Origin of the sequence: Thioclava pacifica DSM 10166 (assembly GCF_000714535.1) — a bacterium.
Lineage (GTDB): Bacteria > Pseudomonadota > Alphaproteobacteria > Rhodobacterales > Rhodobacteraceae > Thioclava > Thioclava pacifica.
In genome coordinates this window covers 56,708-112,896 of record NZ_AUND01000039.1, presented here as the reverse complement: position 1 = coordinate 112,896, position 56,189 = coordinate 56,708, and the positions used below count along the sequence as shown (strand labels likewise).

Annotated in this window: 55 protein-coding genes and 1 tRNA gene (2 of these 56 running past the window's edge); 28 read left to right on the top strand and 28 right to left on the bottom strand. The window is 64.7% G+C overall.

The features are described 5' to 3' along the window. Positions 1 to 253 carry the 3' portion of an alpha/beta fold hydrolase gene (locus TP2_RS15475; protein ID WP_038079362.1) on the top strand. It extends 458 nt beyond the left edge of the window, so only the last 253 of its 711 coding nucleotides appear in the window; its start codon lies off the left edge, out of view; it ends in the stop codon at positions 251 to 253. Positions 254 to 390: 137 nt separating this feature from the next. After that, complete coding sequence (locus tag TP2_RS15470; protein WP_051692719.1) at positions 391 to 1,869, top strand: MORN repeat-containing protein; 1,479 nt, start codon at positions 391 to 393, stop codon at positions 1,867 to 1,869. An 85-nt stretch (positions 1,870 to 1,954) separates the two neighbouring features. On the opposite strand, the gene TP2_RS15465 is transcribed toward TP2_RS15470, so the two are convergent. Further along, positions 1,955 to 3,493: a cryptochrome/photolyase family protein gene (locus tag TP2_RS15465; protein ID WP_157617148.1), complete on the bottom strand. Its 1,539-nt coding sequence runs from the start codon at positions 3,491 to 3,493 to the stop codon at positions 1,955 to 1,957. Then, entirely contained in the window at positions 3,490 to 4,140 is a 651-nt protein-coding gene (locus tag TP2_RS15460; RefSeq protein ID WP_038079361.1) for an SDR family NAD(P)-dependent oxidoreductase, read from the bottom strand. The genes TP2_RS15465 and TP2_RS15460 overlap by 4 nt, the downstream gene beginning before the upstream one ends. A 324-nt stretch (positions 4,141 to 4,464) precedes the next feature. On the opposite strand from TP2_RS15460, the gene TP2_RS15455 reads away from it, so the two are divergent. The 7 genes from TP2_RS15455 (at position 4,465) to TP2_RS15425 (ending at position 12,982) form a co-directional block, all read left to right on the top strand. Continuing rightward, positions 4,465 to 6,024, top strand: coding sequence for a 2-isopropylmalate synthase (locus tag TP2_RS15455; RefSeq protein WP_038079514.1), 1,560 nt, complete (start codon positions 4,465 to 4,467; stop codon positions 6,022 to 6,024). Between the two features lie 326 nt (positions 6,025 to 6,350). Beyond that, the gene (locus TP2_RS15450) at positions 6,351 to 7,382 is read left to right on the top strand and encodes a rod shape-determining protein (protein WP_038079360.1); all 1,032 of its coding nucleotides are present in this window, start codon (positions 6,351 to 6,353) and stop codon (positions 7,380 to 7,382) included. 52 nt (positions 7,383 to 7,434) lie between these two features. After that, positions 7,435 to 8,406 (top strand): rod shape-determining protein MreC, encoded by a 972-nt coding sequence (gene mreC / locus TP2_RS15445; RefSeq protein WP_051692717.1) that lies wholly within the window; start codon positions 7,435 to 7,437, stop codon positions 8,404 to 8,406. Next, a complete protein-coding gene (locus TP2_RS15440) occupies positions 8,403 to 8,942 on the top strand; it encodes a hypothetical protein (protein WP_038079357.1) in 540 nt (179 codons plus the stop codon). Before mreC ends, TP2_RS15440 begins: the two co-directional genes overlap by 4 nt. Before the next feature lie 10 nt (positions 8,943 to 8,952). Beyond that, positions 8,953 to 10,902 (top strand): penicillin-binding protein 2, encoded by a 1,950-nt coding sequence (gene mrdA, locus TP2_RS15435; RefSeq protein ID WP_038079356.1) that lies wholly within the window; start codon positions 8,953 to 8,955, stop codon positions 10,900 to 10,902. Continuing rightward, on the top strand, positions 10,899 to 12,044 hold the full coding sequence (gene rodA, locus TP2_RS15430; protein ID WP_038079353.1) for a rod shape-determining protein RodA: 1,146 nt from the start codon (positions 10,899 to 10,901) through the stop codon (positions 12,042 to 12,044). Before mrdA ends, rodA begins: the two co-directional genes overlap by 4 nt. Next, positions 12,041 to 12,982, top strand: coding sequence for a 2-hydroxyacid dehydrogenase (locus TP2_RS15425; protein WP_038079350.1), 942 nt, complete (start codon positions 12,041 to 12,043; stop codon positions 12,980 to 12,982). The genes rodA and TP2_RS15425 overlap by 4 nt, the downstream gene beginning before the upstream one ends. A 63-nt stretch (positions 12,983 to 13,045) precedes the next feature. Here TP2_RS15425 and hisG read toward each other — a convergent pair whose 3' ends face one another. The 3 genes from hisG to hisS are packed head-to-tail and all read right to left on the bottom strand — an operon-like array spanning position 13,046 to position 16,316. Then, positions 13,046 to 13,747 carry an ATP phosphoribosyltransferase gene (gene hisG, locus TP2_RS15420; protein WP_038079348.1) on the bottom strand — a complete coding sequence of 234 codons (702 nt, stop codon included), beginning with the start codon at positions 13,745 to 13,747 and terminating at the stop codon, positions 13,046 to 13,048. Further along, positions 13,744 to 14,814 (bottom strand): ATP phosphoribosyltransferase regulatory subunit, encoded by a 1,071-nt coding sequence (locus TP2_RS15415; RefSeq protein WP_038079347.1) that lies wholly within the window; start codon positions 14,812 to 14,814, stop codon positions 13,744 to 13,746. The genes hisG and TP2_RS15415 overlap by 4 nt, the downstream gene beginning before the upstream one ends. Continuing rightward, positions 14,814 to 16,316, bottom strand: coding sequence for a histidine--tRNA ligase (gene hisS, locus TP2_RS15410; RefSeq protein WP_038079342.1), 1,503 nt, complete (start codon positions 16,314 to 16,316; stop codon positions 14,814 to 14,816). The genes TP2_RS15415 and hisS overlap by 1 nt, the downstream gene beginning before the upstream one ends. Before the next feature lie 75 nt (positions 16,317 to 16,391). Here hisS and TP2_RS15405 point away from each other — a divergent pair, with 75 nt between their 5' ends. Both TP2_RS15405 and TP2_RS15400 read left to right on the top strand, forming a co-directional pair. Next, complete coding sequence (locus tag TP2_RS15405; RefSeq protein ID WP_038079341.1) at positions 16,392 to 16,598, top strand: SlyX family protein; 207 nt, start codon at positions 16,392 to 16,394, stop codon at positions 16,596 to 16,598. After that, the gene (locus TP2_RS15400; protein WP_038079340.1) at positions 16,598 to 17,023 is read left to right on the top strand and encodes a hypothetical protein; all 426 of its coding nucleotides are present in this window, start codon (positions 16,598 to 16,600) and stop codon (positions 17,021 to 17,023) included. The genes TP2_RS15405 and TP2_RS15400 overlap by 1 nt, the downstream gene beginning before the upstream one ends. A gap of 3 nt (positions 17,024 to 17,026) precedes the next feature. Here TP2_RS15400 and dnaE read toward each other — a convergent pair whose 3' ends face one another. Next, positions 17,027 to 20,527 (bottom strand): DNA polymerase III subunit alpha, encoded by a 3,501-nt coding sequence (gene dnaE / locus TP2_RS15395; RefSeq protein WP_038079339.1) that lies wholly within the window; start codon positions 20,525 to 20,527, stop codon positions 17,027 to 17,029. Positions 20,528 to 20,628: 101 nt separating this feature from the next. Between dnaE and TP2_RS15390 the strand changes: the two genes are divergently transcribed. The 12 genes from TP2_RS15390 to TP2_RS15335 all read left to right on the top strand — a co-directional run bounded on the left by TP2_RS15390 (position 20,629) and on the right by TP2_RS15335 (position 34,686). Next, complete coding sequence (locus TP2_RS15390; RefSeq protein WP_038079338.1) at positions 20,629 to 20,985, top strand: ArsR/SmtB family transcription factor; 357 nt, start codon at positions 20,629 to 20,631, stop codon at positions 20,983 to 20,985. After that, positions 20,982 to 21,449, top strand: coding sequence for an SRPBCC family protein (locus TP2_RS15385; protein WP_038079336.1), 468 nt, complete (start codon positions 20,982 to 20,984; stop codon positions 21,447 to 21,449). Before TP2_RS15390 ends, TP2_RS15385 begins: the two co-directional genes overlap by 4 nt. Positions 21,450 to 21,608: 159 nt before the next feature. Then, the gene (gene xdhA, locus TP2_RS15380; protein WP_038079329.1) at positions 21,609 to 23,009 is read left to right on the top strand and encodes a xanthine dehydrogenase small subunit; all 1,401 of its coding nucleotides are present in this window, start codon (positions 21,609 to 21,611) and stop codon (positions 23,007 to 23,009) included. Next, positions 23,006 to 25,285, top strand: coding sequence for a xanthine dehydrogenase molybdopterin binding subunit (xdhB, locus tag TP2_RS15375; protein ID WP_038079327.1), 2,280 nt, complete (start codon positions 23,006 to 23,008; stop codon positions 25,283 to 25,285). The genes xdhA and xdhB overlap by 4 nt, the downstream gene beginning before the upstream one ends. Beyond that, entirely contained in the window at positions 25,282 to 26,217 is a 936-nt protein-coding gene (gene xdhC / locus TP2_RS15370) for a xanthine dehydrogenase accessory protein XdhC (protein ID WP_051692714.1), read from the top strand. Before xdhB ends, xdhC begins: the two co-directional genes overlap by 4 nt. Beyond that, the gene (locus tag TP2_RS15365; RefSeq protein ID WP_038079324.1) at positions 26,214 to 27,728 is read left to right on the top strand and encodes an ABC transporter ATP-binding protein; all 1,515 of its coding nucleotides are present in this window, start codon (positions 26,214 to 26,216) and stop codon (positions 27,726 to 27,728) included. The genes xdhC and TP2_RS15365 overlap by 4 nt, the downstream gene beginning before the upstream one ends. Next, complete coding sequence (locus TP2_RS15360) at positions 27,725 to 28,804, top strand: ABC transporter permease (protein WP_038079322.1); 1,080 nt, start codon at positions 27,725 to 27,727, stop codon at positions 28,802 to 28,804. The genes TP2_RS15365 and TP2_RS15360 overlap by 4 nt, the downstream gene beginning before the upstream one ends. Next, a complete protein-coding gene (locus tag TP2_RS15355; protein ID WP_038079321.1) occupies positions 28,801 to 29,130 on the top strand; it encodes a hypothetical protein in 330 nt (109 codons plus the stop codon). The genes TP2_RS15360 and TP2_RS15355 overlap by 4 nt, the downstream gene beginning before the upstream one ends. Then, positions 29,127 to 30,059, top strand: coding sequence for an ABC transporter permease (locus TP2_RS15350; RefSeq protein ID WP_038079320.1), 933 nt, complete (start codon positions 29,127 to 29,129; stop codon positions 30,057 to 30,059). The genes TP2_RS15355 and TP2_RS15350 overlap by 4 nt, the downstream gene beginning before the upstream one ends. A gap of 50 nt (positions 30,060 to 30,109) precedes the next feature. After that, positions 30,110 to 31,198 (top strand): BMP family ABC transporter substrate-binding protein, encoded by a 1,089-nt coding sequence (locus TP2_RS15345; protein WP_038079319.1) that lies wholly within the window; start codon positions 30,110 to 30,112, stop codon positions 31,196 to 31,198. A 216-nt stretch (positions 31,199 to 31,414) separates the two neighbouring features. After that, positions 31,415 to 32,701, top strand: coding sequence for an NAD(P)/FAD-dependent oxidoreductase (locus TP2_RS15340; RefSeq protein WP_038079313.1), 1,287 nt, complete (start codon positions 31,415 to 31,417; stop codon positions 32,699 to 32,701). A 161-nt stretch (positions 32,702 to 32,862) separates the two neighbouring features. Further along, complete coding sequence (locus TP2_RS15335; protein WP_051692713.1) at positions 32,863 to 34,686, top strand: OmpA family protein; 1,824 nt, start codon at positions 32,863 to 32,865, stop codon at positions 34,684 to 34,686. Between the two features lie 86 nt (positions 34,687 to 34,772). Here the strand turns inward: TP2_RS15335 and TP2_RS15330 are convergent. Continuing rightward, positions 34,773 to 34,849, bottom strand: a tRNA-Met gene (locus TP2_RS15330). 138 nt (positions 34,850 to 34,987) lie between these two features. Between TP2_RS15330 and selD the strand changes: the two genes are divergently transcribed. Then, positions 34,988 to 37,153, top strand: coding sequence for a selenide, water dikinase SelD (gene selD / locus TP2_RS15325; RefSeq protein ID WP_038079308.1), 2,166 nt, complete (start codon positions 34,988 to 34,990; stop codon positions 37,151 to 37,153). 71 nt (positions 37,154 to 37,224) lie between these two features. Here the strand turns inward: selD and efp are convergent, their stop codons facing one another. Continuing rightward, positions 37,225 to 37,794 carry an elongation factor P gene (gene efp / locus TP2_RS15320; protein WP_038079306.1) on the bottom strand — a complete coding sequence of 190 codons (570 nt, stop codon included), beginning with the start codon at positions 37,792 to 37,794 and terminating at the stop codon, positions 37,225 to 37,227. Between the two features lie 98 nt (positions 37,795 to 37,892). Between efp and epmA the strand changes: the two genes are divergently transcribed. Next, a complete protein-coding gene (gene epmA, locus TP2_RS15315; protein WP_038079305.1) occupies positions 37,893 to 38,927 on the top strand; it encodes an EF-P lysine aminoacylase EpmA in 1,035 nt (344 codons plus the stop codon). 27 nt (positions 38,928 to 38,954) lie between these two features. Here epmA and TP2_RS15310 read toward each other — a convergent pair whose 3' ends face one another. The 5 genes from TP2_RS15310 to TP2_RS15290 form a co-directional block, all read right to left on the bottom strand. Continuing rightward, positions 38,955 to 39,338: a DUF2237 family protein gene (locus TP2_RS15310; RefSeq protein WP_038079304.1), complete on the bottom strand. Its 384-nt coding sequence runs from the start codon at positions 39,336 to 39,338 to the stop codon at positions 38,955 to 38,957. A gap of 15 nt (positions 39,339 to 39,353) precedes the next feature. Next, the gene (locus tag TP2_RS15305) at positions 39,354 to 40,514 is read right to left on the bottom strand and encodes a serine hydrolase domain-containing protein (RefSeq protein WP_038079302.1); all 1,161 of its coding nucleotides are present in this window, start codon (positions 40,512 to 40,514) and stop codon (positions 39,354 to 39,356) included. Between the two features lie 108 nt (positions 40,515 to 40,622). Beyond that, entirely contained in the window at positions 40,623 to 41,132 is a 510-nt protein-coding gene (locus TP2_RS15300; RefSeq protein WP_084714363.1) for a MarR family winged helix-turn-helix transcriptional regulator, read from the bottom strand. Positions 41,133 to 41,249: 117 nt separating this feature from the next. Continuing rightward, positions 41,250 to 41,525, bottom strand: coding sequence for an FAD assembly factor SdhE (locus tag TP2_RS15295; RefSeq protein ID WP_038079301.1), 276 nt, complete (start codon positions 41,523 to 41,525; stop codon positions 41,250 to 41,252). Continuing rightward, entirely contained in the window at positions 41,522 to 41,902 is a 381-nt protein-coding gene (locus TP2_RS15290) for a helix-turn-helix domain-containing protein (RefSeq protein WP_038079298.1), read from the bottom strand. The genes TP2_RS15295 and TP2_RS15290 overlap by 4 nt, the downstream gene beginning before the upstream one ends. An 81-nt stretch (positions 41,903 to 41,983) precedes the next feature. Between TP2_RS15290 and TP2_RS15285 the strand changes: the two genes are divergently transcribed. Then, positions 41,984 to 43,186 carry a pyridoxal phosphate-dependent aminotransferase gene (locus TP2_RS15285; RefSeq protein WP_038079296.1) on the top strand — a complete coding sequence of 401 codons (1,203 nt, stop codon included), beginning with the start codon at positions 41,984 to 41,986 and terminating at the stop codon, positions 43,184 to 43,186. Between the two features lie 26 nt (positions 43,187 to 43,212). Then, positions 43,213 to 43,614 carry a hypothetical protein gene (locus tag TP2_RS15280; protein WP_038079294.1) on the top strand — a complete coding sequence of 134 codons (402 nt, stop codon included), beginning with the start codon at positions 43,213 to 43,215 and terminating at the stop codon, positions 43,612 to 43,614. 61 nt (positions 43,615 to 43,675) lie between these two features. On the opposite strand, the gene TP2_RS18110 is transcribed toward TP2_RS15280, so the two are convergent. From TP2_RS18110 to TP2_RS15230, 10 genes are all read right to left on the bottom strand, one after another. Then, a complete protein-coding gene (locus TP2_RS18110; protein WP_051692711.1) occupies positions 43,676 to 44,176 on the bottom strand; it encodes a DUF6647 family protein in 501 nt (166 codons plus the stop codon). 100 nt (positions 44,177 to 44,276) lie between these two features. Further along, positions 44,277 to 44,750, bottom strand: coding sequence for a c-type cytochrome (locus TP2_RS15270; protein ID WP_038079292.1), 474 nt, complete (start codon positions 44,748 to 44,750; stop codon positions 44,277 to 44,279). Positions 44,751 to 44,922: 172 nt separating this feature from the next. After that, entirely contained in the window at positions 44,923 to 45,618 is a 696-nt protein-coding gene (gene urtE, locus TP2_RS15265) for an urea ABC transporter ATP-binding subunit UrtE (RefSeq protein WP_038079291.1), read from the bottom strand. 1 nt (position 45,619) lies between these two features. Further along, positions 45,620 to 46,390: an urea ABC transporter ATP-binding protein UrtD gene (gene urtD, locus TP2_RS15260; RefSeq protein ID WP_051692708.1), complete on the bottom strand. Its 771-nt coding sequence runs from the start codon at positions 46,388 to 46,390 to the stop codon at positions 45,620 to 45,622. Next, positions 46,387 to 47,610 (bottom strand): urea ABC transporter permease subunit UrtC, encoded by a 1,224-nt coding sequence (urtC, locus tag TP2_RS15255; RefSeq protein WP_038079289.1) that lies wholly within the window; start codon positions 47,608 to 47,610, stop codon positions 46,387 to 46,389. The genes urtD and urtC overlap by 4 nt, the downstream gene beginning before the upstream one ends. A gap of 91 nt (positions 47,611 to 47,701) precedes the next feature. Then, positions 47,702 to 49,687, bottom strand: a complete 1,986-nt coding sequence (gene urtB, locus TP2_RS15250) for an urea ABC transporter permease subunit UrtB (RefSeq protein WP_038079288.1) — start codon at positions 49,685 to 49,687, stop codon at positions 47,702 to 47,704. A 58-nt stretch (positions 49,688 to 49,745) separates the two neighbouring features. Then, positions 49,746 to 51,047, bottom strand: coding sequence for an urea ABC transporter substrate-binding protein (gene urtA, locus TP2_RS15245; RefSeq protein WP_038079286.1), 1,302 nt, complete (start codon positions 51,045 to 51,047; stop codon positions 49,746 to 49,748). Positions 51,048 to 51,314: 267 nt separating this feature from the next. Continuing rightward, positions 51,315 to 51,941: an urease accessory protein UreG gene (gene ureG / locus TP2_RS15240; protein ID WP_038079285.1), complete on the bottom strand. Its 627-nt coding sequence runs from the start codon at positions 51,939 to 51,941 to the stop codon at positions 51,315 to 51,317. A gap of 9 nt (positions 51,942 to 51,950) precedes the next feature. Further along, positions 51,951 to 52,589, bottom strand: a complete 639-nt coding sequence (locus tag TP2_RS15235) for an urease accessory protein UreF (RefSeq protein ID WP_038079500.1) — start codon at positions 52,587 to 52,589, stop codon at positions 51,951 to 51,953. Next, the gene (locus tag TP2_RS15230; RefSeq protein WP_038079284.1) at positions 52,582 to 53,118 is read right to left on the bottom strand and encodes an urease accessory protein UreE; all 537 of its coding nucleotides are present in this window, start codon (positions 53,116 to 53,118) and stop codon (positions 52,582 to 52,584) included. Before TP2_RS15230 ends, TP2_RS15235 begins: the two co-directional genes overlap by 8 nt. Before the next feature lie 71 nt (positions 53,119 to 53,189). Here TP2_RS15230 and TP2_RS15225 point away from each other — a divergent pair, with 71 nt between their 5' ends. Beyond that, positions 53,190 to 53,540, top strand: a complete 351-nt coding sequence (locus TP2_RS15225; RefSeq protein ID WP_038079283.1) for a hypothetical protein — start codon at positions 53,190 to 53,192, stop codon at positions 53,538 to 53,540. Positions 53,541 to 53,544: 4 nt separating this feature from the next. On the opposite strand, the gene ureC is transcribed toward TP2_RS15225, so the two are convergent. The 5 genes in view from ureC to TP2_RS15200 are tightly spaced (at most 59 nt apart) and all read right to left on the bottom strand, a layout consistent with a single transcriptional unit that may run on beyond the window. Further along, the gene (ureC, locus tag TP2_RS15220; protein WP_038079282.1) at positions 53,545 to 55,251 is read right to left on the bottom strand and encodes an urease subunit alpha; all 1,707 of its coding nucleotides are present in this window, start codon (positions 55,249 to 55,251) and stop codon (positions 53,545 to 53,547) included. Then, positions 55,251 to 55,556, bottom strand: coding sequence for an urease subunit beta (locus TP2_RS15215; protein ID WP_038079281.1), 306 nt, complete (start codon positions 55,554 to 55,556; stop codon positions 55,251 to 55,253). Before TP2_RS15215 ends, ureC begins: the two co-directional genes overlap by 1 nt. Positions 55,557 to 55,560: 4 nt before the next feature. Beyond that, positions 55,561 to 55,740: a hypothetical protein gene (locus TP2_RS15210; RefSeq protein ID WP_038079279.1), complete on the bottom strand. Its 180-nt coding sequence runs from the start codon at positions 55,738 to 55,740 to the stop codon at positions 55,561 to 55,563. Positions 55,741 to 55,799: 59 nt separating this feature from the next. Continuing rightward, a complete protein-coding gene (locus tag TP2_RS15205) occupies positions 55,800 to 56,102 on the bottom strand; it encodes an urease subunit gamma (protein ID WP_038079277.1) in 303 nt (100 codons plus the stop codon). Between the two features lie 9 nt (positions 56,103 to 56,111). Next, positions 56,112 to 56,189 carry the end of an urease accessory protein UreD gene (locus tag TP2_RS15200; RefSeq protein ID WP_051692742.1) on the bottom strand. 747 nt of this gene lie beyond the right edge of the window, so only the last 78 of its 825 coding nucleotides appear in the window; its start codon lies beyond the right edge, outside the window; its stop codon occupies positions 56,112 to 56,114.

Below are 56,189 nucleotides of genomic sequence, written 5' to 3'. Positions count from 1 at the left end.
CCAGTCGCGCGCGCTGATGCGCCGCCCGGACCTGCAACGCACGCTGCGCAACACCAAGACGCGGGCGCTGCTGATGTGCGGCGAGTATGACCGTATCTGCCCGCCGCGTCGCCACGAGTTCCTGGCCGAGCTGATGCCCCATGCGGAATACCGGCTGATCCTCGGCGCCGGTCACATGAGCCCGCTCGAACAGCCCGAGAAAATCACGCAAGGGCTGCGCGACTGGCTGGACGCGCCGCTTTTGCTGGCGTGAACGGTCTGCGGCTCGCCAAGCCGCACGCAGCGCGCCTTGCGCGCTTGTCTCGCCCGGGCGTGGCAATTAACCTTTGCAAAAGGGCCGCGCGAGACGAATCCGCCGCGCAGCCGAAGGCAGCAGGATCGAGGGCAGGCATGGCAGGGGCGCAGCTTCGCACCGTCGCATTGGCATTTCTCGTCGGGCTCGGCACACAGGCCGCGTTCGCGAAGGACGTGATCACCAAGCAATATGAGGATGGCGGGCTCTACGAGGGCACTTTCACCGACGGCAAGCAGGATGGCTACGGCACCTACAAGCTGCCCTCGGGCTACGAGTACGAAGGCCAATGGGTGATGGGCGAAATCCGCGGCCAGGGCCGCGCGCGCTTCCCCAACGGCTCGGTCTATGAAGGCGAGTTCGCCCGCGGCAAGCCCAATGGCAAGGGCAAGATCACCTTCGCCGATGGCGGGACCTATGAGGGCGACTGGGTCAATGGCCAGATCACCGGCACCGGCACCGCCCGCTATGCGAACGGTTCGGTCTATACCGGGCAGTTTCGCGATGCGATGCATGACGGCAAAGGCACGCTCGAAAGCGCGAACGGCTATCGCTACGAGGGCGATTGGCTGGGCGGCATCAAGCAGGGCGCGGGCAAAATCACCTATCCCGATGGCTCGACCTATGAGGGCCAGATGGCGAATGGCCAGCGCGACGGCGAAGGCACGCTGACGATGGCCGATGGTCTGACCTATGTCGGGCAATGGAAAAACGGCCAGATGAACGGGATGGGCACGCTGACCCAGCCCAATGGCGATGTCTACGAAGGCCAGATGGCGGGCGGCAAACGCCACGGAAAAGGCCGCGTGACCTATGCCAACGGCGATGTCTATACGGGTGAATTCCTGCTCGACAAACGCCACGGCACCGGCACCTTCCGCGGCACGGATGGCTATGTCTATACCGGCGACTGGAAAGAGGGCCGGATCGAAGGCGAGGGTCGCGCCACCTATCCGGACGGATCGATCTACGAGGGGCATTTCCTCAATGACCAACCCGATGGGCAAGGCAAGATCACCTATCCCGACGGGTCGAGCTACGAGGGTGGCTGGATCGCCGGGGTGATCGAAGGCACCGGGGTCGCGCATTACGCCAACGGGCTCGTCTATGAAGGCGAGTTCAAGAATGCGCGCAATCACGGGCATGGCAAGATGACCTATCCCGACGGCTACACCTATGAAGGCGACTGGGCCGACGGCCAGCGCGACGGTCAGGGTATCGCGCGCTATGCCGACGGCACGGTCTATGAGGGCGGGTTCAAGCGCGGCCAGCGCGACGGCATGGGCAAGCTGACCATGCCTGATGGTTTCATCTACGAAGGTGAGTGGCGCAATGGGGCGATCGACGGTGCAGGCCGTGCGATCTATGCCAATGGCGATGTCTATGAGGGCAATTTCGCCAATGGCAAGCGCGAGGGGCAAGGCAAGATGACCTATGCCTCGGGCAAGACCGCAGAGGGGCAATGGGCGAATGACGCGCTCGCAACCGATGCAGAGGTCGGCACGTCTACGAACACCCAGCCCAGCCCCGACACGGTCGAAAGCCAGCCCGTGCAGGACGCGCCCGCGGCCAACTGAGCGCGCCTCTCCCGGCCAAGGCCTTGGTGGTCCGGGCGGGAGCCTCCGGCGGAGATATTTTGATCAAGAAGAAGGGAGGCGCGGTTCAGATCCGCGCGCCCGCGTCGAGTTTGTCGAGGACCGCCTGGGCCGTTTTCAGCTTTGCCTTGCGGGTTGCCTCGTCTTGCTTGTCCCAATTGCGGTAGATGAGTTTCATCCTCGCATTCCCCTCGAACCGGTCGCGGTGACGGTCGAGAAAATGCCAATATAGGCTATTGAACGGGCAGGATTTTTCGCCGTCTTTCGCCTTCACGTCATAGGCGCAGCCCGCACAGTAATCCGACATCTTGTCGATATAGGCGCCCGAGGAAATATAGGGTTTCGAGGCGATGACCCCGCCATCGGCGAACTGGCTCATCCCGGCCGTATTGGGCGCCTCGACCCATTCATAGGCGTCGATATAGACCGCCAGATACCAATCCTGCACCTGGCCCGGGTCGATCCCCGCCAGAAGCGCGAAATTCCCGGTCACCATCAGTCGCTGGATGTGATGGGCATAGGCGAGATCGCGGGTCTGGGAGATCGCGGCTTTCATGCAGGCCATGTCGGTCTCTGTGGACCAGTAGAACCAAGGCAGGTCGCGTGAGTGGTTCAGCGCGTTGCGGGACGTGTAATCGGGCCCTTCGAGGAAATAGATCCCGCGCACATATTCGCGCCAGCCGAGGATCTGGCGGATGAAGCCCTCGACCGACTGGATCGGGGCCTTGCCGGCCTTGTAGGCCGCTTGCGCCGCCTCGCAGACCTCGCGCGGGGAAAGCAGCCCGAGATTGAGGCAGGGTGACAGCAACGAGTGATAAAGGAGCCGGTCATCCTCCAGCATCGCATCCTGATAAGGGCCGAAATCGCACAGGTTATGGGTGATGAAATGCTCCAGCGCGCGTTCCGCCTGCGCGCGGCTGACGGGCCAGTTGAACCCGTCGAGCGTGCCGAAATTGTCGGGAAATTCGGCCGCGACCATGTCGAGCACCTCCTGCACCAGCGCATCCTTGCGGAAGGTCGGGGCGGGCTCGCGAAACAGATCGGGCTGGGCGGGCTTGCGGTTCTCCTTGTCGTAATTCCAGGTGCCGCCCGCGGGGTCGTCGCCCTCCATCAGAAGGCCCGTCTCGCGGCGCATCTCGCGATAGAACCACTCCATGCGCAGTTCCTTGCGCCCCTTCGCCCAGTCGGCAAAGCGTTTCTCGGAGCAGATGAAACGGTCGTCGGGCAGCTGGCGGATACGGATCGGCGCGCTGTCGAGAGCCTCGCGCAGGCGCCATTCGCCGGGCGCGAGGGTCAGAACTTCCTCGGCACCGACCTCCTCGGCACGGCGCGCGAATTCGCCGACGAGAGAGCCTGCGTTCTCGGCATCGGTGAGCTTCGTGTAGAGGACGCGCCAGCCGTCACGCTCCAGCTCATCGGCGAAGCGCCGCATCGCGGCGAAACTCAGGGCCAGTTTCTGTTTGTGATGGCCGGTATAGGTCGCCTCCTCGCGCACCTCGGCCATGACCACCACATCGCGCGCCTTGTCGCCCGCGCGCAGAGCCGCGCCGTCAGGACTGAGCTGATCGCCGAGCACCGCGATCAGGCGGGGTTTACCGTCGCTCACCAGACGATCTCCTTGCCGGCATAGTCGAAGAAACCGCCCGATTGCGCGGGGCTCAACCCGTCGAGCACGTCGAGCAGGCACCGTGCGGCCTCGGCGGGCGCGAGCTTGTCGCGCGGGTAATCGGCAGTGAAGGGCGTGTCGACCGTGCCGGGATGGAGCGCGGCGACGACGAGCTGTTTGTGCGTCCGCGCCAGTTCGATCGCGGCCCCGTGCAAGAGCTGGTTCAACGCGGCCTTCGAGGTCCGATAGCTATACCAGCCGCCCAACCGGTTATCCCCGATCGAGCCCACCCGCGCCGAGAGCGCCGCGAAGCGCGCGAACCGGTCGCGGGGCAGCAGGCGCGCGGCATGTTTGAGCACCAGCGCCGGGCCCATCGCGTTCACCGCAAACTGGCTGGCAAGCTCCGCAGGCGTCAGTTGCGAGAGGGATTTCTCAGGCGTTCCCAACGCGCCGGAGGCCACGAAGACCAGATCGACCGGCCCCTCGATCCCCGCGAGCCCCGCCTCCACCGACGCCTCATCCGTCACGTCGAACCCGTCGCGTGACCGCGACAAGCCGTGCACGGCATATCCCCGCGCCTCCAGTTCCGCGCGGATCGCCGCCCCGATCCCGCCCGTATCTCCGATCACGATTGCCTGAGGGGCCACGCCCACCTCCCTTGTTACTCGCAATGGCTACGTGCCCCTGCCCCGCGCGGTTCCTTTTTTTGCTTTTCATTTGGGTCTTCGCGCTTATAGTGCGGCCCATGACACGGGACTTCCATATCCAGATTCACGCAGCCGGGGCCAGAGCCCGTGGCGCGATTTCCCGTGGTCTCCTTCTTCTTAGCAGCCTCTGAGCGTGCCCCCGGGCGCGAACGCTCAGGGGTATCCAGCGCCCGGACAACTTCCGAAAGCCACCGCGCAATGCTGGCCTTCGGGACCAACTGACGCTAAGAGCCAAGACGAAAGAGACAGCAGATGGCCCAGACCATGACCGACAAATCCCGCGTTCTGATTTTCGACACCACCCTGCGCGACGGCGAGCAATCGCCGGGGGCGACGATGACCCATGACGAGAAGCTCGAGATCGCCGACATGCTCGACGAGATGGGTGTCGACATCATCGAGGCCGGCTTTCCGATCGCATCGATCGGTGATTTCGAAGCCGTGAGCGATATCGCGAAGCGGGCGAAAACGTCCACGATCTGCGGCCTCGCCCGCGCGAAGCTGCCCGATATCGACCGCTGCTGGGAGGCGGTGAAACACGCCAAATCCCCGCGCATCCACACCTTCATCGGCACCTCGCCGTTGCACCGTGCGATCCCGAACCTCGACATGGACCAGATGGCCGAGGTGATCCACGACACGGTGACCCATGCGCGCAATCTGTGCGACAACGTGCAATGGTCGCCGATGGATGCGACGCGCACCGAGCATGATTACCTCTGCCGCGTCGTCGAGATCGCGATCAAGGCGGGCGCCACCACGATCAACATCCCCGACACGGTGGGCTACACCGCCCCGGCAGAGTCGGCCGCGCTGATCCGGATGCTTCTGGAGCGCGTTCCGGGCGCCGACGAGATCATCTTCGCGACCCACTGCCACAACGATCTGGGCATGGCGACGGCGAATGCGCTGGCCGCGGTCGATGCGGGGGCGCGCCAGATTGAATGCACGATCAACGGTCTGGGCGAACGCGCAGGCAACACCGCGCTCGAAGAGGTCGTGATGGCGATGAAGGTGCGCCATGACATCATGCCTTACGACACCGGGATCGACACCACGAAGATCATGAACATCTCGCGCCGGGTGGCGCAGGTCTCGGGCTTCCCGGTGCAGTTCAACAAGGCGATCGTCGGCAAGAACGCCTTCCTGCACGAGAGCGGCATCCACCAGGATGGCGTTTTGAAGAATGTCGAGACCTTCGAGATCATGAAGCCCTCCGATATCGGTATCACCGAGACCAATATCGCGATGGGCAAGCATTCGGGCCGCGCCGCGCTGCGCTCGAAGCTGAAGGATCTGGGCTACGATTTGGCTGACAACCAGCTCAACGATGTCTTCGTGCGGTTCAAGGCACTGGCCGACCGCAAAAAGGAAATCTATGACGACGATCTGGTCGCGCTGATGTCGGACACGGCGGCCAACACGGCGGATGACTACCTGCAAGTGAAATGGCTGCGCGTGGTCTGTGGCTCGGATGGTCAGGAAGCCGAGCTGAAGATGCTCGTCGATGGCGAGGAGAAAAGCTGCAAATCCGAGGGCGACGGCCCGGTGGATGCGGTGTTCAACTGCGTGAAGTCGATCTATCCGACCAAGGCCAAGCTGAAGCTCTATCAGGTCCACGCCGTGACTGAGGGCACCGACGCGCAGGCCACCGTATCGGTGCGTCTGGAGGAGGATGGTCGTATCGTGACCGGCTCGGCGGCCGATACCGACACGATCCTCGCCTCGGTCAAGGCCTATGTCGGCGCGCTGAACCGCCTGCGGGTACGCAGCCAGAAGACCGCGCCGGATGCGGATGTGAAACAGGTCAGCTACAAGCTCTGATCCGTCGCCGCCGAGTCGGTGACAAACGGGCAGCCCCGCGCGGGCTGCCCTTTCCTTTGGCACCGCGCCCGCGAAATTAGCAAAACTGCACGATTTCGTGACGCATTGCAAATCTGAAATTCTTTCTGCTGTTTTCACCCAGTTTTCAGACAGAAATGTTGAAAAAGGTCAATTGCTTGAACTGCCTTGCGCGGATAACCGCAGAGCCCTTACTGCCTTGGCGCAAATCCGCTTCCACGCCCGCGCCGCTTTGACTATACGAACCCCGGACCACGACTGGCACGAGTCGGGGTTTTCACGACTTTTGCGACGGGACAGGCGGACAAATGGTAGCTGGGATCTTCTCTTCGGACATGGCGATCGACCTCGGGACGGCGAACACGCTGGTCTACGTGAAGGGCAAGGGCATCGTCCTGAACGAACCCTCTGTGGTCGCCTATCACGTCAAAGACGGCAAGAAGCAGGTGCTGGCAGTTGGTGAGGACGCCAAGCTCATGCTCGGCCGCACCCCCGGCTCGATCGAGGCGATCCGCCCGATGCGCGACGGCGTTATCGCGGATTTCGACAGCGCGGAGGAAATGATCAAGCATTTCATCCGCAAGGTGCACAAACGCTCGACCTTCTCGAAGCCGAAGATCATCGTCTGCGTCCCGCATGGCGCGACCCCCGTTGAGAAACGCGCGATCCGTCAATCGGTTCTCTCGGCAGGCGCCCGTCGCGCCGGCCTGATCGCGGAACCGATCGCGGCGGCGATTGGCGCGGGCATGCCGATCACCGACCCCACCGGCTCGATGGTGGTCGATATCGGCGGCGGCACGACCGAGGTGGCCGTGCTCTCGCTGGGCGATATCGTCTATGCGCGTTCGGTGCGCGTGGGCGGCGACCGCATGGACGAGGCGATCATTTCCTACCTGCGCCGCAACCAGAACCTTCTCGTCGGCGAAAGCACCGCCGAGCGGATCAAGACCACGATCGGCACCGCGCGGATGCCCGATGACGGGCGCGGGATGTCGCTGCATGTCCGTGGCCGCGACCTGCTGAATGGCGTGCCGAAGGAAACCGAAATCACCCAGGCGCAGGTCGCCGAAGCGCTGAGCGAACCGGTGCAGCAGATCTGCGACGCGGTGATGCAGGCGCTGGAGACCACCCCGCCCGACCTCGCCGCCGATATCGTCGACCGGGGCGTGATGCTGACGGGTGGCGGCGCGCTTCTGGGCGAGCTGGATCTCGCATTGCGCGAGCAGACGGGCCTGTCGATCTCGATTGCCGACCAGTCGCTCAACTGTGTTGCACTCGGCACCGGCAAGGCGCTTGAATATGAAAAGCAGCTTCGCCACGTGATTGATTACGACAGCTGAGCCGGGACCGGGAACGCAGCCCACCCGGCCAGAGCGCTGACCGGAGACGGAATTGGCCAGAAACCGCGACGATCAGGACTATATCGGACCGCTGCGCCGCCTCGGTGTGGCGGTTCTCGCGTTGCTGTTGCTGGTCTTTTTCCTGATCTGGCGCATCGACAGCCCGCGGATGGAGCGTGTCCGCTCCGCCCTCGTGGATCGCTTCGTTCCCAGCTTCGATTGGGCAATGGCACCGGTCACGAAGATCACCGACATGATCGAGGGCTTCCAGTCCTACTCCCGGATCTACGAGCAAAATCAGGAACTTCGCCGCGAGCTTCAGAAAATGAAGGCCTGGCGTGAGACGGCCGGTCAGCTCGATCAGCAAAACGCCAAGCTGCTTGCTCTGAACAAGGTGCGGCTCGATCCGAAACTCACCTCGGTCTCGGGACGCGTGCTGGCCGATAGCGGCTCGCCGTTTCGCAAATCGGTGCTGCTGAATGTTGGCAAGCGCGACGGGATCGTCGATGGCTGGGCGACGATGGACGGGCTTGGTCTCGTCGGGCGGATCTCCGGAGTGGGGGCTTCGACCTCGCGCGTTCTGTTGCTCACCGATGCATCGAGCCGTATCCCCATCAGCATCCCGGCCTCCGGTCAGAACGCCATTCTTGCGGGCGACAACTCCCCCTATCCGGTGATCGATTTCATAGAACACCCTGACCGGGTGCGTCCGGGCGACCGGGTCATTTCTTCGGGCGATGGCGGGGTCTTCCCGGCCGGACTGCTGGTAGGCGAAGTGTTCGAAGATCGGAGCAAACGCCTGCGCGTGCGACTCTCGGCCGATTACGAACGGCTCGATTTCCTGCGCGTGCTGCGCTCCTACCCGGTGGACCGCATCGACAATTCCGGAGGGCTCATCGCCCCCGATCCGAAGGTGATCGAACAGGAGGCCGCCGAGAAGGCGCGGACCGAGGCGGCCGAGGGCGCGATTGAGAGCGGTGATACAACCGATGCCGCGGACGCCGCGACGGGAGCGGGCCAATGATCGACCCGCTCACGCGCCGCAGGCTTGGCTATCGCACGCTTTTCATCGGCATCGGGTTCGCGCTGATCTTCGTGCGCCTGCTGCCGCTGAGCCATACGCCGGGCGCCCTGCCCGGCCCCGATCTGATGCTGGCGCTGACGTTGGCCTGGGTGCTGCGCCGCCCCGAATACGTGCCCGCGCTGCTGATCGTGATCGTGTTCCTGCTCGAAGACATCCTCTTCTGGCGTCCGATCGGGCTCTGGACGCTGATCGTGCTCGGCGCGACCGAGTTCCTGCGCGCCCGCGAGACTGCGCTGCGCGATCTGCCCTTCGCGCTGGAATGGGCGTTGGTCGCGGTGCTGCTGGTGGTTATGATGTCGCTCAAGCGGTTCATGCTGATGATCGTGATGGTCGATCAGCCCGCGCTCGGGCTCGAGCTGTTCCGCATGTTGATGACGCTTGCGGCCTATCCGGTCGTGGTGATGGTCTCGCGGGTCGCCTTCGGGCTCCGACGCGCCGCACCGGGCGAGGTCGACGCCTTCGGGCACAGATTGTGAGAGGGGCACGATGAGACGATCCCCGAAAGATACCGAAGAAAGCACCCGCCGCATCACACGCCGCGGGCTGATGCTGGGCGGCGCGCAGGTTGCGGTGATGGCCGTACTGGCGGCGCGGATGCGCAAGATGCAACTCGAGGATGCCGACCAGTATCGGCTGCTGGCCGAGGGCAACTCGGTGAAGATCCGGCTCATTCCGCCGGCGCGCGGGCTTATCTTCGACCGCAACGGGGTGCTGCTCGCAGGCAACGAGCAGAATTACCGCGTCACCATTACCCGCGAGGATACTGACGATGTCGAGGCGACGCTCGCCGAGCTGCGCCGCCTGATCCCGATCACCGATGCCGATGCGGCCGATATCCTGCATGACATCCGCCGCCGTCCTCCCACGACGCCGGTGACCGTGGCCGACCGTCTTACGTGGGACGAGTTCTCGCGCGTGGCCGTCAACGGCCCGTCGCTGCCGGGGGTGAACCCCGATGTGGGTCTGTCGCGCCTTTATCCGCGAGACGATGATTTCGCCCATGTCATCGGCTATGTCGGCCCGGTCTCGGATTTCGACCTTTCGAAGATGGAAGACCCCGACCCGCTGCTGCTGATCCCCAAATTCCAGCTCGGCAAGTCGGGGATCGAAGCGAAGGAAGAAGCCGTGCTTCGCGGAGAAGCAGGGCAGCGCCGCGTCGAGGTGAACTCGGCGGGCCGCGAGATGCGCGAGCTGTCGCGCGAGCCGGGCAAGCCGGGCGAGAATATCCAGCTCACCATCGACTACCGGCTGCAGAATTACGCGTTGCAACGGCTTGAAGAGGAGTCGGCGGCGACCGTCGTGATCGACGTGACCAATGGCGATGTGCTGGCCTGCGCCTCCGCGCCCTCTTTCGACCCGAACCTCTTTGTTCGCGGGATCTCTGTCGCCGATTACCGGCGCCTGACGCAGGACGATCACCGCCCGCTGGCCGACAAGACGGTTCAGGGCCTCTATCCGCCCGGTTCGACTTACAAGATGGTCACCGCGCTGGCTGCTCTCGAGGCCGGTTTGGTGACGCCCGAGGAAACCGTCTGGTGCCCGGGATATGTCGAGATCGCGGGCCGCCGTTTCCACTGCTGGAAACGCGCCGGCCATGGCCATGTGAACATGACCAAGAGCCTCGAGCAGTCCTGCGATGTCTATTACTACGAGCTGTCGCAGCGCGTCGGCATCGACAAGATGAGCGACATGGCGCGGCGCCTGGGCGTCGGCGTAAAACCGGACCTGCCGATGTCGGCGGTCAAGGAAGGCGTGGCCCCCACGAAAGAATGGAAACAGGAACGCTACGGCAAGGACTGGCTGATCGGCGACACGGCAAACGCCGCGATCGGTCAGGGCTATGTGCTCGCCTCGCCGATGCATCTGGCGATCATGGCCGCGCGGATCGCGAGCGGCAAGAAGGTCGAACCACGGCTGATCCGGGCCCGCGACGGGGTCGAACAACCGGTACATGTCTCTGACGACCTGGGGATCGAGAAATCCTATCTCGATAGTGTGCGCAAGGGCATGACGGCGGTGGTGAACTCCGCACGCGGCACTGCGCGCGGCTCGCGCATCGAGATGAAGGAATGGCTCATGGCGGGCAAGACGGGTACGTCCCAGGTCCGCAACATCACCAAGGCAGAGCGTGCCCGTGGGGTGATCCGCAACGACCAGTTGCCCTGGAACCGCCGCGACCATGCGCTTTTCGTGGCCTTCGCACCGATCGACAATCCGCGCTACGCGGTCTCGGTCGTGGTCGAGCATGGCTCGGGCGGCTCCACCGCCGCCGCCCCGATCGCGCGCGACGTACTGCTCTTTGCGCTGGCCGGCGGCCTGCCCCCCGATGACGCCTATCCCTCCTCGGCCCGCGCCAAGGCCAAGGAACTCAACGACTCGCTCGATCTGGTCGATCCGGAATCGGTGCAAAAGCCGCAGGCGAGGTCGCGCGCATGAGCTATCTCGAGAGCAATCTCAAGACCGTCCCGACGGGATGGCGCAAGATCCTCTACATGAACTGGCCGCTGGTGATCCTGCTCACGGCCGTCGCCTGCGCGGGCTTTCTGATGCTCTACTCGGTCGCGGGCGGTAATCTCAAAACCTGGGCCGAGCCGCAGATGAAACGCTTCGCGCTCGGAATGGTGGCGATGTTCACCGTGGCCTTCGTGCCGATGTGGTTCTGGCGCAACGTCTCGGCTCTGGCCTATTTCGTGGCGCTATTGCTGCTGATCGCGGTGGAGTTCTTCGGCGCGATCGGCATGGGCGCACAGCGCTGGCTGGAGATCGGCCCGCTCCGCATCCAGCCCTCCGAGCTGATGAAGATCACCCTCGTGATGCTGCTGGCCGCCTATTACGACTGGCTGCCGGTCGAGAAGGTCTCGCGCCCGCTCTGGGTGTTCATCCCAGCGGCGATCATCCTTGCACCCACCTTCCTCGTGCTGGCCCAGCCCGACCTCGGCACCGCCGTGATGCTCGTGCTCGGCGGCGCCTTCGTGATGTTCGCGGCCGGGGTGAGCCTGTGGTATTTCGGGACCGTGCTGGCGCTCGTCGTTGCACTGGTCTTCGGCGTGATGGAAAGCCGCGGTACCGAGTATCAGCTGCTCCATGACTACCAGTACAAGCGGATCGACACCTTCCTCGATCCCGGCTCCGACCCGCTCGGTGCGGGCTATAACATCATGCAGGCGCAGATTGCGCTCGGCTCGGGGGGCTGGTCGGGGCGCGGCTTCATGCAAGGCACGCAATCGCGACTGAACTTCCTGCCCGAGAAACATACCGACTTCATCTTCACCACGCTCGCCGAGGAATTCGGCTTCGTCGGCGCCTTCTCTTTGCTGATGCTCTATGCCGGGATCATCGGCTTTGCGCTCTATACCGCGATGGCGACGAAGGACCGGTTCGCCTCGCTTCTCAGTTTCGGCGTCGCGGGGACGTTCTTCTTCTTCTTCGCGATCAACATGGCGATGGTGATGGGGCTGATGCCGGTGGTGGGCGTGCCCTTGCCGCTTGTCTCATATGGCGGCACCGCGATGATGATCCTGCTTGCTGCCTTCGGGCTGGTGCAAAGCGCCCATATCCACAGACCGAGGCAAAGATGATCCGGGTTCTTTTCGCAGACAAATCCTCCAACTGGCCGCGTTACGAGGGACCGTTGACCGAGGCCATCGCTGCGACCGGCGTCGCGGCCGAGATCGTCCAGCCCGGCGAGGCCGATCCTTCATCCGTCGATTACATCGTCTATTCGCCGCAAGGTCCGGTGCAGGATTTCACCGCCTATACCAAGGCGAAAGCCGTGCTGAACCTCTGGGCCGGGGTCGAGCGCGTGGTGGGCAACACCACCCTGACGCAACCGCTCTGCCGGATGGTCGATGCGGGGCTCGAGCGCGGCATGGTCGAATATGTGACCGGCCATGTGCTGCGCTATCACCTCGGAATCGACGCGACGCTGGCGCAGCAGGACGGTGTGTGGCGCCATGACGGCGGCGTGCCGCCGCTGGCGCGCAACCGCTCAGTGGTGATGCTGGGGCTGGGCGCGTTGGGCAAGGCCTGCGCGGAGGCGCTCGTGGAGCTGGGCTTCACTGTCACGGGTTGGAGCCGCACGCCGAAAGACATCGCCGGGATCACCTGCCTGAGCGGCGAAGACGGGCTGCGTGCGGCGCTGTCGCGCGCCGAGATCCTCGTTTCGATCCTGCCCGACACGCCCGAGACGACCGATCTTCTGAATGCCGAGACGCTGGCGCTGCTGCCGGAAGGCGCGCGGATCATCAACCCCGGTCGCGGCACGCTGATCGACGATGACGCGTTGCTGGCGGCGCTGGATCGCGGGCAGGTCGGCCATGCGACGCTCGATGTGTTCCGCACCGAGCCTCTGCCGCCCGAGCATCCCTATTGGGCGCATCCCAACGTAACGGTGACGCCCCATATCGCGGCCGAAAGCCGGGCCGAGACGGCCTCGGAGGTGATTGCCGAGAACATCCGGCGCAGTGAAGCGGGCGAGCCGTTTCTCTATCTCGTGGACCGGTCGCGCGGCTATTGAGCGGCGCGCGCCGGGGGTTTCACACCCCCGGACCCCCGTGGGATATTTCGACCAAGAGGAAGATCAGAGCGTCGGCGCGGGCAGTCCAAGCTGTTTCGCGAGATCGGCAAGGCGGCTTTCCTGCCCCGACCAATCGGCAGCCCGCGAGGCGAAGAGGGTCGCCTGCGACTGGTGGATCAGCCCGTCGGAGAGGATCTTGAGGTGATTGGCGCGCAGCGTCTCACCGCTCGAGGTGATGTCGGCCACGGCCTCGGCGGTGAGATTCGCGATCGTCCCCTCGGTCGCGCCCTGGCTGTCGACGAGCTGCCAATCGGCCACGCCCTCGCGGGTCAGGAATTCCCGCACCAGCCGATGGTATTTCGTAGCGATCCGCAGCCGGAACCCATGCGTCGCGCGGAAACGGTGGGCGGCGGCGTCGAGGTCTTCGAGGCTGTCCACATCCGACCAGCAGGCAGGCACGGCGATGATCAGATCGGCATGGCCGAACCCCATCGGTGCGAGGTCCGCGACCTGGCTTTTCCAGTCGGCGAGCTTCTCGCGCACGAGATCGGAGCCGGTCACGCCGAGATGGATGCGGCCTGCGGCGAGTTCCCGCGGGATCTCGCCCGCCGAGAGCAGCACGAGTTGCACGCCCTCGGCTCCCTCGACCGCGCCGGCATATTCGCGCTCCGAGCCGGTGCGCTTGAGCGTGATCCCACGCTCGGCGAACCAGTCGAAGGTCTTTTCCATCAGACGCCCCTTGGAGGGCACACCGAGCTTGATCATGCCTGTGCCTCCAGATCGGCCATCAGCCCCGCGCGGATCACCCCGCCCACGGCCGGGATCTCGCGGCCCTGCCCCAGTTGCCGGGTCAGCGCGTCGTAGCGCCCGCCCGAGGCCACGGGGGGCAGCTCGGGATTGGCGGCGGTGAAGGTGAAGACGAAACCGTCGTAATATTCCATCGTCGAGCGGCCGTGGCTGGCGTCGAATTGCAGCGCCGCGAGGTCGATGCCTTTCGCCGCGAGCGCCGTCAGGCGGCGTTCGAGCCGCGTGATGGCCGGTTCGAGCGCGGGGATAGCGAGCGCACGCAGGGCGGCGGGCGCAGCTTCGGCAGGGCAGTGCAGTTCGGCGAGAGCGTTGAGCGCAGCGACAGCATCGGAAGCAAGCGGCGGGGCCTTCGCATCGGCTTCGAGCGCCGCGATCCGCGCCTCCATCTCCTCGCGCGAGCGCAACCCAATCCAGGGCGCGCCGGAGCGTTGGCCGGTCAGCAGATCGGCGCGGGCTTTCGGCACCTCGATCTGGCCGGAATAGCGGGCGAGCAGGTGCTGGAACCGCCTGGGCCGCCAGATATGGCGGGCGAGCGCGGATTTGCGTTCAGGTAGCGTGTCGAGCCCGTCCACGGCGGCGCGCAGCAGGCCCATATCGCCAATCGTGGCCGAGAGGTTCAGCTTCGCGAGGATATCCGAGAAGAGCGCAAACACCTCGGCATCGGCAGCTTCCGGGTCGGCACGGTCGAAGATCTCGAACCCGGCCTGAAAATACTCGTTCGAGCGCGCCGGGCCGCGATGATCCTGACGGCGGAAGACCTCGCCCGCATAGGCATACCGCGCGGGCTCGGCGCCGCCCGCCATATGGGCCTGCACGACCGGCACGGTGAAGTCCGGGCGCAGCATCATCTCACCGCGCAGCGGGTCAGCGGTGACATAGGCGCGCGCGCGGATATCCTCGCCATAGAGGTCGAGAAGCGCCTCGGCGGGTTGCAGAATATCGGGCGTGACCTCGACCGCACCGGCGGCGAGGAACTGCTCCAGCAGACGGCCCGCCTGCGCCCGAGATTGCGCCTTGTCCGCCATCACTCGGCCCCGTAGCGCGCAAGGATCTCTTGCACTTTTGCAACCATTTCGCCGGTCGGAACCTCGAATTGCGCCGGCTGGGATTTCCATTCTTCAACCGTGGCGTCCTTAGCGATCTTCGCACCGAGGATCAGGTCCTTGATCTGGACGACGCCGCGTTGGGCCTCGTCCGAGCCCTGGATGATTGCCACCGGGCTCTCGCGCTTATCCGCATATTTGAGCTGGTTGCCGAAGTTCTTCGGGTTGCCGAGATAGACTTCGGCGCGGATGCCAGCGGTGCGGAGCGTCGAGGCCAGCGCCATGTAATCGGCCATCCGGTCGCGATCCATCACGGTCACCACGACCGGGCCTTGTGCCGTGCCGCCGATCCGGCCCTTGGCGCGGAGTGCTGCCAGAAGGCGGTCGACGCCGATCGAGACACCGGTGGCCGGGACGACCTGACCGGTGAAGCGCTTGACGAGGTCGTCATAGCGCCCGCCGCCTGCGACCGAACCGAACTGGCGCGGGCGGCCCTTTTCGTCGGTGATCTCGAAGGTCAGTTCAGCCTCGAAAACGGGACCGGTGTAATATCCCAAGCCCCGCACGACCGAGGGGTCGATGACGATGCGGTCGGGGCCGTAGCCCTGTGCGTCGAGCAGCGAGGCGATCTGTTCCAGCTCGTCCACGCCTTCCGCGCCGAGCGCCGAGCCGGTGACCAGCTCGCGCAGGCGCGCGACGGTGGCGGCGTTGTCGTCACGCTTGGCCTCCATGAAGCCCATGACGGTATCGGCCTGGGCCTCGGAGAGCCCCGCGCCCTTGGTGAAATCGCCCGACTCGTCCAGACGGCCCGCACCCATCAGAAGACGCACGCCCTCCTCTCCGAACTTGTCGAACTTGTCGATCGCACGGAGCACGATGCCGCGCTCTTCCTCGAATTTCGACGGATCGGCCGGGTCGAGCACGCCCGCGACTTCCATCACGCCGTTCAGAACCTTGCGGTTGTTCACCCGCACGACATAGTCGCCGCGCGGAATGCCGACCGCCTCCAGCGCATCCGAGAGCATGCCACAGATCTCGGCATCGGCGGCCACCGAGGGCGCGCCCACGGTATCGGCATCGCATTGATAGAACTGGCGGAAACGGCCGGGCCCCGGTTTCTCGTTGCGCCAGACCGGGCCCATGGTGAAGCGGCGGTAAGGCGTGGGCAGATCGTTGCGATATTGCGCGGCGACGCGGGCCAGAGGCGCCGTCATGTCATAGCGCAGCGCCAGCCACTTGCCGTCATCTTCCTCCTGCCAGGCGAAGACGCCCGCATTCGGGCGGTCCACATCGGGGAGGAACTTGCCCAGCGCCTCGACGGTCTCGATGGCCGAGGTTTCCAGCGCCTCGAAGCCATGCGCGCGATAAACCTCGGCGATCTTGGCCAGCATGTCGGCGCGCTCGGTCACCTCCGCGCCGAAATAGTCGCGGAAGCCCTTGGGCGTCTCGGCCTTGGGGCGGGGCTGTTTTTTCTCTTTGGCCATCGGCTTGCACCTGATCTGATCTCGCGCGAGGGTGTAGCCCAAGGGGCTGGCCCCGGCAAGCGATAGGGACGATTCATGCAAGATCGCATCGAACGGGCGGAAGAACAGATCGCCTATCTCACCAAAACGGTCGAAGATCTGTCGGATGTGGTGGTCGAACAGGGCCGCCGGATCGAGCGGCTGGAACGCCAACTCGGCCTGCTGATGGAGCGCGAGGCCGAGCGTGAATACGAAGGCGGCGGCACCATCCCGCTGGCCGATCAGAAACCGCCGCACTGGTGATGGGCGCCGCGCTCTGGGGACTGGCCGGGGTCTTCGTGGGCGTGCAGGCGCTTGTCTATGCCGCACTGCTGATCTGGCCCGCAGGGGTCGATCTGCGCGCGGTGGTGACCCGGTTCGAGACCTGGCAGGACAGCGGCATGCTGACCTTGCAGATCTTTTTCGCCCTGCCTCTGCTAAGCGCACTGATCTGGCGGATGCGGGTACACCGGCAGGCACAGGCGCTGGTCGGGCTCGGCTTTCTCTGCACGGCGCTGCTGGCCGCGAGCGGCTGGCTGGAGCTATCCCAGATCGAAAGCGCAATCCGCGAGTCAGTCAACGCGCAGGATCGGCTGAGGGGGTTGGCGCTGCTGCGCTGGGGCGAGTTCGCGCTGGCAATGATGGCGGCGATCGTGTTGCGGCTGGGGTGGAGCGCACGCAGGCTTTGAGGCTCAGACCTCCTGCACCTCGCTAACCCCGCGCAGGCTGCGCAACGCGCCCTTCACCTGCGCATTGACCGGAGCCTCGCGCAGAGCGGTGATCTGATAGCGGCAATTGCGTTCGGTATCGTAAACCATGAAGCTCACCGGCCCGCGCGATTGTACCTTGCCCTCGCGCGCGACCCGGTCGAGCAGGCTCGCGACGGAAGCCACCGCCTGCGTGTCGTCGATATGGACAAGAAGCCCGGACGATCCCGCATCCGCAGTCGCCTTGTCCACGGTCTGGGCAGCGTTCGCGACCATGCGCACCGACTCGCCATCGACCTCGACCTTCACGGTCAGCACCAGAAGGTTGCCGGTCTCCAGCACGTCACGGCAGGCCTCCAACGCTTCCGACCAGAAAGCGACCTCATAGGGGCCCGAGGCATCGGAAAGCGCTACAAAGGCAAAACGATTGCCTTTCGCGGATTTCTTCTCGCGCACGGAGGCCACCTCGCCCGCGATCTTGGTGATGAAAGGACCACCGACAGCCTTGGCCTGCACCTCTTCCCAGCTCAGCACGTTCTTGCGCTTGAGCGCGGGAAGGTAGTCCTCGATCGGGTGGCCCGAGAGGTAGAAGCCGATGGCCTTGTGTTCCTCGGCCAGACGCTCGCCCGGCAGCCAGTCATCGGTATCGGCCAGACGCGGCGGGGGCAGATCGTCACCCGCCTCGCCGAATAGCGACACCTGCGCCGACTCGCGCGCCTCGATCACGGCGCCCGACCAGGCCATCAACGATTCCAGCGATTCGAAGACCCGCTTGCGGTTCGGGTCGAGCAGATCGAAGGCACCGGCCCGCGCCAGCATCTCCAGCGGCCGCTTGCCGACCCGTTTCATGTCGACCCGGCGGGCGAAATCGAACAGGTCCGCGAAGGGCTCGTCGCCGCGTGCGTCCACGATCATCTGCATCGCCTCGACGCCGACATTTTTCAGCGCGCCAAGCGCATAGACCAGCTTCTGATCGACCACGTCGAAGGTCGCCAGCGAGCGGTTCACGCAAGGCGGGATGATCTCGATCCCGAGCTTCTTCTGTACCTCGTCAGCATAGACGGCGAGCTTGTCGGTGAGATGAATATCGCAATTCATCACGCCGCCCATGAACTCGACCGGATGGTTCGCCTTCAGCCAGCCGGTGTAATAGCTGACCACCGCATAGGCCGCGGCGTGGGATTTGTTGAAGCCGTAGTTCGCGAATTTCTCCAGAAGGTCGAAGACCTCCGAGGCCTTCTTCTTGTCGACCCCGTTCTTGGCCGCACCCTCTTCGAACTTCGGGCGCTCGGCGTCCATCGCCTCCTTGATCTTTTTCCCCATCGCACGCCGCAGAAGGTCAGCGCCACCCAGCGAATAGCCCGCCATGACCTGCGCGATCTGCATCACCTGCTCCTGATAGACGATGATGCCCTGCGTCTCTTCAAGGATATGGTCGATGGTCGGGTGAACCGAGGTGATCTTCTTGATCCCGTTCTTCACCTCGCAATAGGTCGGGATGTTCTCCATCGGCCCTGGACGATAGAGCGCCACGAGCGCCACGATGTCCTCGATGCAGGTGGGTTTCATCTGCCGTAGGGCCGATTTCATGCCCTCCGATTCCACCTGGAACACCGCGACTGTCTTGGCGTCGGCGTAAAGCTTGTAGGTCTTCTCGTCATCGAGCGGGATCGCGTTGATCAGGTTCTCCGCGCCCTCTGCGGGCTCGTAGAGCTGATTGCCTGCCGCATCGACATGCAGCGGGCGGCCCGATTTGAAGATCAGGTTCATCGCCGACTGGATCACCGTCAGCGTCTTGAGGCCGAGAAAGTCGAACTTCACCAGACCGGCCTGTTCCACCCATTTCATGTTGAACTGGGTCGCGGGCATGTCCGAGCGCGGGTCCTGATAGAGCGGCACCAGCTCGTCGATCGGACGATCCCCGATCACGACCCCCGCCGCGTGAGTCGAGGCGTTCCGGAGCAGCCCCTCGATCGCCTTGGCGTAATCCAGAAGTCGCGCCACGACCTCTTCGTTCTTCGCGGCCTCGCGCAGCCGCGGCTCGTCGGCCAGCGCCTTTTCGATCGAGACGGGCTTCACCCCCTCGACCGGGATCATCTTCGAGAGCTTGTCGACATGACCGTAGCTCATCTGGAGCACACGGCCCACGTCGCGCACGGCGGCCTTGGACAGAAGCGCACCGAAGGTGATGATCTGGCCCACCTTCTCACGGCCGTACTTCTTCTGCACGTATTGGATCACCTCCTCGCGGCGATCCATGCAGAAGTCGATATCGAAGTCCGGCATCGAGACACGTTCGGGATTGAGGAAACGTTCGAACAGCAGCGAATAGCGCAGTGGATCAAGGTCGGTGATGGTCAGCGCATAAGCGACCAGCGAGCCCGCCCCCGAGCCCCGCCCCGGCCCGACCGGAATATCGTGATCCTTGGCCCATTTGATGAAGTCGGCAACGATCAGGAAGTAGCCCGGGAAGCCCATCTGCTCGATGATGTCGAGCTCGAATTTCAGCCGCGCCTCGTAATCCTCGACCGGGGCTGCATGCGGGATCACGTCGAGACGCGCGCGCAAGCCATCCCAGGCCTGACGACGCAATTCCTCGACCTCGTCATCGGCGAATTTCGGCAGGATCGGCGCGCGTTTATAGGCCGCGAAGGCACAGCGTTTCGCGATCTCGACCGTGTTCTCCACCGCCTCGGGCAGATCGGCGAACAGCGCGACCATCTCGCCTTCGGATTTGAAATAATGCTGCGGGGTCAGACGGCGGCGCGGCTCGATCTGATCGACATAGGCGCCCTCCGCGATGCAGATCATCGCGTCATGGGCCTCATACATCTCGGTCTTCGGGAAATAGACGTCATTGGTCGCGACCAGCGGCAGGCCCAGCTCATAGGCCCATTCGATGAAGGGCCGTTCGGTCGCCTGTTCGGCCTCGGTCAGCGCGCCGCCCTCGCCCGGATGGCGCTGCATTTCGACATAGAGACGGTTCGGATAAATCCCGGCAAGCCGCTGCAGCAGCGCCTTCGCCCGATCTTTCGCGCCATTGCGAATGAGCCGCCCCACCGGCCCGTCCGGCCCACCCGTGAGGCAAATCAGCCCCTCGGAATAACGCTCCAGCTCCTCCAGCGTGACCTGCACCAGCGCCCCGTGCTTGTCGAGATAGAGGCACGAGTTCAGTTTCATCAGGTTCTCGTAGCCGCGCTCGGTCTGCGCGAGCAGCACAATCGGCGCGGGCAGGCGCGGCCTCTCACCCGGTTTCGCCGGATCGTATTCCAGCGAGACCTGACAACCGATGATCGGCTGCAACCCGGCACCGATCGCGGTGACGGAAAATTCCAGCGCCGCAAACATGTTATTGGTATCGGTGACGGCCACGGCGGGCATCTTCGCCGCCTCGCACATCTTCACCAGTTTCTTCGCGGGCACCGCGCCTTCGAGCAGCGAATACTCGGTATGGACGCGCAGATGAATGAATCGGGGGCTGGTCATACCCCAGATCTAGCGTCTCAGCCGAGTCGCAGAAAGCGCGAAAAACTTAGCCGACAAACTAACCATTGACTCGACTCACGCCCTGACAAATAGTTAGCGACATGGCTAAGCATTTCGACACACAGGCGCTCGACCGCTACTTCGCCGCGATGGCCGATCCGACCCGGCGCGCGGTGCTCGAACGGCTCACGCAAGGCCCCGCCTCGGTCTCGGAGCTGCACGCGCCGCATGCGATGGCGCTACCCAGTTTCCTGCGCCATCTGCGCGTGCTCGAAGAGGGCGGGCTGATCGCGACCGAGAAACAGGGCCGCGTCCGCATGGCCCGGATCGAGGCCCGGCCGGTGCGTGCCGCCGAAGACTGGCTGGCCCAGCTGCGCCGCCAATGGGAGACCCGCCTCGACCGGCTCGACGCGCTGTCCGAGGCACTGGAGCAAACCGCGAAGGGAGACGCGCCATGAGCACCGATCTCGACCTGATCCTCACCCGGCAGGTGAAGGCCAGCCCCGCCACCGCCTATCGCTGCCGGACCGAGCCGGAACTCCTGATGCAGTTCTTCGCCCCCAAGCCCGGTCGCACGACAGAGGCACGGGTCGACCTGCGCCCGGGCGGCGCCTTCTACACGAAGATGGAATTCGAGCAGTTCGGCGAGATCGAGACCGAGGGCTGCTATCTGATCGTCGAACCCGCAAAGCGCCTCGTGTTCACCGATTGCCTGACGGCCGAGTTCCGCCCCTCGACCAAGCCTTTCTTCACCGCCGATCTCAGCTTCACCGAGACCGATCAGGGCTGCGAATACCGCGTCATCGCCCGCCATGGCAGCGAAGACAGCGTCAAACGCCATCTCGAGATGGGCTTCCATGAAGGCTGGGGCACCGTCGCGGGGCAACTGGCGGCACTCGCGGAGTCGCTCGACGCCGCATGAACGCCTAAATTTTGATCGCCAGATCAAGTTTCAGGCGAAACGCGCCACCGAATCCCTTGCCAAGCCCCGCCCCCTTCGGCTTTGCTGGGCGAGGTCCCGTTCTACGCCGCATCGAGCAGGGCCACAGGGACAATACTGGTAAGGCGGCGGATCTTTCGTATGGAAATCACGTTTCTTCTCAACGGAGAAACCCGCAGCGTCGAGGTGTCGGACCCGACGCAATCCGTGCTCGACTGGCTGCGCGCCGAGGGGCTGACCGGCACCAAGGAGGGCTGCAACGAGGGCGATTGCGGTGCCTGTTCAGTGATCGTGACCGATGATGGCGGCGCCAAGCCGCTCAATGCCTGCCTGATGATTATGCCCCATCTGCACGGCCGCGCCCTGCGCACCGTCGAGGGGATCGCAGGCCCCGATGGCGCGCTCCACCCTGTCCAGCAGGCGATGGTCGATCATCATGGCTCGCAATGCGGCTTCTGCACGCCGGGCTTCATCGCCTCGATGGCCGCCGCCCACCTCAACGGGCGCACCGATCACGATGACCTGCTCGCCGGGAACCTCTGCCGCTGCACCGGCTACGCCCCGATCATCCGTGCCGCGAAAGCCGCCGAAGCCGCGCCCGCGCCGGAATGGATGCGCGACACCCCCATCCAACTGCACGAAATATCCTCGGGGGGTGAATGGTCCGCAGGACCAGAGGGGGGCCGACAGCCCCCCTTCCTGCCCGAAAGCTCAGACGCGCTCGCCGCTTGGTATGCCGCCCATCCCGATGCGACGCTCATCGCAGGCGCAACCGATGTCGGCCTCTGGGTCACGAAACAGCTCCGCGAACTCAAAACGGTCGCATTCCTGAACAATTGCAAAGATTTGCAGGTGATCGAGGAAACCGGGGACAGCTTTATCGTCGGCGCTGGTGTCACCATCGCCGCCTTGCGCACGGCCATTTCCGACAGCCATCCCGCCTTCGCGGAGTTGCTGCGCCGCTTCGCCTCCGAACAGGTCCGCCAGGCCGCGACCATCGGCGGCAATATCGCGAACGGCTCGCCGATCGGCGACAGCCCGCCCGCGCTGATCGCGATGGGGGCGGAACTGACCCTGCGCAAGGGCGACACCCGCCGCACGATCCCGCTCGAGGCGTTCTTTCTCGAATACGGCAAGCAGGACCGCGCGCCGGGCGAATTCGTGGAAAGCGTCACGATCCCGAAATCCGCGCCCGATCTCGCCTGCTACAAGCTCTCGAAACGCTTCGATCAGGACATTTCCGCCGTCTGCGGCGCGCTGAATATTCCCCGCGATGGCGAGACGATCACGGCGCCGCGCATCGCCTTCGGCGGCATGGCGGGCATCCCGAAACGCGCCGCGGCACTCGAGGTCGCGCTTGACGGTCAGCCCTTCACCGAAGCCGCGATCATGGCTGCCCTGCCCGCGCTGGAGCAGGATTTCACCCCGCTCAGCGACATGCGCGCCTCGGATGCCTACCGGATGGAGGCGGCAAAAGCGATGCTGATCCGGTATGTCCGCGAAGCCCAAGGCGAGACTTCGATCCTGGAGGTGCAACCATGAGCGTCGGCACCAAGAAACCCCATGATTCCGCGGAACTGCACGTCACGGGCGCGGCGCGATATGTCGATGACATCCCCTGCCCCGCGAACACGCTTCATCTCGCCTTCGGCCTCTCGACCGAGGCCCATGCCGAGATCACGGCGCTTGATCTGAGCGCGGTGCGCGCAGCCCCCGGCGTCGTCGCGGTGATGACCGCCGAGGACATGCCCTTCGCCAACAATGCCTCGCCCGCGCCCGCCCCCGAGCCGGTTTTGGCCGAGGGCGTTGCGCTCTTCGTTGGCCAGCCGATCTTCGTGGTTGCCGCGACGAGCCATCTCGCCGCGCGCAAGGCCGCGCGGCTGGCGAAGATCGACTATGCCCCGCGCCCTGCGATCCTCACGATCGAAGAAGCGCTGGAGGCCAACAGCCATTTTGAGGGCGGTCCGGTCACCTGGGCGCGCGGCGATACCGAGGCCGGTTTCACGCAGGCCGAGCACATCGTCGAAGGCAGCTTCGACATGGGCGGACAAGAGCATTTCTACCTCGAAGGTCAGGCCGCGCTGGCGCTGCCCGAGGATCAGGGCATGGTAATCCGCTGCTCCTCGCAGCACCCCTCCGAGATCCAGCACAAGGTTGCCGACGCGCTTGGCTGTGCGATGCATGACGTGCGCGTCGAGATGCGCCGGATGGGCGGCGGTTTCGGCGGCAAGGAGAGCCAGGGTAATCATCTCGCCATCGCCTGCGCGGTGATGGCCCGCGCCACGGGGCGGCCCTGCAAGATGCGCTACGACCGTGACGACGATATGATGATCACGGGCAAGCGCCATGATTTCAAAATCAAATATCGGCTTGGCGCGGATGCCGAAGGCAAGATCGTTGCCGCCGAATTCACCCATCTCGCGCGCTGCGGCTGGTCGCCGGACCTGAGCCTGCCGGTCTGCGACCGCGCGATGCTGCATGCCGACAGCTCCTACTACCTGCCCAATATTCGGATCGAGAGCCACCGCCTGCGCACCAACACCCAAAGCGCCACCGCCTTCCGGGGCTTCGGCGGCCCGCAGGGGATGATCGCGACCGAGGTAGCGCTGGATCATCTGGCGCATGTGATGGGCCTCGACCCGCTCGATCTGCGCAAGCGCAACTATTACGACCCCGAAGGCGGGCAGAGCACGCATTACGGCCAGCCAGTCGAGGATTTCATCCTGCCCGAACTGACTGCCGAATTGCAGAAATCTGCGGAATTCGCGGCGCGCAAGGCGCAGGTCGCGGTCTGGAATAGCACAAATGCAACATTGAAGCGCGGGATCTCGCTGACGCCGGTGAAGTTCGGGATCTCGTTCACGCTGACCCAGCTCAATCAGGCGGGCGCGCTGGTCCATGTCTATTCCGACGGGTCGATCCAGCTCAATCACGGCGGCACCGAGATGGGCCAGGGCCTGCATCGCAAGGTCTGCCAGGTCGCGGCCTCGGTCTTTGGCGTAAGCGACGAAGATGTGCGCATCACCGCCACCGCGACCGACAAGGTGCCCAACACCTCGGCCACGGCGGCGTCGTCGGGCGCGGATCTGAACGGCATGGCGGTGAAGGCCGCCTGCGAGACGATCAAGGCGCGGCTGGCGGATTTCTTTGCCGAAAGCACAGGCTGCGCCTCCGAGGATGTGACGTTCGGCAATGGCGAGGTTCGCGCAGGGTCTCAATCTCTCCCCTTCGCCAAGCTCGCGAAACTGGCCTATGAGGCGCGTATCTCGCTCTCCTCCACGGGCTTCTACGCCACGCCGAAGATCAGTTGGGACCGGATCAAGGGTCAGGGGCGTCCGTTTTTCTATTTCGCCTATGGCGCGGCGGTGACCGAGGTGGTGATCGACACGCTGACCGGCGAAAACCGCATCCTGCGCACCGATATTCTGCATGATGCGGGGGCCTCGCTGAACCCGGCGCTTGATATTGGCCAGATCGAGGGCGGCTATGTGCAGGGCGCGGGTTGGCTCACGACCGAGGAACTGGTCTGGGACAACAAGGGGCGGCTGCGCACTCACGCGCCCTCGACCTACAAGATCCCGGCCTGCTCGGATCGGCCGCGCATCTTCAATGTCGATCTGTGGGACGAACCGAACCGGGAAGAGACGATCTATCGCTCGAAAGCCGTGGGCGAGCCGCCTTTCATGCTCGGGATCTCGGCTTTCCTCGCTCTCGAGGATGCGTGCAAATCCTGCGGCCCGAACTGGCCCGATCTGCAAGCGCCCGCGACGCCCGAGGCGGTGCTCGCGGCGGTGCATCGCGCGCGGGGGGATGCGTGAGTCTCGACCTGGCATATCTGGCCCGTGCGGCCGAACGCGGCCCGTTCACGCGGGTCGTGGTGGCGCGCGCGCAAGGGTCCGTGCCGCGTGAAGAAGGCGCGGCGATGCTGGTCTGGCCGGACCGGATCGAGGGCACGATCGGCGGCGGCGCGCTGGAATTTTCCACCATCGAGAAGGCGCGCAAAGGTTTGATAGGGATCGAGAAAATCCCGCTCGGCCCGGCAATGGCGCAATGTTGCGGCGGGGCGGTGACGCTGGCCTATGAGGCGCTCGATGCGGCCTCCGTCGCGCAGATCACGGGCGATTGGCATGCCCGACCGCTGGGCCCGGATATGAGCGAACCGCTTGCGGTGACGCGCGCTCTGGCACGGGCCCGCGACCGTGGAGAAACGCCACAGATGCTGATCGGCGACTGGCTGATCGAGCGGATCGCGCCACCCCGCCAGCCGGTCTGGATCTGGGGCGCAGGCCATGTCGGACGCGCGCTGGTGGGCACACTCGCCCCCCTGCCCGGCCTCTCGATCAGCTGGGCCGATAGCGGCGCCGAACGGTTCCCGGAAACGATCCCCGAAGGCGTCGCGCCGCTGATCGCGGAAAACCCTGCCGATCTGGTCTCGCTCGCGCCCGCCAACGCCCGGCACTTCATCGTAACCTATTCCCACGCGCTCGATCTCGAGCTGTGCCACCGGCTGCTGAACCACGGCTTCACCGGGCTCGGACTGATCGGATCAGCCTCGAAATGGGCTCGGTTTCGAAAGCGGCTGGGGGCGCTTGGGCATGTGGATGCACAAATTTCGCGCATTGCCTGCCCGATAGGCGATCCGAGTCTCGGCAAGCACCCCCAAGCCATTGCCCTCGGGGTCGCGACCGGGCTAGTGAAAGAGCTGACCGCAGCGCGAGCTGCCACAGAAAGAGGGATGCGCGCCGGGTGAGCGAGCTGTTGAAGATCGAGGGGCTGACCAAGGCCTATCCCGGTGTCGTGGCGAATGACGGTGTCGGCTTTTCCGTGCGTCCCGGCGAGGTTCACGCGCTTCTGGGCGAGAATGGCGCGGGCAAATCGACGCTCGTGAAGATGATCTACGGGCTGGTGAAGCCCGATGCCGGCACGATGCATTTCGCGGGCGCTCCTTACGCCCCGACCGATCCGCGCGCGGCGCGCGCCACCGGCGTCGCGATGGTCTTCCAGCACTTCTCGCTATTCGAGGCGCTCAGCGTTGCCGAAAACGTGGCGCTCGGGATGGAAAACCCGCCGCCGATGCGCCAGCTTTCCAGCAAGATCCGTGAGATTTCTCAGGCTTACGGGCTCCCGCTCGACCCGGCCCGCCTTGTCGGTGATCTCTCGGCGGGCGAGCGTCAGCGCGTCGAGATCGTGCGCTGCCTGTTGCAGGATCCGAAACTCCTGATCATGGACGAGCCGACCTCGGTACTGACCCCGCAGGAAGTCGATATCCTCTTCCACACCCTGCGCAAACTCTCCTCCGAAGGCACCGCGATCCTCTATATCTCGCACAAACTCGAGGAAATCCGCGCGCTGTGCGACGGGGCGACAATCCTGCGCGGCGGCAAGGTGGTGGGCTCGTGCAACCCGCGTGAGAAGACAGCGCGTGAGCTGGCCGAGATGATGGTTGGCGCCGAGCTGAAGGTCACCGACCGCGCCGAGCGCAGCTTGGGCGAGGTCGTTCTGAAGGTCACCGGCCTCTCGCTGCCGCCGATGTCGCAATTCGGCCCCGCGTTGAAAGATGTTGGCTTCGAGCTGCGCGCAGGCGAGGTCATGGGCATCGGCGGGGTTGCCGGGAACGGACAGGAGGAATTGCTGGCGACGCTGTCGGGCGAGAAACCCTCGGCCCCCGGCACGGTGACGCTGATGGGCAAGGATATTTCTTCGCTGGGGCCGAATGGTCGCCGCGCGATGGGCCTGCTGGCCGCGCCCGAGGAACGGCTTGGCCATGCCGCCGTACCCGCGATGAGCCTGACCGAGAACGCGATCCTGACGGGCACGATGCGCAAACCGCTGACGAAGAACGGGTTCGTCGATCAAGCGGCCGCCAAGAGCTTCGCGGACGAGATCATCGCCACCTTCGACGTGCGCACGCCGGGCGCCCATGTCGCGGCCCGCGCGCTCTCGGGCGGGAACCTGCAGAAATACGTGATCGGCCGCGAGGTTTTGCAAAACCCGGCCGTCCTGATCGTCAACCAGCCCACCTGGGGCGTCGACGCCGCCGCCGCCGCCTCGATCCGGCAGGCGCTGCTCGATCTGGCAGCCAAGGGGGCCGCGGTGATCGCGATCAGCCAGGATCTCGACGAGCTGATGGAAATCGCCGACAATTTCGCCGCGCTCAATGAGGGCAGGCTCAGCGCGCCGCGCCCGACACAGGGTCTCACGATCGAGGAGATCGGTCTGATGCTGGGCGGGGCGCACGGGATGCAGGAGGCCACGGCATGATCACCCTCGTCCGTCGCCCGACCCCGTCGAAACTCTGGACCTATGCGACCCCGATTGTCGCCGTTATCGCAACAATGATCGCGGGCGGCATTCTCTTCGCAGTGCTGGGAAAACACCCGGTCGAGGCGATCCGAGTGATCTTCTGGGATCCGCTCTTTGGCGCCAATGCGGGCTATTTCCGCGGCCAGCTTCTGGTCAAGGCGGGCCCGCTGATCCTGATCGCCGCCGGTCTCGCGATTGGCTTCCGCGCCGGGATCTGGAACATCGGCGCCGAAGGGCAATACATCATGGGCGCGCTCTTCTCCGCCTGGCTGGCACTGAAGATTTATCCTGCTGAAAGTCATTGGCTTTTTCCCACGATGATCGTGCTCGGCGCACTCGGCGGCTTGCTGTGGGCCTTGATCCCGGCGCTGTTGAAAGTGCTGTTTGGAACCTCAGAGATTCTCGTGTCCCTGATGCTGGTCTATGTGGCCGAGAACCTGCTGGCCTACATGTCCTTCGGTCCGCTCAAGAACCCCGAAGGCTACGGCTTTCCCGGCTCGCGCAACCTGCAAGACTACCCCTCGGCCTATAACGCTGAGCTCTTCGCGGGCACGGGCATTCACTGGGGCGTGGTGACCGCGCTTGTTGCCGTTATCGCAACATACATCCTGATGCATCGCCACATCACGGGCTTTCGGATCCGCGTCGCGGGCGAGGCCCCGCGCGCGGCGCGCTTCGCGGGCGTGATCCCGGCGCGGCTGGTGATCTTCTGCCTCGGCCTTGGCGGCGCTTTTGCCGGGCTTGCCGGGATGTTCGAGGTCTCCGGTCCGGCCGGTCAGGTTACCGACAGCTTCAATGTGGGCTACGGCTTCACCGCGATCATCGTCGCTTTCCTCGGTCGTCTGCATCCGATCGGGATCCTGCTCGCAGGGCTCTTGATGGCGCTGACCTATATCGGAGGCGACATGGCGCAGCTCGTGCTTGGCCTGCCCTCGGCGGCGATCCAGGTCTTCCAGGGGATGCTCCTGTTCTTCCTGCTGGCCTTCGACGTGCTGACCAATTTCCGTATTCGTTTCGGGAGGGCCGGCGCATGAGACTGCCGTCGCTCCATCTGCCGGTGATCGCGATCGCGGGGCTGCTGCTTGGGCTCGGGGTCTATTACCTGCTCGCGCTGCTCGATGTGATCTGGGCGGTGGTGCTCATGGGCGTCGTGCTGATCCTGGTCTTCGAGACCGCGCTGCGCGCGTCGCGGGCGCTGGTCTACCGGATGGGCGCGCGCCCCGAGGAAGACGAGGCCCACCTGCCCCATCTGCGCGGGCGCGAGCGATTTGCCGCAATCGGCGGGCTGGTGGCGGGGCTCGGCTGCGGTTATGCGGTCTGGGGACCGGTTCTGATCTGGCAACAGGGGGGCGGCGCATGATCGTCGGTGGAATCGACATCGTCAGCCTGACGGCGACGCTGATGGGGGCTTCGACGCCCGTGCTACTGGCCGCAACCGGCGAGCTGGTGGCCGAGAAATCGGGTGTGCTCAACCTCGGTGTCGAGGGGATGATGATCATGGGCGCGGTCGCGGGTTTCGCCGCGGCTGTCGCCACCGGCAACCCGGTGATGGGCTTTGCGATGGGGGCGGTCGCTGGCGCGCTGATGGCGACGCTTTTCGCCTTCCTCACCCAGAAGCTGCTCTCGAACCAGGTCGCGACCGGCCTTGCGCTGACGCTGTTCGGGCTCGGACTTTCGGCTCTGATCGGCAAGGGCTACGAAGGCGTGCGCCCGCCGCCGACCGCGAAGCTCGACTTCGGTCCGCTGTCCGACATTCCCGTGCTCGGACGCATTCTCTTTTCCCATGATTGGGTGGTCTATCTCTCGCTCCTCCTCGTGGCCGTCGTCTGGTACGTGCTGCGCTCGACCCGTGCGGGCTTGATCCTGCGCGCGGTGGGCGAGAGCCATGACGCAGCCCACGCGCTTGGCTACCGCGTCGTGACCGTGCGCTTTGCGGCACTCGCCTTCGGCGGCGCGCTGGCGGGTCTGGGCGGCGCCTATCTCAGCCTCGTGCGCGTGCCGCAATGGACCGAAGGCATGACCGCCGGCGCGGGCTGGATCGCACTTGCCATCGTGGTCTTCGCCAGCTGGCGGCCCTGGCGCGTGCTGCTTGGCGCCTATCTCTTCGGCGGCATTACCGCGCTCCAGCTCCAGCTCCAGGCGGCGGGCTACGCGATCCCCGTGCATATTCTTTCCATGGCACCTTACCTGATCACCATCATCGTGCTGGTGATCCTCTCGGCCATTCACCGCCACGGCGTGCAGGCAGCCCCTGCCAGCCTTGGCAAATCCTTCCACGCCTCGAGCTGAGGCATCCATCCAAGCCCCGCAAGAGGGCACAACTACTTGGGAGTTACGCGATGAACCGCAGATCCTTTCTGAAAACCACCGCTGCGACAGCCGTTGTCGCAGGTGCGGGCAGCCTGCCTGCCTTCGCCGCCGACGAGCCGCTGAAGATCGGCTTCATCTATGTCGGCCCGGTGGGCGACATGGGCTGGTCGTACCAGCACGATCAGGGCCGCAAGGCGATCGAGGAAGCCTATGGCGACAAGGTCCAGACCTCGTTCATCGAGAACGTTCCCGAAGGCCCCGATGCCGAGCGCGCGCTGACCCAGCTTGCCCTGGAAGGCAACAAGCTGATCTTCGCGACCTCGTTTGGCTTCATGGATGCCGTGATGAACGTGGCGAAGAAATTCCCCGACGTGAAATTCGAGCACGCCACCGGTTACAAGCGCGCCGACAACGTCGCCACCTATGATGCGAAGTTCTTCCAGGGCCGCGCCATTCAGGGCACGATCGGCGGTCGCATGACCAAGACCAACAAGATCGGCTACATCGCCTCCTTCCCGATCCCGGAAGTCTATCAGGGCATCAACGCGGCCTTCCTCGCCGCGAAGAAGGTCAACCCGGACATCGAGATGAAAGTGGTCTGGGCCTATACCTGGTTCGACCCGGCGAAAGAAGCCGACGCGGCCGCAGCCCTCATCGCCGATGGCGTGGACGTGCTGCTCCAGCACACCGACTCGACCGCCCCGCAAGCGAAAGCGCAGGAAGCCGGCAACGTCATCACCTTCGGCCAGGCCTCGGACATGTCGTCCTTCGCGCCGATGCCGCGCGTGTCCTCGACCATCGACAACTGGGCGCCCTATTACGTCAAGCGTGCGGGTGCGATGATGGACGGCAGCTGGGCTTCGGAAGCGACCTGGGGTGGCATCGACACCGGCATGGTCGAGATCGGCGAAATCTCGGATGCCGTTCCGGCCGAGGTGAAGGCCGAGGCGCTCCAGCTCAAGGACGATATCGGCTCGGGCAAGGTGCACCCCTTCACCGGTCCGCTCAACAAGCAGGACGGCTCGGCCTTCCTCGCCGATGGCGAGATGGCGACCGACGAGCAGCTCCATTCCATGACCTTCTATGTGGAAGGCATCACCGCTGAAGCGCCCAAATAAGCGCCGCCAGAGTGACGAATCCGTAAAGGGCCGGCCCAGCGCCGGCCCTTTTCACATTGTTTCAAACGAAGGTGTTCGCTTCACGTTACCGTCAGACTTGTCCAAAAGGCGAATTCAGCGCAAGAATTACAGGGCCGGTCAGCTTGACACATTCAAACATTTGCATCTAACGAATGGGTCAATAGAAATTGACGACCGGGGAACGGGAGGAAGTAAATGGCACATATCGTGGTGCTCGGTGCTGGCCTTGGCGGCGCCATCATGGCTTATGAGTTGCGTGACCAGGTCCGCAAGGACGACGAGATTACCGTCATCACCAAGGACCCGAAGTATCACTTCGTGCCCTCGAACCCCTGGGTCGCCGTCGGCTGGCGCGATCGCAAGGACATCACCGTCGATCTCGAACCGACGATGAAGAAGAAGAACATCAACTTCATCCCGGTCGCGGCAAAGCGCCTGCATCCCGATGACAACAAGGTCGAGCTGGAAGACGGCCGCGAGGTCTCCTACGACTACATCATTCTCGCCACCGGCCCGGAACTGGCCTTCGACGAGATCGAGGGCCTGGGTCCCGATGGCTTCACCCATTCGGTCTGCCACGTCGATCACGCCGAAGATGCCGGCACCGCGTTCAAACGCTTCTGCGAAAACCCCGGCCCGATCATCGTGGGCGCCGTGCAGGGTGCGTCCTGCTTCGGCCCGGCCTATGAGTTCGCCTTCATCCTCGACACCGCGCTGCGTCGCGCCAAGATCCGCGATCAGGTTCCGATCACCTTCGTGACCTCTGAACCTTACGTCGGCCATCTCGGCCTCGACGGCGTCGGCGACACCAAGGGCCTTCTGGAATCCGCGATGCGCGAGAAGCACATGAAGTGGATGACCTCGAGCCGCGTGAAGAAGGTCGAAGACGGTGTGATGCATGTCGAGGAAATCGCCGATGACGGTTCGGTCAAGGCGACCCACGAGATGCCGTTCAAATACTCGATGATGCTGCCGCCCTTCCGCGGCATCCCCGCCGTGATGGGCATCGAGGGCCTCGTGAACCCGCGCGGCTTCGTCATCGTCGACAAGCACCAGCGCAACCCGAAATACCAGAACGTCTTCGGGATCGGCGTCGGCATCGCAATCCCGCCCATGGGCCCGACCCCGGTGCCCGTCGGCGTGCCGAAGACCGGCTTCATGATCGAGTCGATGGTCACCGCCACCGCGCATAACCTCGGCAACATCGTGCGCGGCATCGAGCCCGATGAAACCGGCACCTGGAACGCCATCTGTCTCGCCGATTTCGGGGATTCGGGTATCGCTTTCGTCGCCCAGCCGCAGCTGCCGCCGCGCAATGTGAACTGGTCGAGCCAGGGCAAGTGGGTCCACCTCGCCAAGATCGGTTTCGAGAAATACTTCATGCGCAAGCTGCGCAAAGGTACCTCGGAGCCCTTCTACGAGAAGACCGCGATGAAGATGCTGGGCATCGACAAGCTCAAGGCGGTCAAGAAGACCAACTGAACCGCGACGAACCCTCGGGTTTGCAAGTGATCAAGGGGCGGGCCTGCGGGTCCGCCCCTTTGCCGTTTTCCGCTCATCGCCGCGGAGTTCGGGAACACACGCCCGCGTGAGGCGTTCTCTCCCCCGACACGCGGCCTGATGCCGCGACGAAGGGAGAAGTTATGAACCGCTTGAGAACGACGACCGCGCTGATCGCCGGTCTTGCCGCACTCACCCCCGCGATCGTGCCCGTTGCGGGCCTCGCCGAGCCGGCCGATAGCGCCGCTTGCATCGCGCAGGAAATCGCCGCGGGCAAAACCGCGAAAGAGGCTCGCAAGAGCTGCAAGGAACAAGCCAAGGCAGCCAAGGATACGCCCGAGGCCGCATCCGATGCTGCGCAGTCCGTCGAGGGCGCCGCGCCGGTCGAAGGCTCCGCCGCGGTCGATGCGGCCGACGCGGTCGACGGATCCGCGCCTGCGGACCCGGCAAAAATTGTCCCCCCTGCCGGGGGCGAGACTGCCAATGAAACGGCACAGCCCGCACCCGAGACGATGGCTCCGGCCGACCCCGCCCCGATGACCGATCCGCAGGCCGATCAGGCCGCGAAAGCGGCAATCGAGGGCGCAACGCCTCCGGCCGAACAAGCGCCCTCCGACAGCGCCACGGCGGAACCCGCCCCCGCGCCCGAGGCCTCTGCCGATGCGACGGCCAAGGCCACGGTCGAAGGCGGCACCGCGCCCGAGGCGCAACCGACCGCCGAGGCGAAGACGATCACGCCCGAAACGGATGCCTCCGGCGAAGCCACGGCCCAGACCGAGGCGCAAGCCACGCCGCAGGCCAGCGAGACCGATCCGAACGAGACTTCGGCCAAGTTCATCGCGCCGGAAGAGGCGAAAGTGCTCGAACAGGCGATCGCGGATCAGGAAAGTGCCGCCGAAGGCGCGCCGGTCGAAAACCAGGCGCTCGCCGCCCCCGCCGATGTTCCGATCGACGAGACCGCGAGCACCGAGGAAACCGTAACCAAGGAGACCGCGCGCAGCGCCTCGGAAGATTTCTCGACCAAGGTGACCGCCACGCCCACGGCTCAGGCCACGGACAGCGACACGAAGAAGAAGAAAAAGGACCGGGTGAGCCCGCTCGAGACCGCCGCGCTTGCGGGGCTCGGGGCCCTCGCAGTCGGCGCGCTGCTGAACAACGGCTCGAAAGTGGCCGTGAATTCGGGCGACCGGGTCGTGGTGCAAAACCCCGATGGCTCCTACGCGCTGGTCAAGGATGACAACGCCCTGCTGCGTCAGCCCGGCTCGACGATCCGCACGCAGGATTTCGCGGACGGCTCCTCGCGCACCATCGTGACGAAAGAGGACGGCTCGCAGATCGTGACGATCTATGACGCGCAGCGCCGGATCCTGAAACGCACGCTGATCCAGCCCGACGGCACGCAATATCTGCTGATCGACGATGCGCGCGGAGCAGAGCCGGTCGATGTGACGACCCTGCCAAAGGCTCAGCCTGTCGCCACGATCAGCTCGAGCAACGAGGCGGCCCTGCGTGAGGCGCTCGCGCGTCAAAGCGACACCAACCGCGCCTTCACCCTCTCGCAGGTGCGCAACATCGAGCAGGTCCGCGATCTCGCCCCGGCGGTGACGGTCGAGAACATCACCTTCGAGACCGGCTCGGCCGCGATCCAGCCCGATCAGGCCCGCGCGCTCTCTGCGCTTGGTCAGGCGATCCAGCAGCGCATCGCCGAAGACCCGCGCGAGCTGTTCCTGATCGAGGGTCACACCGATGCGGTGGGCAATGCCGCCTACAACCTCGCGCTCTCGGACCGCCGCGCGGAAACCGTGGCACTGGCGCTGAGCGAGTATTTCGGCGTTCCGGCCGAGAATCTCGTGGTGCAGGGCTATGGCGAGCAATATCTCAAGGTGCCGACCGAAGGCCCCTCCGAGGAAAACCGCCGCGCCGTCGTGCGTCGCATCACCGACCTGCTGCGGATGGCCTCGAACTGAGGTCGCGCCGCAGAGCTTGAAATCGCAAAAGAAAAGGGCGCCCTGACAGGCGCCCTTTTTCGTATTTTCCCCAAGGAGGGGGAAGTTGGTGGCGAGGGGGGGACTTGAACCCCCGACCCCACGATTATGAGTCGTGTGCTCTAACCAGCTGAGCTACCTAGCCACTGCGGCGCTAACTAAGAAAACTGTCCGGTCCCGTCAAGGGCGTTTTCGTCGAAAAATCGCAAGCGCGCCACTGCGACAGAATGGGAATTGGCGAAGCGGCGCGCAGCGGCTAGGCATGAGGGGAAGAGGAGAGATCATGCACGCCGCCCCTAACCTGCCGCTGACCCGCGACATCGTCCTGATCGGAGGCGGGCATTCGCACGCTCTGGTGCTGCGGATGTGGGGGATGAAACCTCTGCCGGGCGTGCGTCTGACGGTGATCAACCCGCTGCCCAGCGCCGCCTATTCGGGGATGCTGCCGGGCCATGTCGCAGGCCATTATGCCCGCGAGGAATTGCAGCTCGATCTGGTGAAGCTCGCACGGCATGCAGGCGCGCGGCTGGTTCTGGGGCGGGCTGTGGGCATTGACCGGGCGCGCAAACTGATCGAAGTGCCGGGACGCGCGCCAATCGCCTATGATGTGGCCTCGATCGATATCGGGATCACCGCCGAGATGCCGCAATTGCCGGGCTTTCTCGATCATGTGACGCCAGCCAAGCCGCTTGATGCCTTTGCCGATGCCTGGGAGGCGTTCGCGAGCGCCCCGCCCGAGAGCCCGCGCGTGGCCGTGGTGGGCGGCGGTGTGGCCGGTGTCGAGCTGGCGCTGGCCTGCGCGCACCGCCTGCCGCAAGCCAAAGTCACCGTTTACGAGGCCGCACCCGAGGCGCTGCGCGCGCTTGGCACCGGAGCGCGCAACGCCATGCTGCGCCATTGCGCGCGGCTGGGCGTCACGATCGAAACCGGGGCGGCGCTGAGCGGGGCCGAGGCAGGCAAACTGCGGCTCGAAGGCGGGCGCGAAGCCGAGGCCGATTTCATCATCGGCACCGGAGCCACGAAGCCCGCAGACTGGCTGACGGAAACCGGGCTCGATCTGACCGATGGCTTCGTCACCGTCGGCCCGACGCTGCAAAGCTCGGATCCCGCGATTTTCGCCGCCGGAGATATCGCCCATCTCAGCCACGCGCCGCGCCCGAAGGCGGGCGTCTATGCGGTGCGCGAGGCCAAGCCGCTTTTCGCCAATCTGCGCGCGGCCGTCTCGGGCGGGGCGATGCAGGATTACCAGCCGCAACGCGATTACCTGAAGCTGATCTCGGTCGGGGGCAAACATGCCGTCGCCGACAAATGGGGGCTGCCGCTCGACGGCAAATGGCTCTGGCGCTGGAAGAACCGCATCGACCTGAAATTCATGGAAAAGGTCCACGATCTGCCCGCGATGCCAGCGCCTGCGCTGCCGCCAGAACGCGCGCAGGGGATCGAGGAGGTTCTGGGTACCAAGCCGATGTGCGGCGGCTGCGGCGCGAAGCTCGGCGGTCAGGCGCTGCGTGATGCTCTGGCTGATCTGCCCGCCCCTGCACGGGCCGATGTCCTGAGCGGTGCGGGCGACGATGCGGCGGTGCTGTCATGCGGTGCCCAAAGCCAGGTCTTCACCACCGATCACGTCCGCGCCTTCACCGAAGACCCCTGGATGCTGGGCCGGATCGTCGCCCTGCACGCGATGAGCGACGCCTGGGCAATGGGCGCGGCACCGCAGGCGGCTCTGGCGCAGGTCACCCTGCCCCGCCAGTCCGAGGAACTGGGTGCACGGGCGCTGCGCGAGATGCTCGGCGCGGCATCGAAAGCCTTCCGCGAGGCAGGCTGCGATCTGGTCGGCGGGCATACCTCTATGGGGGCGGAACTGACGCTCGGCTTCACGGTGACCGGGCTGACCGATCGCGCGCTTGGGCAGGACGGCGCGCATCCGGGCGAGGTTCTGATCCTGACCAAGCCGCTTGGCACCGGCGTGATCCTCGCCGCCGAGATGGCCAAACACGCGCCCGGAGATGCGGTCGCAGGCGCGCTGGCAAGCATGTCGCAAAGCTCCGCTGCCGCGTCCGCGATCCTCACCCCCGTGGCAAGCGCGATGACCGATATCACGGGCTTCGGGCTCGCCGGGCACTTGCTGGGGCTCTGTGAGGCGTCACAAGTCTCCGCCGAGCTCGATTTGGCCGCGATCCCGTTGCTCGATGGCGCCGAAGCGTTGGCCGCGGCGGGTGAACACTCGACGCTCCTGCCCCAGAACATCGCCAATTGCGCGGGCCGGATGACCGCTCCGCCGGGGCCGCGTACGGATCTGCTCTACGACCCGCAAACCTCGGGCGGCTTGCTGGCCACGGTGCCTGAGGCAAACGCGGAAGAAGTTCTGAGCGCGCTCAGAGCCGCTGGCTACCGCGCCGCGCGGATCGGGGTGATCGCCGCGGGGCCCGCCTTTCTGCGCGCACGCTGACCCGTCCCATACCGGCAAAGAAAAAGGCGCCCCGCAAGGCGCCTTTTCCGAGTCCGAAACCTCACAAAGGATCAGTCCTTCGCGCGCTCCACGTAAGAGCTGTCTTCGGTGTTGATCACGATGCGGGTGCCCACACCGATATGCGGCGGCACCATCACGCGGATCCCGCCGGTGCAGATCGAGGGTTTGTAGCTCGACGAAGCCGTCTGGCCCTTCACCACCGGCTCGGTTTCCTCAACCTCGACGGTCACTTTCTGCGGCAGTTCGATCGCGATCGCGGCGCCCTGGAAGGTCTTGAGATACACCCGCAGCCCGTCGCGCAGGAACACCTTCGCGTCACCGATCACGTCTTCCGGGACGGCGATCTGCTCGTAGGTGTTGGGCTCCATGAAGTGATAGCCTTCGCCATCCTCATAGAGAAAATCATATTCGCTGTCATCGACATGGGCGCGCTCGACCTGCTCGGTGGTGCGCCAGCGCTCCGAAACCTTCGTGCCATCCGAGATACGGCGCATGTCGACCTGGGTGACGGGCGTGCCCTTGCCGGGATGGATGTTCTGCGCCGAAAGCACGACATAGAGACGTTCGTCGATTTCGAGCACGTTGCCCTTGCGGACCGAAGAGGCGATGACTTTGACCATTGCGTTTCCTTGAACGGATTGGAAAACGGGCTCTGGCGCCCGGGTTGCAGGTCGCCTAAACCATTTGCGCCCCGATTTCCAGCCTGAAAGGCTTAGCCATGCCCCCGTTCTGGAGCCCCGAACGCCACGCCGACCGCCGCCCCGCGCTTCTGGGGCGCAACCGCATTCAGGCGGCGATCCGGAACTGGCTGGCCGCGCAGGATTTCGTCGAGGTCGATCCCTGCGCGCTGCAGGTCTCGCCCGGCAACGAGGCGCATCTGCATGCCTTCGCAACTGATCTGATCGGCAATGACGGGCAGGCGCGGCGGATGTATCTGCACACCTCGCCCGAATTCGCGATGAAAAAGCTGCTGGCGGCGGGCGAGCCGCGCATCGCGGCTTTCGCCCATGTCTGGCGCAACCGTGAGGCGGGCAAGCGCCATTCGCCCGAGTTCACGATGCTCGAATGGTATCGCGCGGGCGAGGATTACACCGTTCTGATGGAAGATTGCGCGGCCATGCTGCGGCTCGCGGCAGAGGCTGCGGGGGCATCGGTGCTGCGCTATGGCGCGGCCGAATGCAATCCTTTCGCGGCGCCCGAGCGGCTTTCGGTGGCCGAGGCCTTCGAACGCCATGCCGGGATCGACCTGCTCGCCACCTGCGACGGGGCAAAGACCGACGCGGAGGCGCTGCGCGCCCAATGCGCGGCGACGGGGTTCCCGGTTGCCGAGGATGACAGCTGGTCGGACATGGTCTCGAAACTGCTCGTGGCATTGGTCGAGCCCCATCTGGGCCACGGTCGCGCGACCATCCTCGACCGCTACCCGCTGGCCGAGGCCGCGCTCGCCCGCCCTGCCCCGGATGACGCCCGCGTGGCCGAGCGGTTCGAGCTTTACGCTTGCGGGGTGGAATTGGCGAATGGCTTTGGCGAGCTGACCGACGCCGCCGAGCAGCGCCGCCGCTTCGAGGCCGACATGGATCTCAAGGAGCAGCTCTACGGCGAGCGCTACCCGATCGACGAGGATTTCCTTGCCGCCCTCGAGATCATGCCCGACGCCTCCGGCATCGCGCTTGGCTTCGACCGGCTCGTGATGCTCGCCACCGGCGCGCCGAAGATCGAGGACGTGCTCTGGGTACCGGTGGGCGCAGAGTGAACTCTACCCGGGCCTGAGCCCGCGGCCCTAGCGTTCCTTGCGCTCCGCCGCATGGGCCACGAGCACCGCCATCGGCACGATGCCCAGCGCATCACGATGGGTCGAGGCGAGCATCACCTTGGGCGCGCAGCCCTCTTCGACCGCCTCGAGAAAGCGCGCCGCGCATAGGCACCAGCGATCGCCGGGTTTCAGGCCGGGGAAATCGTGGAACGGGCGCGGGGTCGACAAGTCATTGCCGACATATTTCGACCAAGCGAGAAATTCGGCCGTCATGATTGCGCAGACCGTGTGAGAGCCCGAATCCTCCCAGCAGGTATTGCAGCTGCCATCGCGGAAGAACCCGGTGCGGGGCCGGAGCGAACAGGGCTGCAAGGTACCCCCCAGTACGTTCACCGCCTCGTACATCTGCATACGCGCACCCCCTTTTCAGGAAATTTCGGCGATGCGACGCAACATGGCAAGGTTTTCCTCTTCCACGCCTTCCTGTTTGAAAAGCCGGTCGGCGGCGTTGATCGCGACGACCACGTCATGGGCGGGGCTGATATAGATGTGTTGGCCGTAGATGCCGCGGGCGAAATAATCGCCGCCATGTTCGGCCGTGTCGACCGGCACCCACCATTGGTAGCCATAGCCTTCGCCCTTGGGCGCCTGAAGCGCGGTCGATTGCGCGACCCAGTCCTCGGGGACGATCTGGCGACCGTTCCAGAAGCCCTTTTGCAGGAACATCTGGCCGAAGCGTGCGTAATCGCGGGTGCGCAGGTTCAGCCCGCCCAGCACGAAACTGACGCCCTTGCCATCGGTGAGCATCACCGGCGAAGCCTCCAGGCCCATTGGCGCGATCAGCACTTCGCCCATCACCTCGGCCGGATCCGCCCCGGTCGCGCCCGCGATCACCATGCCCAGAACATGCGTGTCGATCGAGACATAGAGCATCCGCGCGCCCGGCTCGGCCTCGCGGGTCTTGAGCGAGGCGGCGAAGGCGTTCATCGACCGCCCCATCGCCAGAACCCGGCCCATCTTGTTGATATCGGAATGAAAATCCAGGTAATCCTCGTTGAAGGCCACCCCTGAGGACATCATCAGCGCATCGCGGATCGACACCCCGTCATAGGCCGTTCCTTCAAGGTCCGGCACGAACCGGGTGAGCGGCGCGTCGAGGTCGGGAATAACGCCCTGATGGTGCAGGATGCCGAACGTCGCGGAGAGAAAGCTCTTGGCCATCGACCAGGAGATCCGCAGATCCTCTGGTTTGGTGCCGAGGAAATAGCTCTCATGGGTGATCTGGCCGTGGCGCAGCTTCACCAGCGCCGTCACCGAACGCCGGTCGATCCAGTCGCCGACCCCGGCCGGCAGCCCGTCATCTTCTCCACACGGCAGGTCCGAGACGGGGCCGTCTCCGCGGTCGATGACCCGCGAATGAAACAGCGCCGGCATGTTGGAGAAATTCGTCACGATCCGGTCGGGCTCAAAGAGGCGGTTCACCTCGCGCAGCCGCGCGATCTCGTCGCGTTTCCACCAGGCCAGCCCCGCGATCGGCAGCGCCGCCGCCATGCCTGCCCGTACTGCCCAGCGTGCCAGCCCCTTCATGCGATGCCTCCCTTTCGTCGCGGGAAAGGGAAGCACGCGCTCCGCGTCCTATCAAGGGCTACGGGGCGTCACCTCTCTGTCATTGGGGCAAGTCCTGAACGCGCGGGCTCAGTAGATATAGCGGATCTGGTCGGTCCAGTAGCGCTCCATCCGGCGCAGCGTGTGGTTCATCTCCTCCATCGCCTCGAAAGTGATGACCCCGCGCGTCTCCATGCCCGAGGCGTGCCGCTCGAAAAGGCCCGCCACCTTCTCGCGCAGATCGCACCCTTTCGCGGTCAGCCGCACCCGTACCGAGCGCCGGTCGATCTCGCAGCGTTGATGGTGCATGTAGCCGGTCTCGACCAGTTTCTTGAGATTGTAGGACACGTTCGAGCCCTGGTAATAGCCGCGTGATTTCAGTTCCCCCGCGGTCACCTCGTTCTCGCCCACGTTGAACAGCAACAACGCCTGCACCGGGTTGATCTCGAGGATGCCCAGCCGCTCGAACTCGTCCTTGATCACATCCAGAAGCAGCCGATGAAGCCGCTCCAGCAGCGAAAGGCTGTCCAGATATCCTGCCATCAGCCCCGGCGTCGCCGGCGCGGGCATCATGTCGCTTGCAGATTTCTGCACGGTCATTTCATTCTCCGCCAGTTTCGCTGCCCCTGACAGGCGACCTTGGCGGGAAATGGAAAATATAACGTTAAGCCACCCCGGCTTTACGCAAATTCGTCACGAAAGCGACGCGACCGGCTCTCAGTTCTTGGTGATATGGCGCTCTCGGGCGAACTGGCCGATTTCGGTCAGCAGGCCGAGATAGTGCGGCGGGCAAGGCTGCGCGCCGGAAACCCACGGGTAGAGATCCTGATCGTTCTCCTCGAGCAGCTGGTCGTAGAGGTCGAGCGTGGACGGGTCGAGATCAGACAGGCGCGCATCGGCGTAAGGCCCGAGGATCAGGTCCATCTCCTTGATCCCGCGGCGCCAGCTGCGCATCCGCATCCGTTTCAGCCGTGCCTCGCGCGTTTCGCTCATGCATCCTCTCCTGCCATCAGCCGCTTCTCGAGCCGGCCCAACCGCGCGTCGAGCTCTTCGAGCCCGGCCCGCACCTCGCGGATCTCGCGCACCAGAGCGCGCTCCTGCTGCGCCTCTGCCACCTGATCGGGCGGGCCGTCAAGCCCCTCGCCCTCTCCGGTCAGGAGCCACATCAGCGTGACGTTGAGCATCCCCGAGAGCATCTGCAGCCGGTTCGCCCGCGGCTCGGCCACATCGTCCTCCCAGGCAACCAGCGTCTCCAGGCGCACGCCCAGACGTTTTGCCAGCTCCTCCTGGCTCAGCCCCGCCGCTTCGCGCGCGCCAGCCAGTCGATCCCCGAAGGTCGCGCTCGCCTCGCCATACCAGTCTTCGGCCATGGTTTCCTCCGCTTTCGCTTGAATGCCTGTTGGCCCAAGCCTAAGAGGTCGGGGACCAAGTTACAAATCGGAGGCGACCCGATGGCATTCCTTTCCGACACTCTTGCCCGCGTGAAACCCTCGCCCACCGTGGCGATGACCGGAAAGGTGGCCGAGCTGAAGGCCCAGGGGCGCGACGTGATCGGCCTGTCAGCCGGTGAACCCGATTTCGATACCCCCGACAATATCAAGGCGGCTGCCAAGGCAGCGATTGACGCCGGGCGCACGAAATACACCGCCGTCGACGGCATCGCCGAACTCAAACAGGCGATCTGTGACAAGTTCGCCCGCGAGAACGGTCTTTCTTACGAGCCCGCGCAGGTTTCGGTCTCCTCGGGTGGCAAACAGGTGCTTTTCAACGCGCTGATGGCGACGCTGAACCCCGGCGACGAGGTGATCATCCCGACGCCCTATTGGGTAAGCTATCCCGACATGGTGCTGATCGGCGGTGGCACGCCTGTCTTCGTCGAGGGCGAGCCCGCGACCGGCTACAAGATCAGCCCCGAGGCGCTGGAGGCCGCGATCACGCCCAAGACCAAGTGGTTTCTCTTCAACTCGCCCTCGAACCCGTCCGGTGCGGCCTATTCCCGCGCCGAGCTGAAGGCGCTGACCGATGTTCTGATGCGCCACCCGCATGTCTGGGTGATGACCGATGACATGTATGAGCACCTCGTTTTCGACGGGTTCGAGTTCACCACCCCCGCTCAGGTCGAGCCCGGCCTCTATGACCGCACGCTGACCGTGAACGGCGTATCGAAAGCCTATGCGATGACCGGCTGGCGGATCGGCTATGCGGCAGGCCCGAAAGAGCTGATCGGGGCGATGCGCAAGGTGCAATCGCAATCCACCTCGAACCCCTGTTCGATCTCGCAATGGGCCGCCGTCGAGGCGCTCAACGGCCCGCAGGATTACATCGCCACCTCGCGCGAAGCGTTCAAACGCCGCCGCGACCTGGTGGTTGCGGGCCTCAACGCCTGCCCCGGCATCACCTGCCCCACCCCTGAAGGCGCCTTCTATGTCTATCCTTCGATCGCCGATTGCATCGGAAAGACCTCGGCCGGTGGGCGCAAGATCGCGACGGACGAGGATTTCGCCACCGCCCTTCTCGAGGAAAACGGCGTCGCCGTGGTGTTTGGCGCAGCCTTCGGGCTTTCACCGAATTTCCGCATCAGCTACGCTACTTCGGACACGGCCCTCACCGAAGCCTGCACGCGCATCAAGGCTTTCTGCGAAGGGCTGACTTGAGGCCGAACGGCCCGGGAGGTTGGTGAATGGGTGATCTGCCGGAGTATTATTTCCGGGTGAAGGAAAACGGCGCGACGGTGTTTCGCGTCGATACCGAGAACCGTCAGCGCCGGATCGAGATGGACCCCATCGCCAACGTCAATATCCGCAATGGCGAGATCAAGCCGCAGGGCGATCGTGAACTCTCGGCCGCGGACCGCGCCGAGATCGACGCCTGGATCGCGCATCGTCGCGAGGTTCTGGCCCGGCGCGATACCGATGACATCCTGCGCGCGATCGACCACCTGAACCTCGTGACGCAATGGGCGCAGTCCAAGGCGAGCGATGCCCAGCTTGAAGAGATCACCGACACGCTTTTGCTGACGATGCATGATCTGCGCACGGTGCTCGTACGCAAGAAAGCCGAGAGGCTGGGTGCAGACGACTGACTCGGAGACATCGTCCTGAGCGTCTTGTCACCGCGACGCCACGTGATCTCTGAGCGCCTCGTCACGGATGCACATCCATCGGACAACGCGAGTTCAGATAGATCTCGAACCAGTCGAACTGCGCGTCGACGCCCCGCTCGGCCAGCCATTTCTCCTGCAAACGATAGGCTTCGGGCTCTGCCGCTCCCACGCAGGGCCAGTCGCGGGCGTTGAACTGCGCGCGATGCACCAGCTCATGAAGCAGCGAGGAAAGATGGCGTGGATCCTGATGCGACCAGGGCGAGACGAGAAAGATCCGATCATTAAGAAAATCATAAGCCGCGCGCAGCTCGGCATCGACGATGATTTCCTCGCCCTCATAGGAGATCACCTCGCCGGTCCGGCACAGGAAGATCGCCGGCGGATTGGCATGATCGGCCGGATAGGGACTGTGCTCTGCGATCCACTCGACAAGCGGTGCGGTCACGCTTTCAGGCACGGTGATCGGCAGAGGGTTCGGACAGGCCCAAGTCGCGACCGGATTGGCCAAAGCAAGAAACAGGGCTGCAATTGCGTTTCGCATGCGATCCTCCCGCGCGAGCCTTCATGCTAGCACGAAAACCACCCGGAAGGGTTGATCGCGATCATCGGGGCGCGGGGAATTCTCCCCACACCCCCCGGCCTCATTGCGGCATGATCGGCGGCGCCATCACGATGTAAGGCGTCTTTGGTGTCTCTCCGGGCGGCAAGGCCTCCGGCATCGGGTCGCCCGGCGCACCGAGCGACTTGATGTAGAGATAGAGCGACCGCAGATCGCTCTCGGGCATCGCATGGACATTGTAGAACGGCATCGGCGGCTTCGCGGTGAAAGACTTCGCGAATTTGACGAAGCCATCCTCATCCATGTCCTTGACCTCGTCGCGCAGATTGGCCGCGTAGGTCGTCCCCCACGGCCCCTGCCAGCCGAGCGGTACGCCCTTGAGCGCCGCCTCCGGGTCGATCTTGCCGCCCGATTCATTATAGCCCGCGGTGTGGCAGTCATGGCAGCCCGAGGTGACCGCGACCAAGGCGCCACGCGCGACGGACACCTCCTGCGCGAAAACGCCAGAAGGGCTGGCCAACGCGCTAAGCGCGGCCAACACGAAGATATGTCTCATGGGTTTTCTCCCCTTCCCATATGGATGGGTGCGGTCCTGCGGACCGCCTCCCTGCGGTCCGGCCATTCCTCCACACGGGGCCGGACCATGGGGAAGTCTGCGGCCAACCGGCCGAGTCGGGCAAGCAACCTAAATGAGCAGGTCGCGCCGAGCGTCCCCGGCCCTGCGCGGATCAGACGCTTACCACCTCGCGCAGCGCCTCGCGGGTGAGGGTCTCTTTCGTGCCTTCCATCGCAACCTCGCCGCGTTTGAGCACGTAGAAGCGATCACCAAGGTCATGGGCGAAATCGAAATACTGTTCGACCAGCACGATCGCCATATCCCCCTTCTCGCGCAGATAGGAGATCACCCGTCCGATCTGCTGGATGATATTGGGCTGGATGCCCTCGGTCGGCTCATCGAGGAGCAGCAGCTTGGGCTTCATCAGCATCGCCCGCGCAATCGCGAGCTGCTGCTGCTGCCCGCCCGAAAGGTCCCCGCCGCGACGATGCAGGAATTCCTTGAGGATCGGGAACAGCTCATAGATCTCATCGGGAATGAAATGCTCGGATTTCGGCAGGCAGGCGAAGGCCGTCTCCATGTTCTCGCGCACCGTGAGAAGCGGGAAGATCATCCGGCCCTGCGGCACATATCCCAGCCCCGCCTTGGCCATGCCCTGCGGCGGCACCCGGCCCATCGCTTCACCATCGAGCACGACCTCGCCACCGGAGCGCAGATGCGTGCCCGAAATCGCCTTGAGAAGTGAGGTCTTGCCCACCCCGTTCGTGCCCATGATACAGGTCACTTCCCCGGCACGGGCTTCCATGTCGATCCCGTGCAGGATCTGGCTGCCGCCGTAATGCAGCGTCAGCCCCGAAACTTTCAACATCTCAGCGCCCAAGATACACCTCGATCACTCTCTGGTCCGCCGTCACATGGTCAAGCGTGCCTTCGGCCAGAACCGATCCCTCATGCAGCACCGTCACCTTGCAGTTCAGACGGCGCACGAATTCCATGTCATGCTCGACCACCACGACCGCGCGGGTCTTCGCCAGATCCACCAGAAGGGCCGTGGTCTGTTCGCGCTCGGCCAGCGTCATGCCGGCTGCCGGCTCATCCACCAGCAGAAGACGCGGCTCCTGCGCGAGCAGCATCCCGATCTCCAGCCATTGCTTCTGCCCGTGGCTCAGCTCGCCCGCCTTGCGCGGCAGCTGATCGGCAAGCCCCACCTGCGCCGCGATCTCTTCGACCCGCGCACGGTCCTTCGCCCCGGCTTTCCACACCAGAACCGAGAACGGGCTGCGATTGGCCTTGAGCGCCATCATCAGATTGTCCGTGACGGATTGATCCTCGAAAACGGTGGGCTTCTGGAACTTGCGCCCGATGCCCGCCCGCGCGATCTGCGCCTCGTTCATCTTCAGCAGGTTCTGGTGCGTCTCGCCCCAGAGCACGCGGCCTTCGTCGGGACGGGTCTTGCCGGTGACGATATCCATGAAGGTCGTCTTGCCCGCGCCGTTCGGGCCGATCACCGCGCGCAGCTCGGCCGGGCCGATCGCGAAGCTCAGGTTATTGATCGCGCGAAATCCGTCGAAGGTGACCGAGATCCCCGAAACCTCGAGCTGCGCATTGCCCGGCTGAGCGCCAATGACGTGATCGCTCATTCCTGCGCCTCCTTCTGCTGGAGGGAGCCCTGATCGGGCCCGAGCGGGTCGCCATGCCGGTCAGGGCTTCGGATACCCTCGAGCAGGTCGACGATCCCCGAAAGCCCTTTCGGCGCGAGCAGCGTCACCAGCACGAAGGCCAGCCCCAGCAGCACCTGCCACCAGTCGACCCATTGGATCGTGTAGAACCCGAGCGGGATATCGGGCACGCGGCCCCCGGTGAACCAGCTCGACACGATCGACACGAAAGCCGCGCCCATGACCGCGCCGTAAAGCCGCCCACGCCCGCCGATCGCGACCCAGACCGCGAGATAGATCGAGGCGATGGGCGCCATCTCACCCGGGTTGATGATCCCGGCCTGCGGGTAATAGAGCGCGCCCGCGATGGCCGCGATCACCGCCGTCAGGGTAAAGACGAAAAGCTTGTAGCCCTCGACCGAATAGCCAAGGAACCGCACCCGCGCCTCGTCATCGCGGATGCCGCGAATGACCGAGCCGAACTTGCCCGAGACGATAAAGGCGGCCGCGATATAGCCGAGCCCGAGGGCAACAGCCGAGGCCCAGAGGAACCAGACCGAGAGCTGGTCCTGACCCGCCGAAACGCCGGGGATGTTTTGCAGCCCCGAGAGGCCATTGTTGCCACGCAGCCCACTCTCGTTCTGGAAGAGGTAAAGCGACAGCGCCAGCGTCATCGCCTGCGTCAGGATCGACAGGTAAACCCCCGTCACGCGAGAGCGGAAGGCGAGCCAGCCGAAGATCAGCGCCAAGAGCCCCGGCACCAGAACGACGAACAGCAGCTGCATCGGCAGGTTGCCCGCAAACGTCCAGATCGCAGGCAGCTCAGATCCGCCCACCACACCGAAAATCTGCGTGCCGATGGCGTCATTGACCTCCTGCGGGGTCATCGGGAAGCTGCCCGCCGAGCTGAGCACGATATCGCGGGTGCGCTCATACATCAGCCACATGCCGATCATGTAGCCGCCCAGGCCGAAGAAGGCGAAATGGCCCAGAGAGAGGATGCCCGTATAGCCCCAGACCAGATCCATCGCGATGGCGATCAGGCACAGGCAGAGCGTCTTGCCTAGCGTCTTGACCATCGAGGTCGAGATCACCCCCGGCCCGTAGGCGTGAGACAGGAAGGTGACGCCCAAGGTGAAGATCGCGAGGATCAGCAGGAACCACATCACGGAGGGGTTCTTGGCGAGGAAACCGGGTTTCATATCTGCACCTCGCGGCCAAGCTGGGGGGCCAGCCCCCCAGACCCCCCGGGATATTTCAAGCAGTTGGAAGGAGAAGCGGTCTGTTTCATGCTCAATCTCCCGCGGCCCGGCCCTTGAGCGCGATGATGCCGCGTGGGCGGAACTGGATGAAGATGATGATGAAGAGGATCATGTAGGTCTGGGCCGCCAGCGTGTTCGACGGGTTGAGCCATTCGATCCCCTTTTGCAGCACGCCGATCAGGCCAGCGCCCGCGAGCGTGCCGAAGATCGAGCCGACGCCGCCCACGACGACCGTCATGAAGCTTTGGACGATGTAGTCCTGCCCCATCTCGGAGGTGACTTTCGCGAAGAGCCCGATCGCCACGCCCGCGATCCCTGCGATGCCCGACCCAAAACCAAAGGCGAGCATGTTGATCCGGTCCGGGTTGATCCCCATCGAGGCCGCCATCGAGGGGTTTTGCGTCACCGCGCGGACCTCGAGGCCGAGGCGCGTGCGGCGCATCACCCAGAGGTAGAGGGCGAGGAAAACGAGCGCGAGGACGAAGATCGCGATGCGGATATAGCTGATCGAAACCACGTCGTTGAGCGTCCAGGCCCCGTCGAGCCAGGGCGGCGAGGTCAGCGGGCGCGCCTGCGTGCCGAAGATGTTCTTGAACAGTTGCTGCAGCGCGATCGAGATCCCGAAGGTCGCGAGCAAGGTCTCCAGCGGGCGCTTGTAGAGCCAGCGGATCACCAGCCGCTCCATCGCGACGCCCGCGCCGAAGGTGATCGCAAACGCCAGCGGCAGGGCGATCAGGATCGAGAGCGTATAGTCGGGCACGAAGAGCTGCACGACATAGCCGGTATAGGCGCCCATCGTGATGAACTCTCCATGCGCCATGTTGATGACCCCCATCACCCCGAAGGTGATCGCGAGCCCGATGGCGGCGAGGAAATAGATCGAGGCGAGCGAGAGCGCATCGAGGCCGAGATCGACCGTCTGCATTGCCGCGACGGTGCGCCCGACGCGGGTCAGCGCGGCTTCGGCGGCCGTCGTCACGGCCGGGTCGGGCTCGGCATAGAGATCGGCATATTGGTGATCGGTGATGAGCGTGTCGGCCTCGGCATCGGTCAGGCGCTGCGGCACCGTTCCGGCCGCAGCCAGCGTCGCATAGGCCTCTTCGCGCTTGGCCGGGTCGGACATTTCGGCCAGCGGCAGCCCGCCCACCGTACCATCGACCACATTCGCAGCGAGGCTCTGCTGCATCGCTGACGCCGAGATCCGCTCCGGGGCCATCTTCGCCGCGACCAGCATCGCGTAGGCCTCATCCTTGGGGATATCCTTGCCCGGACGCAGCGGCTTGGCGACATTGCCCTCGGGCGCGCCGGCAAAGGCCTTGCGGGTGGTGGCGACAAGCGGGTTCAGCGTGGCGCGGAAATCGAGCCCCAGATCGGAACCGAAGCTCTCGATCGCGGCCACGCGTTCGGCCGCATCCTTGCCGAAACGAATGGTCAGCAGTCGCTCCAGACGCTCCTTCTCGGCCTTGATCGCGGGATCGGGTTCGTCAGGGATCGAGGCGCGCAGCGGGTCCAGATGCGACGCTTCGCCGTCCCGCTCGATCGCGGTGAGCGCCTCGCGGCGCTTCTTCGGGTCCGGGTCGCTCAGCAAGAAGCGTACAAGCGCCGCCCCGATCTCGGCGCGCACACCGGAATTGGGTTTGATCTCTTTGATATCGGATTTCGGCGCCGTGCCCGCGGGCGCGCCGGTGACCGGATCGGACAGCTCATAGTCGCTGCCCTTCTTCTGGATGATGAAGAAAGCACCATCGCTCTCGCGCTGGCCCACGCCCTTGTCGGCATAGGCCTGCAGGAACCGCGACGCGCCTTCGCCCGAGCTGGCGATGGCCGCAATGACCGGGCCGATCGTGCGACGCGACGGCTTGGCGATTTCCTTGGAATATTCGGCGAGCACCGCCGCGAGGCCTGTCAGTTCCGCCTGTGCGGTCTCGCTTTGCGGCGCGGTGGTACCGGTCTCTTGCGCTTGCCCCGGCAAGGCCAAGGCCAGCAAAATCCCCAGCGCGATCAGAAACTTGCGCATCCTGCCCCCATGGATGGAAAAAGGCGGGAGAGCGTCTGCCCTCCCGCCCGAAGGTCGATCAGTAATTCGACTTCTTCTGTACGCAGGTATTCGTTTCGGTGTTGTACATGCCGCAATCGAGGCCTGGCCAATCCGATTTCAGCACCGCCGATTCCGGGAGGAAATCGGTCCAGGCATCGCCCGGCACCGGGTCGGTCTGGCTGATGATGTCGAACTGGCCGTTCTCCATGATCTCGCCGATCAGCACGGGCTTGGTCAGGTGGTGGTTCGGCAGCATCTTCGCGGTCGAGCCGGTGAGGTTCGGGAATTCCTGCCCCGGCATCGCATCGATGACCTTGTCGATATCGGTCGAGCCGACCTGCGTCACCGCCTGCACCCACATGTTGAAGCCGATATAGGTGGCTTCCATCGGGTCGTTGGTCACGCGCTTGTCATCGCCGGTGAAGGCGTGCCACTGCTCGATGAACGCCTTGTTCTCGGGCGTGTCGGCGCTCTCGAAATAGTTCCACGCGGCGAGCTGGCCGACGAGGTTCTTCAGATCCGCTTCGCCGAGGCCCGACAGTTCCTCTTCGCCGACCGAGAAGGCCACGACGGGGATGTCATCGGCGGTGATGCCGGAAGCCGCGAGTTCCTTGTAGAAACCGATATTCGCGTCGCCATTGATCGTCGAGATCACGCCGACCTTCTTGCCATCCGCACCCAGCGCCTTCACGTCGGCGACGATCTTCGACCAGTCCGACTGACCGAACGGGGTGTAGTTCACGAAGATGTCGCTCTCGGCGATGCCCTTCGACTTCAGGTAGGCGTCGAGGATGTTGTTCGTGGTGCGCGGATAGACGTAGTCGGTGCCCAGCAGCGCGAATTTCTCGACGCCGAGCTCTTCGAGGAAGTAATCCACCGCCGGGATCGCCTGCTGGTTCGGGGCAGCGCCGGTGTAGAACACGTTGCGCGAGCTTTCCTCGCCCTCATATTGCACCGGGTAGAACAGCAGACCGTTGAGCTCTTCGAGAACCGGCAGCACCGATTTGCGCGACACCGAGGTCCAGCAGCCGAAGATCACGTCGACCTTGTCCACGGTGATCAGCTCGCGCGCCTTTTCGGCAAACAGCGGCCAGTCGGAGGCCGGGTCCACCACGACCGCCTCGAGCATCTTGCCGTTGATGCCGCCTTTCTTGTTCTGCTCTTCGACCAGCATCAGGACGGTGTCCTTGAGCGTGGTTTCCGAGATCGCCATCGTGCCCGACAGCGAGTGCAGGACGCCGACCTTGATCTTGTCCTCTTCGGCGAAGGCAATGCCCCCGCTCATCGACATGGCACCGGCAAGCGCCGCGGACATCATCAATTTACGCCGTGTGATCATTTCATTTCCCTCGTTCCGTCAGCCTGCGCACGGGCCCGTTTTTCGGGCTCTCTTGGCGGCTGAACCTCCACTTTTGGATGAGCCGGGACCATTCCCCATTAAGGCCCAGGGCCCGCTTCGGGCACCCACGACATCCAAGCCCTGACGCTGCGTTGCGGCAAAACAATCCGCACCCGCGCAGCAAAAACCCGCCTCGAAAGGCGGGTTTGCCGGAGTTTTGTGCAAAAAAATGACACATTCGCGTAAAATTTAGGCGAACGTCCTCGCTCAGGCGGGAATCGGCTGAAGAACGAGCCCCCCCTCGCGCACGAGGAAAGCGACGATCTCATCGATCCCTTCGCCTTGGCGCAGCTTGGCCATCACGTAAGGCTTTTCACCCCGTGCGCGCCGGGTATCCGCCTCCAGCAGTTCCCGGTCGACCCCGACATAGGGCGCAAGATCCACCTTGTTCACCACGAGCAGGTCGGACTTCGTCACCCCCGGCCCACGCTTGCGCGGGATATCCTGCCCGGCGGCCGTGTCGATCACATAGATCGTCAAATCCGCCAGTTCGGGCGAGAAGGTCGCTGCGAGATTGTCGCCGCCGCTCTCGATCAGCACCAGCTCCAGATCGGGGATCTTCGCCGTGAGATCGGCGATTGCCGCGAGGTTGATCGAGGCATCCTCGCGGATCGCGGTATGCGGACACCCCCCGGTCTCCACGCCCCGGATCCGCTCGCCCGGCAGCACCTGCGCGCGCATCAGCGCCTCGGCATCCTCGCGGGTGTAGATGTCATTCGTCACCACCGCCATCGACAGACGCGGCGCCAGGGCCCGCGCCAAGTGCTCGGTCAGTGTGGTCTTGCCCACGCCCACCGGCCCACCGATCCCCACGCGCAAAGGTCCGTTGCCCATATCCTCACCTCACGTCTTGAAGAGACGCACATCGAGCGTCTCGTGTTTCATCGCCCCGATCTCGGCGCGAAATGCGCTGAGCGACAGGTCTGTCAGCTCCGCGCTTGCCGCGCGGGCCGAGATTTCAGCGATCTTGTCATGCAATCCCGCCAACACCCTCTGCCCCGCGATTTGTCCCAAAGGGACAAGCCGGACCGCCGCAGAGACCAGGTTGGACGCGAAAGAATGTTGGAAAAGTGCTATTATCTGCTCGGTTGGCATGTCGAGCTCCCGCGCCGCCTCGGCTACGGCGACCGGCAAGATCCGCGCGGGCAGTTTCTCACCGCGCAGCCCCGCTTGTGCCAGCGTAAAGGCCGTGCCCTGCTCCACCGTCTCGCGCAGCCGCTCGGCCGATCCGGCCATCGCGCGCCCCAACGCGTCGAGCTCCGCCAGATCGCCGCCGCGCAGCCCGCACCCGAGCAGCACCGCATCGCCCCAGCCCGCCCCGTGTTCAAGCACGTCGCCCAGCCACTGCGCGAAGCTCTCCGCATCGCGCACCTCGCCCACCGCTACCGCCTGCTCAAGCCCATGCGAATAGGCGAAGGCCCCGGTCGGAAACGCCGGGGACAGCCATTGCATGAGCGAAAGAGGCGCAGTCGGATCAGGCATGGTCATGATGATGATGGTGATCATGCCCGTGGTCATGATCATGATCGTGCGAATGGGAATGGCCATGGTGATGCGAATGGCCGTGGTCATGTCCCATCGTCCGGCCCATCCCGTAGGCGCCACCCTCGGGCTGGAAGGTCTCGACACCGGGACGTACCTCCGCGCCAAGCCCCTTGAGCATCCCTTCGAGCACGTGATCGGCCCGGATCACCAGCCGCCCGGCCTCGATCTGGCAGGGCGTGTGCCGATTTCCGATATGCCAGGCGAGCTTGGGCAGATCGCCCTTCACCACCAGTACCGGCTCCAGCGCCGGGCGCACCTCGATGAAACGGCCATCCTCCAGCACAAAGGCCTCGCCACCTGCGAGATTCGTCACCTCAGGCAGATCGACCAGAAACCCCGTACCCGAGCCCGCCACCAGCCGCTTGCGCCGCAGGAACCGTCCTTCGTAATCAAGCGCCACGAAATCCGCCGCCGCTTGCCACGCGCCCTTCGGCACCACTCTCCCGGCTTTCGGATAATCGCTCATTGTCTTGCTTCCTTTAACGTTTTCTCAAACTTGCGGCCGCATCGTCAGACACGGACCAGAGGAGATTTCGCATGTTAGACCACCGCTCCCCCGCCGATGAACTGGCCCATATTCGCGCCGAGATCGCGCGGCTCAAGCGCCGCGAGGCGCAGCTGCGCGAGGCTTACCTGACGCAGCCTGACATGCCGCGACTCGGCCGCTGGACGAAGGTCGAGATCGTGACCCATAGCTGCCAGGTCTTCGAACCACGCCTCCTGCCCGAGGATATCCGCCTCGACCCGGCTTTCCAGCGCGAAAAGGTGACACGGCTGCTGCGCACAACGCCGCATGCTCGCCCCACGAACCACCTGCCGCCACTCGTCGCCGCCGAACAGATCAGCGCGGCCCCGCAACGGGAGATGTCGATGCTCGCCACGCATTAAGCCCTCAGAACAGGAAGTAGCGCTGCGCCAGCGGCAGAACCTCCGCCGGTTCGCAGGTCAGCAACTCGCCATCCGCGCGCACTTCGTAGGTCTCGGGATGCACGTCGATCTTCGGCGTCGCCGCGTTGTGGATCATCTGCGCCTTGCCGATGCCCCGCGTGCCTTCGACTGCGAGCGTGGTTTTCTGAAGACCAAGGCTCGCCGCCAGCCCGTTCGCCTGCGCCGCCTGGCTGATGAAAGTCACCGACGACGCATGACTCGCGCCGCCCAGAGCGCCGAACATGTTGCGCGTGTAGAAAGGCTGCGCCGGGATCGAGCCGTTCGGATCGCCCATTTGCGACGAGACGATCATGCCCCCGATCAGCACCATTTCCGGCTTCGCCCCGAAGAAGGCCGGGCTCCACAGCACCAGATCGGCGCGTTTGCCGACCTCGATCGAGCCGATATGCTGGCTCATCCCATGCGTGATCGCCGGGTTGATCGTGTATTTCGCGATGAAGCGTTTGACGCGGACATTGTCGTTGTCGCCCTGCTCTTCCGGCAACCGACCGCGCTGCTTGCGCATCTTGTCGGCAGTCTGCCAGCAGCGGATGATCACCTCGCCCACACGGCCCATCGCCTGACTATCCGAGGAGATGATCGACATCGCCCCCATGTCATGCAGGATGTCCTCGGCGGCAATCGTCTCTTTCCGGATCCGACTCTCGGCGAAGGCCACATCCTCGGGCACCTTGTTGTCGAGGTGGTGGCACACCATCAGCATATCGAGATGCTCTTCGACGGTATTCGCGGTGTAAGGCCGCGTCGGGTTCGTCGAGGACGGGATCACGTTCGGCGCGCTCACCACTTTCAGGATGTCCGGCGCATGGCCGCCACCCGCGCCCTCGGTATGGAAGGCGTGGATCGTGCGGCCCTTGATCGCGGCCAGCGTATTCTCGACAAAGCCCGATTCATTGAGCGTGTCGGTGTGGATCATCACCTGCACGTCCATGTCATCGGCCACGCTCAGGCAGCAATCGATCGCGCCCGGCGTCGTGCCCCAATCCTCGTGCAGCTTCAGCGCGCAGGCGCCACCCTCGACCATCTCGACCAGCGCCTCGGGCTTCGAGGCATTGCCCTTGCCCGAGAGCGCGAGGTTCACCGGCAGTGCATCGAAACTCTGCAACATCCGCGCGATATGCCACGGCCCCGGCGTGCAGGTCGTGGCCAGCGTGCCATGCGCTGGCCCCGTGCCGCCGCCCAGCATCGTCGTGATCCCCGACGCCAGCGCGTCCTCGATCTGCTGCGGGCAGATGAAATGGATATGCGCGTCGAACCCGCCAGCGGTCAGGATTTTCCCTTCGCCCGCAATGGCTTCGGTGCCCGGCCCGATGATGATGTCGACATTCGGCTGGGTGTCGGGATTGCCCGCCTTGCCGATCGCGACGATCTGCCCACCCTTGAGGCCCACGTCGGCCTTGTAGATGCCGGTATGGTCCACGATCAGCGCGTTGGTGATCACGGTGTCGACCGCGCCGCCCGCGCGGGAGATCTGGCTCTGGCCCATCCCGTCGCGGATCACCTTGCCGCCGCCGAACTTGACCTCCTCACCATAGGTGGTCAGATCCTTCTCGACCTCGATGATCAGATCGGTATCGGCGAGCCGCACCCGGTCGCCGGTCGTGGGGCCGAACATATCGGCATAGGTGCTGCGCGAGATCGTGGCCGGCATCAGAGCGCCCCCATAACTTTCTGATTGAATCCATAGACTTCGCGCGAACCGCGATAGGGCACGAGCCGCACTTCGCGCGACTGCCCCGGCTCGAACCGTACCGCCGTCCCGGCCGCGATATCGAGCCGATAGCCGCGTGCTGCCTCGCGGTCGAATTCCAGCCCCGGGTTGGTCTCCGCGAAATGGTAATGCGAGCCGACCTGCACCGGGCGATCACCGGTATTGGCGACCATCAGGGTGATCGCTTCGCACCCCTCGTTGAGCGTGATATCGCCCGCGGCGGGCAGGATTTCCCCGGGGATCATCGGCTCAATCCTTGTTGCGGCGCAGCGCGCGGGCCAGTTCGGGGCCGACATAGGCCAAGGCTGCCAGCGCCAGCAGCCCGACCAGCGGACCATCATGGAAAAACCAGGTCGTGCCCGCGCTGTGACCGGGATGGGCGAGCGCCGCGGTCGGCGCGAGAAGGGCGAGAGCTGCGAGTTTCTTCATCGGACTGCCTTTCATTAGCAAAACTTATTTTCAGCGCGCTTGTATAAGCTGCGCTTATCTCAGCGGATCGGGTGATGGACGGTGACGAGCTTGGTCCCGTCCGGGAAGGTCGCTTCGACCTGGATCGAATGGATCATCTCGGGAATGCCCTCCATGCATTGCTCGGCCGTGATCACCCCCGCGCCCGCCTCCATCAGATCGGCGACTGAGCGCCCCTCGCGGGCGCCCTCGACCACGAAATCCGAGATGATGGCGATGGCTTCGGGATGGTTGAGCTTCACGCCGCGTTCCAGCCGATTGCGCGCGACCATCGCGGCGAGGCTGATCAACAGCTTGTCCTTTTCCCTCGGTGTCAGGTTCATCTTTGTCCCTCAGATCTGCCAGACGCGCGGGGCCGATTGCCCGCGCCGCAAGGTTTCCATCAGGCGCAGGATCTGGCGGCGCATCGG

Coding starts and splice junctions, on each gene's coding strand:
- TP2_RS15470 (WP_051692719.1), top strand. CDS start 391: ATGGCAGGGGCGCAGCTTCGCACCGTCGCATTGGCATTTCTCGTCGGG.
- TP2_RS15455 (WP_038079514.1), top strand. CDS start 4,465: ATGACCGACAAATCCCGCGTTCTGATTTTCGACACCACCCTGCGCGAC.
- TP2_RS15450 (WP_038079360.1), top strand. CDS start 6,351: ATGGTAGCTGGGATCTTCTCTTCGGACATGGCGATCGACCTCGGGACG.
- TP2_RS15440 (WP_038079357.1), top strand. CDS start 8,403: ATGATCGACCCGCTCACGCGCCGCAGGCTTGGCTATCGCACGCTTTTC.
- mrdA (WP_038079356.1), top strand. CDS start 8,953: ATGAGACGATCCCCGAAAGATACCGAAGAAAGCACCCGCCGCATCACA.
- rodA (WP_038079353.1), top strand. CDS start 10,899: ATGAGCTATCTCGAGAGCAATCTCAAGACCGTCCCGACGGGATGGCGC.
- TP2_RS15425 (WP_038079350.1), top strand. CDS start 12,041: ATGATCCGGGTTCTTTTCGCAGACAAATCCTCCAACTGGCCGCGTTAC.
- hisG (WP_038079348.1), bottom strand. CDS start 13,747: ATGATCAAGCTCGGTGTGCCCTCCAAGGGGCGTCTGATGGAAAAGACC.
- TP2_RS15415 (WP_038079347.1), bottom strand. CDS start 14,814: ATGGCGGACAAGGCGCAATCTCGGGCGCAGGCGGGCCGTCTGCTGGAG.
- hisS (WP_038079342.1), bottom strand. CDS start 16,316: ATGGCCAAAGAGAAAAAACAGCCCCGCCCCAAGGCCGAGACGCCCAAG.
- TP2_RS15405 (WP_038079341.1), top strand. CDS start 16,392: ATGCAAGATCGCATCGAACGGGCGGAAGAACAGATCGCCTATCTCACC.
- TP2_RS15400 (WP_038079340.1), top strand. CDS start 16,598: ATGGGCGCCGCGCTCTGGGGACTGGCCGGGGTCTTCGTGGGCGTGCAG.
- dnaE (WP_038079339.1), bottom strand. CDS start 20,527: ATGACCAGCCCCCGATTCATTCATCTGCGCGTCCATACCGAGTATTCG.
- TP2_RS15390 (WP_038079338.1), top strand. CDS start 20,629: ATGGCTAAGCATTTCGACACACAGGCGCTCGACCGCTACTTCGCCGCG.
- TP2_RS15385 (WP_038079336.1), top strand. CDS start 20,982: ATGAGCACCGATCTCGACCTGATCCTCACCCGGCAGGTGAAGGCCAGC.
- xdhA (WP_038079329.1), top strand. CDS start 21,609: ATGGAAATCACGTTTCTTCTCAACGGAGAAACCCGCAGCGTCGAGGTG.
- xdhB (WP_038079327.1), top strand. CDS start 23,006: ATGAGCGTCGGCACCAAGAAACCCCATGATTCCGCGGAACTGCACGTC.
- TP2_RS15360 (WP_038079322.1), top strand. CDS start 27,725: ATGATCACCCTCGTCCGTCGCCCGACCCCGTCGAAACTCTGGACCTAT.
- TP2_RS15355 (WP_038079321.1), top strand. CDS start 28,801: ATGAGACTGCCGTCGCTCCATCTGCCGGTGATCGCGATCGCGGGGCTG.
- TP2_RS15350 (WP_038079320.1), top strand. CDS start 29,127: ATGATCGTCGGTGGAATCGACATCGTCAGCCTGACGGCGACGCTGATG.
- TP2_RS15345 (WP_038079319.1), top strand. CDS start 30,110: ATGAACCGCAGATCCTTTCTGAAAACCACCGCTGCGACAGCCGTTGTC.
- TP2_RS15340 (WP_038079313.1), top strand. CDS start 31,415: ATGGCACATATCGTGGTGCTCGGTGCTGGCCTTGGCGGCGCCATCATG.
- TP2_RS15335 (WP_051692713.1), top strand. CDS start 32,863: ATGAACCGCTTGAGAACGACGACCGCGCTGATCGCCGGTCTTGCCGCA.
- selD (WP_038079308.1), top strand. CDS start 34,988: ATGCACGCCGCCCCTAACCTGCCGCTGACCCGCGACATCGTCCTGATC.
- efp (WP_038079306.1), bottom strand. CDS start 37,794: ATGGTCAAAGTCATCGCCTCTTCGGTCCGCAAGGGCAACGTGCTCGAA.
- epmA (WP_038079305.1), top strand. CDS start 37,893: ATGCCCCCGTTCTGGAGCCCCGAACGCCACGCCGACCGCCGCCCCGCG.
- TP2_RS15310 (WP_038079304.1), bottom strand. CDS start 39,338: ATGCAGATGTACGAGGCGGTGAACGTACTGGGGGGTACCTTGCAGCCC.
- TP2_RS15305 (WP_038079302.1), bottom strand. CDS start 40,514: ATGAAGGGGCTGGCACGCTGGGCAGTACGGGCAGGCATGGCGGCGGCG.
- TP2_RS15300 (WP_084714363.1), bottom strand. CDS start 41,132: ATGACCGTGCAGAAATCTGCAAGCGACATGATGCCCGCGCCGGCGACG.
- TP2_RS15295 (WP_038079301.1), bottom strand. CDS start 41,525: ATGAGCGAAACGCGCGAGGCACGGCTGAAACGGATGCGGATGCGCAGC.
- TP2_RS15290 (WP_038079298.1), bottom strand. CDS start 41,902: ATGGCCGAAGACTGGTATGGCGAGGCGAGCGCGACCTTCGGGGATCGA.
- TP2_RS15285 (WP_038079296.1), top strand. CDS start 41,984: ATGGCATTCCTTTCCGACACTCTTGCCCGCGTGAAACCCTCGCCCACC.
- TP2_RS15280 (WP_038079294.1), top strand. CDS start 43,213: ATGGGTGATCTGCCGGAGTATTATTTCCGGGTGAAGGAAAACGGCGCG.
- TP2_RS18110 (WP_051692711.1), bottom strand. CDS start 44,176: ATGCGAAACGCAATTGCAGCCCTGTTTCTTGCTTTGGCCAATCCGGTC.
- TP2_RS15270 (WP_038079292.1), bottom strand. CDS start 44,750: ATGAGACATATCTTCGTGTTGGCCGCGCTTAGCGCGTTGGCCAGCCCT.
- urtE (WP_038079291.1), bottom strand. CDS start 45,618: ATGTTGAAAGTTTCGGGGCTGACGCTGCATTACGGCGGCAGCCAGATC.
- urtD (WP_051692708.1), bottom strand. CDS start 46,390: ATGAGCGATCACGTCATTGGCGCTCAGCCGGGCAATGCGCAGCTCGAG.
- urtC (WP_038079289.1), bottom strand. CDS start 47,610: ATGAAACCCGGTTTCCTCGCCAAGAACCCCTCCGTGATGTGGTTCCTG.
- urtB (WP_038079288.1), bottom strand. CDS start 49,687: ATGCGCAAGTTTCTGATCGCGCTGGGGATTTTGCTGGCCTTGGCCTTG.
- urtA (WP_038079286.1), bottom strand. CDS start 51,047: ATGATCACACGGCGTAAATTGATGATGTCCGCGGCGCTTGCCGGTGCC.
- ureG (WP_038079285.1), bottom strand. CDS start 51,941: ATGGGCAACGGACCTTTGCGCGTGGGGATCGGTGGGCCGGTGGGCGTG.
- TP2_RS15235 (WP_038079500.1), bottom strand. CDS start 52,589: ATGCCTGATCCGACTGCGCCTCTTTCGCTCATGCAATGGCTGTCCCCG.
- TP2_RS15230 (WP_038079284.1), bottom strand. CDS start 53,118: ATGAGCGATTATCCGAAAGCCGGGAGAGTGGTGCCGAAGGGCGCGTGG.
- TP2_RS15225 (WP_038079283.1), top strand. CDS start 53,190: ATGTTAGACCACCGCTCCCCCGCCGATGAACTGGCCCATATTCGCGCC.
- ureC (WP_038079282.1), bottom strand. CDS start 55,251: ATGCCGGCCACGATCTCGCGCAGCACCTATGCCGATATGTTCGGCCCC.
- TP2_RS15215 (WP_038079281.1), bottom strand. CDS start 55,556: ATGATCCCCGGGGAAATCCTGCCCGCCGCGGGCGATATCACGCTCAAC.
- TP2_RS15210 (WP_038079279.1), bottom strand. CDS start 55,740: ATGAAGAAACTCGCAGCTCTCGCCCTTCTCGCGCCGACCGCGGCGCTC.
- TP2_RS15205 (WP_038079277.1), bottom strand. CDS start 56,102: ATGAACCTGACACCGAGGGAAAAGGACAAGCTGTTGATCAGCCTCGCC.